General features: G+C 64.8%; 60 protein-coding genes (2 of these 60 running past the window's edge). 33 read left to right on the top strand and 27 right to left on the bottom strand.

All coding sequences use genetic code 11. The annotated features are described in order from the left end of the window. The 6 genes from ACNJYA_RS28395 to ACNJYA_RS28370 all read left to right on the top strand — a co-directional run. A protein-coding gene (locus tag ACNJYA_RS28395) for a form I ribulose bisphosphate carboxylase large subunit (RefSeq protein ID WP_439401069.1) crosses the window boundary here: on the top strand, positions 1-1,331 show its 3' portion. 130 nt of this gene lie to the left of the window's left edge; 1,331 of the gene's 1,461 nt are visible here — the last part of the coding sequence; the start codon falls outside the window, past its left edge; the stop codon is at positions 1,329-1,331. 12 nt (positions 1,332-1,343) lie between these two features. Further along, on the top strand, positions 1,344-1,751 hold the full coding sequence (locus ACNJYA_RS28390; RefSeq protein ID WP_439401068.1) for a ribulose bisphosphate carboxylase small subunit: 408 nt from the start codon (positions 1,344-1,346) through the stop codon (positions 1,749-1,751). Positions 1,752-1,848: 97 nt separating this feature from the next. Continuing rightward, complete coding sequence (gene cbbX, locus ACNJYA_RS28385; protein WP_172787302.1) at positions 1,849-2,784, top strand: CbbX protein; 936 nt, start codon at positions 1,849-1,851, stop codon at positions 2,782-2,784. Next, positions 2,781-3,518, top strand: a complete 738-nt coding sequence (gene rpe / locus ACNJYA_RS28380) for a ribulose-phosphate 3-epimerase (RefSeq protein WP_439401067.1) — start codon at positions 2,781-2,783, stop codon at positions 3,516-3,518. Before cbbX ends, rpe begins: the two co-directional genes overlap by 4 nt. 244 nt (positions 3,519-3,762) lie before the next feature. Further along, the gene (locus tag ACNJYA_RS28375; RefSeq protein WP_439401066.1) at positions 3,763-5,619 is read left to right on the top strand and encodes a putative bifunctional diguanylate cyclase/phosphodiesterase; all 1,857 of its coding nucleotides are present in this window, start codon (positions 3,763-3,765) and stop codon (positions 5,617-5,619) included. Positions 5,620-5,784: 165 nt separating this feature from the next. Continuing rightward, positions 5,785-5,997, top strand: a complete 213-nt coding sequence (locus ACNJYA_RS28370) for a hypothetical protein (protein WP_439401065.1) — start codon at positions 5,785-5,787, stop codon at positions 5,995-5,997. 21 nt (positions 5,998-6,018) lie between these two features. Here the strand turns inward: ACNJYA_RS28370 and ACNJYA_RS28365 are convergent, their stop codons facing one another. Then, positions 6,019-6,855: a universal stress protein gene (locus tag ACNJYA_RS28365; RefSeq protein ID WP_439401064.1), complete on the bottom strand. Its 837-nt coding sequence runs from the start codon at positions 6,853-6,855 to the stop codon at positions 6,019-6,021. Between the two features lie 205 nt (positions 6,856-7,060). On the opposite strand from ACNJYA_RS28365, the gene ACNJYA_RS28360 reads away from it, so the two are divergent. Continuing rightward, positions 7,061-8,596, top strand: a complete 1,536-nt coding sequence (locus ACNJYA_RS28360; protein WP_439401063.1) for a Do family serine endopeptidase — start codon at positions 7,061-7,063, stop codon at positions 8,594-8,596. 261 nt (positions 8,597-8,857) lie between these two features. After that, on the top strand, positions 8,858-9,220 hold the full coding sequence (locus ACNJYA_RS28355) for a hypothetical protein (protein WP_172787308.1): 363 nt from the start codon (positions 8,858-8,860) through the stop codon (positions 9,218-9,220). A 6-nt stretch (positions 9,221-9,226) separates the two neighbouring features. Here the strand turns inward: ACNJYA_RS28355 and ACNJYA_RS28350 are convergent, their stop codons facing one another. Beyond that, a complete protein-coding gene (locus ACNJYA_RS28350) occupies positions 9,227-9,511 on the bottom strand; it encodes a DUF6496 domain-containing protein (protein WP_439401062.1) in 285 nt (94 codons plus the stop codon). 168 nt (positions 9,512-9,679) lie between these two features. Continuing rightward, on the bottom strand, positions 9,680-9,874 hold the full coding sequence (locus ACNJYA_RS28345) for a DUF3072 domain-containing protein (RefSeq protein ID WP_172787310.1): 195 nt from the start codon (positions 9,872-9,874) through the stop codon (positions 9,680-9,682). Positions 9,875-9,989: 115 nt separating this feature from the next. Between ACNJYA_RS28345 and ACNJYA_RS28340 the strand changes: the two genes are divergently transcribed. Further along, the gene (locus ACNJYA_RS28340) at positions 9,990-10,211 is read left to right on the top strand and encodes a hypothetical protein (RefSeq protein ID WP_172787311.1); all 222 of its coding nucleotides are present in this window, start codon (positions 9,990-9,992) and stop codon (positions 10,209-10,211) included. Between the two features lie 96 nt (positions 10,212-10,307). Here the strand turns inward: ACNJYA_RS28340 and ACNJYA_RS28335 are convergent, their stop codons facing one another. Continuing rightward, on the bottom strand, positions 10,308-10,550 hold the full coding sequence (locus ACNJYA_RS28335) for a hypothetical protein (protein WP_439363960.1): 243 nt from the start codon (positions 10,548-10,550) through the stop codon (positions 10,308-10,310). A gap of 95 nt (positions 10,551-10,645) precedes the next feature. After that, a complete protein-coding gene (locus tag ACNJYA_RS28330) occupies positions 10,646-10,909 on the bottom strand; it encodes a hypothetical protein (RefSeq protein WP_212254659.1) in 264 nt (87 codons plus the stop codon). A 153-nt stretch (positions 10,910-11,062) separates the two neighbouring features. Between ACNJYA_RS28330 and ACNJYA_RS28325 the strand changes: the two genes are divergently transcribed. Beyond that, a complete protein-coding gene (locus ACNJYA_RS28325; RefSeq protein ID WP_172787314.1) occupies positions 11,063-11,284 on the top strand; it encodes a hypothetical protein in 222 nt (73 codons plus the stop codon). Here the strand turns inward: ACNJYA_RS28325 and ACNJYA_RS28320 are convergent. Together ACNJYA_RS28320 and ACNJYA_RS28315 are read right to left on the bottom strand one after the other, a co-directional pair. After that, on the bottom strand, positions 11,281-12,768 hold the full coding sequence (locus tag ACNJYA_RS28320; protein WP_439363956.1) for an HWE histidine kinase domain-containing protein: 1,488 nt from the start codon (positions 12,766-12,768) through the stop codon (positions 11,281-11,283). The two genes, ACNJYA_RS28325 and ACNJYA_RS28320, sit on opposite strands and share 4 nt — an antisense overlap. A gap of 13 nt (positions 12,769-12,781) precedes the next feature. Further along, positions 12,782-19,075: a HAMP domain-containing protein gene (locus tag ACNJYA_RS28315; RefSeq protein ID WP_260382654.1), complete on the bottom strand. Its 6,294-nt coding sequence runs from the start codon at positions 19,073-19,075 to the stop codon at positions 12,782-12,784. Between the two features lie 279 nt (positions 19,076-19,354). Here ACNJYA_RS28315 and ACNJYA_RS28310 point away from each other — a divergent pair, with 279 nt between their 5' ends. Then, positions 19,355-19,648: a hypothetical protein gene (locus tag ACNJYA_RS28310; protein ID WP_172787317.1), complete on the top strand. Its 294-nt coding sequence runs from the start codon at positions 19,355-19,357 to the stop codon at positions 19,646-19,648. A gap of 3 nt (positions 19,649-19,651) precedes the next feature. Here the strand turns inward: ACNJYA_RS28310 and ACNJYA_RS28305 are convergent, their stop codons facing one another. Beyond that, positions 19,652-20,170: a DUF4142 domain-containing protein gene (locus tag ACNJYA_RS28305; RefSeq protein ID WP_439363955.1), complete on the bottom strand. Its 519-nt coding sequence runs from the start codon at positions 20,168-20,170 to the stop codon at positions 19,652-19,654. A gap of 96 nt (positions 20,171-20,266) precedes the next feature. On the opposite strand from ACNJYA_RS28305, the gene ACNJYA_RS28300 reads away from it, so the two are divergent. The 3 genes from ACNJYA_RS28300 to ACNJYA_RS28290 all read left to right on the top strand — a co-directional run bounded on the left by ACNJYA_RS28300 (position 20,267) and on the right by ACNJYA_RS28290 (position 20,979). Beyond that, a complete protein-coding gene (locus tag ACNJYA_RS28300) occupies positions 20,267-20,461 on the top strand; it encodes a hypothetical protein (protein WP_172787378.1) in 195 nt (64 codons plus the stop codon). 114 nt (positions 20,462-20,575) lie between these two features. Continuing rightward, positions 20,576-20,704, top strand: a complete 129-nt coding sequence (locus ACNJYA_RS28295) for a hypothetical protein (protein ID WP_257187568.1) — start codon at positions 20,576-20,578, stop codon at positions 20,702-20,704. Positions 20,705-20,775: 71 nt separating this feature from the next. Beyond that, positions 20,776-20,979 carry a hypothetical protein gene (locus ACNJYA_RS28290; protein WP_439363954.1) on the top strand — a complete coding sequence of 68 codons (204 nt, stop codon included), beginning with the start codon at positions 20,776-20,778 and terminating at the stop codon, positions 20,977-20,979. Positions 20,980-21,122: 143 nt separating this feature from the next. Here the strand turns inward: ACNJYA_RS28290 and ACNJYA_RS28285 are convergent, their stop codons facing one another. Continuing rightward, positions 21,123-21,368, bottom strand: coding sequence for a hypothetical protein (locus ACNJYA_RS28285; protein WP_172787320.1), 246 nt, complete (start codon positions 21,366-21,368; stop codon positions 21,123-21,125). 166 nt (positions 21,369-21,534) lie between these two features. On the opposite strand from ACNJYA_RS28285, the gene ACNJYA_RS28280 reads away from it, so the two are divergent. Continuing rightward, the gene (locus ACNJYA_RS28280; RefSeq protein ID WP_172787321.1) at positions 21,535-21,702 is read left to right on the top strand and encodes a hypothetical protein; all 168 of its coding nucleotides are present in this window, start codon (positions 21,535-21,537) and stop codon (positions 21,700-21,702) included. Here ACNJYA_RS28280 and ACNJYA_RS28275 read toward each other — a convergent pair. The 6 genes from ACNJYA_RS28275 to ACNJYA_RS28250 form a co-directional block, all read right to left on the bottom strand. Further along, on the bottom strand, positions 21,699-22,187 hold the full coding sequence (locus ACNJYA_RS28275; protein ID WP_439401061.1) for a DUF3147 family protein: 489 nt from the start codon (positions 22,185-22,187) through the stop codon (positions 21,699-21,701). The genes ACNJYA_RS28280 and ACNJYA_RS28275 overlap by 4 nt on opposite strands. Beyond that, positions 22,187-22,534 carry a DUF3147 family protein gene (locus tag ACNJYA_RS28270; RefSeq protein ID WP_439363950.1) on the bottom strand — a complete coding sequence of 116 codons (348 nt, stop codon included), beginning with the start codon at positions 22,532-22,534 and terminating at the stop codon, positions 22,187-22,189. The genes ACNJYA_RS28275 and ACNJYA_RS28270 overlap by 1 nt, the downstream gene beginning before the upstream one ends. Then, positions 22,531-23,115 carry a phosphatase PAP2 family protein gene (locus ACNJYA_RS28265; RefSeq protein WP_439363949.1) on the bottom strand — a complete coding sequence of 195 codons (585 nt, stop codon included), beginning with the start codon at positions 23,113-23,115 and terminating at the stop codon, positions 22,531-22,533. Before ACNJYA_RS28265 ends, ACNJYA_RS28270 begins: the two co-directional genes overlap by 4 nt. Positions 23,116-23,277: 162 nt before the next feature. Continuing rightward, the gene (locus ACNJYA_RS28260) at positions 23,278-23,829 is read right to left on the bottom strand and encodes a DUF4142 domain-containing protein (RefSeq protein ID WP_260382659.1); all 552 of its coding nucleotides are present in this window, start codon (positions 23,827-23,829) and stop codon (positions 23,278-23,280) included. 85 nt (positions 23,830-23,914) lie between these two features. Continuing rightward, positions 23,915-24,142, bottom strand: coding sequence for a hypothetical protein (locus ACNJYA_RS28255; RefSeq protein WP_172787326.1), 228 nt, complete (start codon positions 24,140-24,142; stop codon positions 23,915-23,917). Positions 24,143-24,150: 8 nt separating this feature from the next. Next, positions 24,151-25,938, bottom strand: coding sequence for a thiamine pyrophosphate-requiring protein (locus ACNJYA_RS28250; protein ID WP_172787327.1), 1,788 nt, complete (start codon positions 25,936-25,938; stop codon positions 24,151-24,153). Between the two features lie 145 nt (positions 25,939-26,083). Between ACNJYA_RS28250 and ACNJYA_RS28245 the strand changes: the two genes are divergently transcribed. Further along, entirely contained in the window at positions 26,084-26,458 is a 375-nt protein-coding gene (locus tag ACNJYA_RS28245) for a PRC-barrel domain-containing protein (RefSeq protein ID WP_172787328.1), read from the top strand. 21 nt (positions 26,459-26,479) lie between these two features. On the opposite strand, the gene ACNJYA_RS28240 is transcribed toward ACNJYA_RS28245, so the two are convergent. Next, positions 26,480-26,938, bottom strand: a complete 459-nt coding sequence (locus tag ACNJYA_RS28240; RefSeq protein ID WP_439401060.1) for a winged helix-turn-helix transcriptional regulator — start codon at positions 26,936-26,938, stop codon at positions 26,480-26,482. 175 nt (positions 26,939-27,113) lie between these two features. On the opposite strand from ACNJYA_RS28240, the gene ACNJYA_RS28235 reads away from it, so the two are divergent. From ACNJYA_RS28235 to ACNJYA_RS28215, 5 genes are all read left to right on the top strand, one after another. After that, positions 27,114-27,851, top strand: a complete 738-nt coding sequence (locus ACNJYA_RS28235) for an SDR family oxidoreductase (protein ID WP_439363947.1) — start codon at positions 27,114-27,116, stop codon at positions 27,849-27,851. Positions 27,852-27,913: 62 nt separating this feature from the next. Continuing rightward, on the top strand, positions 27,914-28,915 hold the full coding sequence (locus tag ACNJYA_RS28230; RefSeq protein ID WP_172787331.1) for an NAD(P)H-dependent flavin oxidoreductase: 1,002 nt from the start codon (positions 27,914-27,916) through the stop codon (positions 28,913-28,915). Positions 28,916-29,025: 110 nt separating this feature from the next. Continuing rightward, positions 29,026-29,445, top strand: coding sequence for a hypothetical protein (locus ACNJYA_RS28225; RefSeq protein ID WP_260382663.1), 420 nt, complete (start codon positions 29,026-29,028; stop codon positions 29,443-29,445). A gap of 187 nt (positions 29,446-29,632) precedes the next feature. After that, positions 29,633-31,198 (top strand): alkaline phosphatase D family protein, encoded by a 1,566-nt coding sequence (locus tag ACNJYA_RS28220; RefSeq protein ID WP_439401059.1) that lies wholly within the window; start codon positions 29,633-29,635, stop codon positions 31,196-31,198. 144 nt (positions 31,199-31,342) lie between these two features. Beyond that, entirely contained in the window at positions 31,343-32,161 is an 819-nt protein-coding gene (locus tag ACNJYA_RS28215) for an aldo/keto reductase (protein ID WP_439363945.1), read from the top strand. A gap of 216 nt (positions 32,162-32,377) precedes the next feature. Here ACNJYA_RS28215 and ACNJYA_RS28210 read toward each other — a convergent pair whose 3' ends face one another. Both ACNJYA_RS28210 and ACNJYA_RS28205 read right to left on the bottom strand, forming a co-directional pair. Further along, a complete protein-coding gene (locus ACNJYA_RS28210; RefSeq protein WP_212254669.1) occupies positions 32,378-32,611 on the bottom strand; it encodes a hypothetical protein in 234 nt (77 codons plus the stop codon). A 102-nt stretch (positions 32,612-32,713) separates the two neighbouring features. After that, the gene (locus ACNJYA_RS28205; RefSeq protein WP_439363944.1) at positions 32,714-33,166 is read right to left on the bottom strand and encodes a hypothetical protein; all 453 of its coding nucleotides are present in this window, start codon (positions 33,164-33,166) and stop codon (positions 32,714-32,716) included. Between the two features lie 158 nt (positions 33,167-33,324). On the opposite strand from ACNJYA_RS28205, the gene ACNJYA_RS28200 reads away from it, so the two are divergent. Continuing rightward, entirely contained in the window at positions 33,325-33,597 is a 273-nt protein-coding gene (locus tag ACNJYA_RS28200) for a helix-turn-helix domain-containing protein (protein ID WP_172787337.1), read from the top strand. 19 nt (positions 33,598-33,616) lie between these two features. Here the strand turns inward: ACNJYA_RS28200 and ACNJYA_RS28195 are convergent, their stop codons facing one another. Both ACNJYA_RS28195 and ACNJYA_RS28190 read right to left on the bottom strand, forming a co-directional pair. Further along, the gene (locus ACNJYA_RS28195) at positions 33,617-34,849 is read right to left on the bottom strand and encodes a PLP-dependent aminotransferase family protein (protein ID WP_439363943.1); all 1,233 of its coding nucleotides are present in this window, start codon (positions 34,847-34,849) and stop codon (positions 33,617-33,619) included. 85 nt (positions 34,850-34,934) lie between these two features. Continuing rightward, complete coding sequence (locus ACNJYA_RS28190) at positions 34,935-35,462, bottom strand: DUF3124 domain-containing protein (RefSeq protein ID WP_439363942.1); 528 nt, start codon at positions 35,460-35,462, stop codon at positions 34,935-34,937. Positions 35,463-35,529: 67 nt separating this feature from the next. Here ACNJYA_RS28190 and ACNJYA_RS28185 point away from each other — a divergent pair, with 67 nt between their 5' ends. From ACNJYA_RS28185 to ACNJYA_RS28170, 4 genes are all read left to right on the top strand, one after another. Then, entirely contained in the window at positions 35,530-37,260 is a 1,731-nt protein-coding gene (locus tag ACNJYA_RS28185) for a cation:proton antiporter (RefSeq protein WP_212254672.1), read from the top strand. Positions 37,261-37,448: 188 nt separating this feature from the next. Beyond that, positions 37,449-38,525, top strand: coding sequence for a 3,4-dihydroxy-2-butanone-4-phosphate synthase (gene ribB, locus ACNJYA_RS28180; protein WP_439401058.1), 1,077 nt, complete (start codon positions 37,449-37,451; stop codon positions 38,523-38,525). Positions 38,526-38,656: 131 nt separating this feature from the next. Further along, the gene (locus ACNJYA_RS28175; protein WP_036004014.1) at positions 38,657-39,871 is read left to right on the top strand and encodes an acyl-CoA dehydrogenase; all 1,215 of its coding nucleotides are present in this window, start codon (positions 38,657-38,659) and stop codon (positions 39,869-39,871) included. A gap of 181 nt (positions 39,872-40,052) precedes the next feature. Beyond that, complete coding sequence (locus ACNJYA_RS28170) at positions 40,053-40,970, top strand: MBL fold metallo-hydrolase (protein WP_439363940.1); 918 nt, start codon at positions 40,053-40,055, stop codon at positions 40,968-40,970. A 71-nt stretch (positions 40,971-41,041) separates the two neighbouring features. Here the strand turns inward: ACNJYA_RS28170 and ACNJYA_RS28165 are convergent, their stop codons facing one another. Together ACNJYA_RS28165 and ACNJYA_RS28160 are read right to left on the bottom strand one after the other, a co-directional pair. Beyond that, positions 41,042-41,896: a DUF1499 domain-containing protein gene (locus ACNJYA_RS28165; protein WP_172787343.1), complete on the bottom strand. Its 855-nt coding sequence runs from the start codon at positions 41,894-41,896 to the stop codon at positions 41,042-41,044. Between the two features lie 266 nt (positions 41,897-42,162). Next, positions 42,163-43,791 carry a fatty-acid--CoA ligase gene (locus ACNJYA_RS28160; protein WP_172787344.1) on the bottom strand — a complete coding sequence of 543 codons (1,629 nt, stop codon included), beginning with the start codon at positions 43,789-43,791 and terminating at the stop codon, positions 42,163-42,165. A 65-nt stretch (positions 43,792-43,856) separates the two neighbouring features. Here ACNJYA_RS28160 and ACNJYA_RS28155 point away from each other — a divergent pair, with 65 nt between their 5' ends. After that, positions 43,857-44,939 (top strand): extensin family protein, encoded by a 1,083-nt coding sequence (locus ACNJYA_RS28155; RefSeq protein ID WP_172787345.1) that lies wholly within the window; start codon positions 43,857-43,859, stop codon positions 44,937-44,939. Positions 44,940-44,975: 36 nt separating this feature from the next. Here the strand turns inward: ACNJYA_RS28155 and ACNJYA_RS28150 are convergent, their stop codons facing one another. After that, positions 44,976-45,656, bottom strand: a complete 681-nt coding sequence (locus ACNJYA_RS28150; RefSeq protein WP_172787346.1) for a L,D-transpeptidase — start codon at positions 45,654-45,656, stop codon at positions 44,976-44,978. A 338-nt stretch (positions 45,657-45,994) separates the two neighbouring features. On the opposite strand from ACNJYA_RS28150, the gene ACNJYA_RS28145 reads away from it, so the two are divergent. Together ACNJYA_RS28145 and ACNJYA_RS28140 are read left to right on the top strand one after the other, a co-directional pair. Continuing rightward, on the top strand, positions 45,995-46,972 hold the full coding sequence (locus ACNJYA_RS28145; protein WP_172787347.1) for a magnesium transporter CorA family protein: 978 nt from the start codon (positions 45,995-45,997) through the stop codon (positions 46,970-46,972). 205 nt (positions 46,973-47,177) lie between these two features. Beyond that, positions 47,178-47,396: a hypothetical protein gene (locus ACNJYA_RS28140; protein ID WP_172787348.1), complete on the top strand. Its 219-nt coding sequence runs from the start codon at positions 47,178-47,180 to the stop codon at positions 47,394-47,396. Between the two features lie 215 nt (positions 47,397-47,611). On the opposite strand, the gene ACNJYA_RS28135 is transcribed toward ACNJYA_RS28140, so the two are convergent. After that, entirely contained in the window at positions 47,612-48,364 is a 753-nt protein-coding gene (locus ACNJYA_RS28135) for an SDR family NAD(P)-dependent oxidoreductase (RefSeq protein WP_172787349.1), read from the bottom strand. A 26-nt stretch (positions 48,365-48,390) separates the two neighbouring features. Further along, entirely contained in the window at positions 48,391-49,032 is a 642-nt protein-coding gene (gene pdxH / locus ACNJYA_RS28130) for a pyridoxamine 5'-phosphate oxidase (RefSeq protein WP_172787350.1), read from the bottom strand. A gap of 113 nt (positions 49,033-49,145) precedes the next feature. Between pdxH and ACNJYA_RS28125 the strand changes: the two genes are divergently transcribed. Then, entirely contained in the window at positions 49,146-49,553 is a 408-nt protein-coding gene (locus ACNJYA_RS28125; RefSeq protein ID WP_172787351.1) for an RT0821/Lpp0805 family surface protein, read from the top strand. Between the two features lie 167 nt (positions 49,554-49,720). Continuing rightward, a complete protein-coding gene (locus ACNJYA_RS28120; protein ID WP_439363939.1) occupies positions 49,721-50,683 on the top strand; it encodes a DnaJ C-terminal domain-containing protein in 963 nt (320 codons plus the stop codon). Positions 50,684-51,105: 422 nt separating this feature from the next. Here ACNJYA_RS28120 and ACNJYA_RS28115 read toward each other — a convergent pair whose 3' ends face one another. Together ACNJYA_RS28115 and ACNJYA_RS28110 are read right to left on the bottom strand one after the other, a co-directional pair. Further along, complete coding sequence (locus tag ACNJYA_RS28115; protein WP_172787353.1) at positions 51,106-51,876, bottom strand: anti-sigma factor family protein; 771 nt, start codon at positions 51,874-51,876, stop codon at positions 51,106-51,108. 52 nt (positions 51,877-51,928) lie between these two features. Then, positions 51,929-52,417, bottom strand: a complete 489-nt coding sequence (locus ACNJYA_RS28110; protein WP_212254679.1) for an RNA polymerase sigma factor — start codon at positions 52,415-52,417, stop codon at positions 51,929-51,931. A gap of 172 nt (positions 52,418-52,589) precedes the next feature. Between ACNJYA_RS28110 and fabI the strand changes: the two genes are divergently transcribed. After that, positions 52,590-53,405, top strand: coding sequence for an enoyl-ACP reductase FabI (gene fabI / locus ACNJYA_RS28105; protein WP_080135587.1), 816 nt, complete (start codon positions 52,590-52,592; stop codon positions 53,403-53,405). 12 nt (positions 53,406-53,417) lie between these two features. Next, positions 53,418-53,813, top strand: partial view of a histidine phosphatase family protein gene (locus ACNJYA_RS28100; protein WP_439363938.1) — the 5' portion only. 204 nt of this gene lie beyond the right edge of the window; only the first 396 of its 600 coding nucleotides appear in the window; its start codon is at positions 53,418-53,420; the stop codon falls past the right edge of the window.

Genomic DNA, 53,813 nt, shown 5'->3' with positions numbered 1-53,813 from the left:
TCACGCCGCAGGAGGGCGTCGATCCGATCGAGGCCTCGGCTGCGGTGGCCGGCGAATCCTCGACCGCGACCTGGACAGTGGTGTGGACCGATCGCCTGACCGCGGCCGAGAAATATCGCGCGAAATGCTACCGAGTCGATCCGGTGCCGGGCACGCCGGGCTCGTATTTCGCCTATATCGCCTACGATCTCGACCTGTTCGAGCCGGGCTCGATCGCGAACCTGTCGGCCTCCATCATCGGCAACGTGTTCGGCTTCAAGCCGCTGAAGGCGCTGCGCCTCGAGGACATGCGCTTTCCGGTCGCCTATGTGAAGACGTTCCAGGGACCGGCGACCGGCATCGTGGTCGAGCGCGAGCGGCTCGACAAGTTCGGCCGGCCGCTGCTGGGCGCAACGGTGAAACCGAAGCTCGGGCTCTCTGGCCGCAACTACGGCCGCGTGGTCTATGAGGCGCTGAAGGGCGGGCTCGACTTCACCAAGGACGACGAGAACATCAACTCACAACCCTTCATGCACTGGCGCGACCGCTTCCTTTACTGCATGGAGGCGGTGAACCGCGCGCAGGCAGCTTCCGGCGAGGTGAAGGGGACGTATCTCAACGTCACCGCGGGGACGATGGAGGACATGTACGAGCGCGCGGAATTCGCCAAGGAGCTCGGCTCGGTCATCGTCATGATCGACCTCGTGATCGGCTACACCGCGATCCAGTCGATGGCGAAGTGGGCGCGCCGCAACGACATGATCCTGCATCTGCATCGCGCCGGTCATTCGACCTATACGCGGCAGAAGAGCCATGGCGTGTCGTTCCGCGTCATCGCCAAATGGATGCGGCTCGCCGGTGTCGACCACATCCATGCCGGCACCGTGGTCGGCAAGCTCGAAGGCGATCCCAACACCACGCGCGGCTATTACGATGTCTGCCGCGAGGATTTCAATCCGACCAAGCTCGAGCACGGCCTGTTCTTCGACCAGCACTGGGCGAGCCTCAACAAGATGATGCCGGTCGCTTCCGGCGGCATCCATGCCGGCCAGATGCACCAGCTGCTCGACCTGCTCGGCGAGGACGTCGTGCTGCAATTCGGCGGCGGCACCATCGGCCATCCCATGGGCATTGCGGCCGGCGCGACCGCCAATCGCGTGGCGCTGGAAGCGATGATCCTCGCCCGCAATGAGGGCCGCGACTATGTCCACGAGGGCCCGGAGATCCTGGCCAGGGCGGCCCAGACCTGCACGCCGCTGAAGGCCGCGCTCGATGTCTGGAAGGACGTCACCTTCAACTATCAATCCACCGACACGCCGGACTTCGTGCCGACGGCGCTGGAAACCGTTTGAGGAGGATTCGACATGAAACTGACCCAGGGCTGCTTTTCGTACCTGCCGGATCTGACCGATGAGCAGATCACCAGCCAGGTGCAGTACTGTCTCGCCAATGGCTGGGCGGTGAACATCGAGTTCACCGACGATCCGCATCCCCGCAACACCTATTGGGAGATGTGGGGCCTGCCGATGTTCGATCTCCAGGACGCCGCCGGCGTGATGATGGAGCTCGCCGAGTGCCGCAGGGTCTATAGCGACCGCTACATCCGCATCAGCGGCTTCGATTCCGGCCACGGCTGGGAATCGGTGCGGATCTCCTTCCTCGTCAACCGGCCGAAGCAAGAGACGGAGTTCGAGCTGGTGCGGCAGGAGGTCGGCGGCCGCGCGATCCGCTACACCACGGTTCGAAAGCCGGCCGCGCCTGCACCAGCTTAGGTCATCCGCTTCCGCGCGAAGCTCTCCCTGCTTCGTATCCTGGCGGACCACTGCTTCGCCGCCTCCCGCGGCGAAGCTCTTTTCTTCGAGGGTAGCCATGCTCGATGTCCCCCACGCAACCACGACCGAACACAGCGAGACTCATTTTGATCTCCGCAAGGAGGCTGAAGCGGCCGGAATCACCGAGACGCTGCAGCAGCTCGATCAGGAGCTGATCGGGCTCAAGCCGGTCAAGAACCGCGTGCGCCAGATCGCCTCGCTGCTGCTGATCGAGCGCATCCGGCAGCGTGCGGGGCTGGCCTCGGCGCCGCCGACGCTGCACATGTCGTTCACGGGCAATCCCGGCACCGGCAAGACCACCGTGGCGCTGCGCATGGCCAAGATCCTGCACGGGCTCGGCTTCGTGCGGCGCGGGCAAGTGATCTCTGTGACGCGCGACGATCTCGTCGGCCAGTATATCGGCCACACCGCGCCGAAGACCAAGGAGATCCTGAAGAAGGCGATGGGCGGCGTGCTGTTTATCGACGAGGCCTATTACCTGCATCGTCCCGACAACGAGCGCGACTACGGCCAGGAATCGATCGAGATCCTGCTCCAGGTCATGGAGAACCAGCGCGAGGACCTCGTCGTGATCCTCGCCGGCTATGGCGAGCGGATGACCAGCTTCTTCGCCTCCAATCCCGGCTTCCGCTCGCGCATCGCCCACCACATCGAATTCCCTGACTATGCGGAGGCCGAGCTGCTCGTCATTGCCGAGCTGATGCTGAAGGAGCGCGGCTATCGCTTCTCGGCCGCGGCGCGCGAGGCGTTCGAGACATACATCGCGCTGCGCCGGACGCAGCCGTTCTTCTCCAATGCGCGCTCGATCCGCAACGCCGTCGACCGCATCCGCCTGCGGCAAGCCGATCGGCTGGTGTCCGATCTCGATCGCATGCTCGATGTCGCCGACCTCGAAACCATCGACCCGGCGGATGTCCTTGCAAGCCGCGTCTTCAGCGGCGGTCCGGTCGCGGAAAGGAGCGTGAAGGCATGACCAGCGAGATCCTTATTGCTCCCTCGATCCTGGCCGCAAACTTCGCGCGTCTCGGTGAGGAGATCGCGGCGATCGACGCGGCCGGCGCCGACTGGATCCATTGCGATGTCATGGACGGTCATTTCGTCCCCAACATCAGCTTTGGTGCTGACGTCATCAAGGCGATCCGGCCGCTGACGAAGAAGGTCTTCGACGTGCACCTCATGATCGCACCGGTCGATCCCTATCTCGAAGCGTTCGCAAAGGCGGGCGCTGACGTCATCACTGTTCACGCCGAAGCGGGTCCGCATCTCGACCGTTCGCTCCAGGCGATCCGGGCGCTCGGCAAGAAAGCCGGCGTCAGCCTGTGTCCTTCGACACCGGAGAGCACGATCGAATATGTGCTCGATCGTCTCGACCTCGTGCTGGTGATGACGGTCAATCCGGGCTTCGGCGGCCAGGCCTTCCTCGAATCCCAGCTCGACAAGATCCGGCGCATTCGCAGCATGATCGGCGACCGGCCGACCCGGCTCGAGGTCGATGGCGGCATCACGCGCGACAATGCTGCAGCGGTTGCCACCGCCGGTGTCGATACGCTGGTGGCGGGTTCCGCGGTGTTCCGCGGCAAGGGCAGCGCCGATTACGCCGCCAACATCGCCGCCATTCGGATCGCTGCGGAGGCGGGACGGGTTCCGAAACTGCAACATAGTTCCGTACAGCCGAAGCGCGTAAGCGATGGAGGCCGTATCCGGTAGACTACGGGAGGTTCACGCATCGGAAGATCCGGCGTGCCGGTTGTCCCAAGCCGTGGCACTTTCGACGAAGTTAGCGGGCAAGTCTTTCAGGCCGGGGTAACCAACGGGTTTGACGCGAAGCTTCGATTAACGCCCGGGCAATGCTGTGCGTCGCAGTCTGCGGTCCAGGAACGCGAGAGAGCGCGGGGATGCGGATCCAGCAAATTGGCAGGCATGAGGCCTGTACGCGGCGCGAGGCGATGCCATGAGCATGCATCGCCTGTTCGCCGAGCAGCTTCGCTGCGCCACCGACGCCAGCGGAGGAGTCGACGTGGTCAAGCTGGGCGAACTCGTCAGCGCGGCCTATGTGGCTAGCGAGCGCGACCGCCAGCGAATGATCGAGGCACGCGCGCACACGCACGATGAGGTCGAGCAGGATCTGCTGCGGACGCAGGAGTTCCTCGACACTATCGTCGAAAACATCCCGATCGCCGTGTTCGCGAAATGCGCGAAGGATTCGCGCTACATCCTGCTCAACCGCGCCGGCGAGAGCTATTATGGCATGCCCCGCGAGCAGATGCTGGGCCGGACACCCGACGAGATCTTTCCGGCTGACGTCGCCCGTATCGTCAACGAGCAGGATCGTCGAGTCGTTGCCAGCGGCATGCCGATGTTCCTCGAGGAGCACCTGCTCGAAATAGGGGTCAAGGGTCACGACCGCGTCGTCAATTCACGCAAAATGCTGATCACGGATGACGCCGGCGATCCGCAATATCTGGTCGGCGTGATCGAGGACGTCACCGAGCGCGTCACCACCCGGGAACGCATCAGCCACCTGGCATATCATGATGCGCTGACCGACCTGCCGAACCGCAGCGCCTTCGCCGCGGCGCTCGACGAACGGCTGGAGCGGGCGCAGGAGGCGTCGACCAGTTTCGCCGTGCTGAGCCTCGATCTTGACCGCTTCAAGGAGGTCAACGACGTGTTCGGTCACCCCGTCGGCGACATGCTGATGCGGGCGACGGCCGACCGGCTTGCCGCGGAAGCCGAAGGCGCCTTCGTCGCCCGCATCGGCGGCGACGAGTTCATGATCCTGATGCCCGACGATGCCAACCGTGAGGATGTTCTGGCGCTGGCCGAACGCCTGGTCGAGACGATCGGCAAGGAGCTCGAGGTCGACGATTATCTCTCCCATGTGGGCCTCAGCGTCGGCATCGCGTTCTATCCGGACGATGGCGTGAACGCGGCGACGCTGCTTGCCAACGCCGACTCGGCTCTCTACCGCGCCAAGCGCGAGGGCAGGGGCCGGGTCCGCTGCTTCGAATCCGAGATGGACCAGGAGCTGCGCGACCGCAGGCTGTTGCAGCACGATCTGCGGCAGGCGCTGGAGCAGAACCAGCTCCTCGTCTATTTCCAGCCGCAGGCGCGGGTGGATGGCGAGGTCATCGGCTTCGAGGCGCTGCTGCGCTGGAATCACCCGACGCGGGGCTTCGTGCCGCCGGACCAGTTCATTCCGCTCGCCGAGGAGAATGGGCTGATCGTCGAGATCGGCGAATGGGTTCTGCGCGAGGCGTGCCGCGAGGCGGCATCCTGGCCCAGGCCGTTGCAGGTCGCGGTCAATCTGTCGCCGGTCCAGTTCCAGGCGGGCGATCTCGAGCGCTCGATCCACCAGATCCTGTTGGAGACGGGGCTGACGCCGACGCGGCTCGAGGTCGAGATCACCGAGGGCGTGCTGATCGGCGATTTCACCCGCGCGCTCGATCTGCTGCGGCGGCTGAAGGCGCTCGGCATCCGCATCGCCATGGATGATTTCGGCACCGGCTATTCCTCGCTGTCCTATCTGCAGTCGTTCCCGTTCGACAAGATCAAGATCGACCGCAGTTTCATCTCCAACCTGGAGGCGACGCCGCAATCGGCCGAAATTGTCCGCGCCGTCCTGAGCCTGGCGCACGCGCTGAAGATCCCGGTCGTTGCCGAGGGGGTGGAGACGGAAGCCCAGCGTGCTTTTCTGGCGCGCGAGGCCTGCGAGGAGATGCAGGGCTATCTCGTCGGCCGTCCCAACCTGATCGAACGCTATCTCGACCTGGTCGGCGTCGCCGTGGAGCGCCGCCTCTACGCCTAGGGTCGGGCACACAGTTCCAAGCAGACATTTGGAACTAAAATCCTTACCGGCGTTTCTCGAAAATTAACTTGGCTTAGGCGCGAGCGCGCAGCAAATGTTTTGCATAAGCGCCATCGGCCTGACGCAAATCAGGAGAATAAGCCTGTGAACGCGAGGGAGGGTCTCATGGAGAACGTACGTCGCTACCGGGCGCTGGCGTCCCTCTGCCGTCAGCAGGCGGCATATCGGCCGCTCCAGACCTGGGAACTCCTCGGCCAGGCCGAACATTTCGAATATCTCGCTGAAATCGAGCTCCAGGCGCATTTCGACGCGTGCAATGTGCACCGCGACAAAGACGCCGCCGCGCCGGCGACATGGAAAGCTCCCGTCGCGGCGTGACGGCGCCAAGCCGGGCTCGCCTCAATGGGACATCAGCGTCGGGACCGTCATGGCTTCCAGCATGGCGCGGGTGACGCCCCCGAGAACGCGCTCCTGCAACCGCGAATGGCCGTAGCCGCCCATCACCAGGAGATCCAGGCTCTCGTCGGCCGCCAGCGACAGGATGATCGGCTGAATGTCGGCGCGGGTTGCCGTCCGGCCGACGATGCGGGTCGATAGTCCGCGCCGGCCGAGATGTCTGGCCAGGCCGCGTGCTGAAGCTTCACCGGCGACGGCGTCGGTCTCGTTGACGCTGATGATCACGATCTCTTCGGCGCGGGCCAGGAACGGGGCTGCGTCGCGCATGGCGCGGGCGGCAAGGCGACTGCCGTCCCAGCAGATGCCGATCCGGTTCGCCTTGAAGGCTCCTCGAAACGTGTAGGGCAGGAACAGCACCGGGCCGCCCGCCTGGAATAGGATCTCGCCGGGCACGTCGTTGTCGAACGCGCCTTGCGCCGGATCGGGCTGGAGCACGATGCTGAGGTCGTGCAAACGCGCCATCTCGCCGAGCGAGCCGGCTGCATCCACCGGGATCGCGCCGAGCGCGTGGCAGGTATAGGAGATGCCGGCGTTCGCCGCCTCGCTCTTGAATACCGCGAGCGCAGCCTCGGCCCGCTCCACGGCGCGCTCGCGCTCCAGCTCGAACACGGCCGCCACGGCCGCGCCACCTTCCATGACGTAGGCTGCACTGGTGGCGACATAGCCGACCGCGACCGCGTCGAGATGCGCGTTGAACTTCGCCGCGAGCGAGATCGAGCCCTCGATCGCAGGACGCATGGGACGTTCGGTGGGAATGTGGACGAGAATGTCTTTGTACATGGCGCGCCTCCGCTGAGCATCATCGGATGGTCGCAGTTTTTCACTGCGCGAAGGCGGCGCGTTGAGCTGCATCAAACCTCGGGATAGCCTGCTGCGCCCGCTCATCCATTCTTTGCCGAGATTTAATCGGACGGACGGGACGCCGTAAGGTGGCAGCGACCATGTTGAGGGCAAGGCGACACCTGCTCAACATGGATATTTCGACATGAACGATCGCGTCAATTCCGACATCACCACGTCTCGCAACATCTTGCGGCCGCGCCGGCTCGCGCTGCTCGGCACCGTGGCCGCGCTGGGCGTGGCCTCCCTGGCCATTGCGCCGGGCGCTTTGCCGTACGGCATCTCCTCCTTGATTGCGCCGGCTCAGGCGGCCGAAGCCGTCGCGACGCCGCCCGGCTTCGGCGATCTCGTCAGCAAGGTCAAACCCGCAGTGATCTCGGTGCGGGTCAAAATCGACCAGGACAACGACAAGAGCGCGATGCTGCAGCAGAACCGGATGGATTCGGACGAAGACACGCCGTTCGACCAGTTCTCGCGGCAGTTCGGCTTCCGCTTCCCGGGCGGTGCGAACGGCATGCCGCGCCAGCGCCACCAGATGATCACGGGCGAAGGCTCCGGCTTCTTCATTTCCGCGGACGGCTATGCCGTGACCAACAATCACGTCGTCGATCGCGCCCAGTCCGTGCAGGTGACGATGGACGACGGCACGACCTACACCGCGAGGGTCGTCGGCACCGATCCGAAGACCGATCTCGCGCTGATCAAGGTCGACGGCAAGAAGGACTTTCCGTTCGTCAATTTCTCCGACCAGAAGCCGCGCATCGGCGACTGGGTGGTCGCCGTCGGCAATCCCTTCGGTCTTGGCGGCACCGTGACCGCGGGCATCGTCTCGGCCAGCGGGAGGGATATCGGCAATGGTCCCTACGACGACTTCATCCAGATCGATGCGCCGATCAACAAGGGCAATTCCGGCGGCCCGGCCTTCGACATGAGCGGCAACGTGATCGGCGTGAACACTGCGATCTTCTCGCCCTCGGGCGGCTCGGTCGGCATCGGCTTCGATATCCCGGCTTCGACCGCCAAGCTCGTCGTCGCGCAGCTGAAGGACAAGGGCGCGGTGACCCGCGGCTGGCTCGGCGTACAGGTGCAGCCGGTGACCTCGGATATGGCCGACAGCCTCGGCCTGAAGGAGGCACGCGGCGCGATCGTCGACAATCCGCAAGATGGCAGCCCGGCGGCGAAGGCCGGCATCGAGGCGGGGGACGTCATCACCGCCGTCAATGGCACCGCGATCAAGGATTCTCGCGATCTCGCCCGCACCATCGCCGGCTTGGCGCCGGGCACGTCCGTGAAGCTCGATGTCTTCCGCAAGGGTGGCAGCAAGACCGTGACCCTGGCGCTCGGCGAGTTGCCGAACGAGCGGCAGGCCAAGGGCAACGAGGGCATGGGGCAGCCCGGTGCCGGCATGCCGCGCCTCGGCCTCAGCCTGGCGCCGGCAGGTGACGTTCAGGGCGCAGGCCAGAACGGCGTGGTCGTCACCGAGGTTGATCCGCAAGGCCAGGCCGCGCAACGCGGCATCCGGACCGGCGACGTCATCCTCAATGTCGGCGGCAAGGCTGTCAGCAGTGTCGGCGAGGTGCGCTCCGAGCTGGCGCAGGCCAAATCGTCGGGCAAGCGCAGCGTGCTGCTGCAGATCAGAAGCGCGGAGGCCACCCGCTTCGTCGCGGTGCCACTCGCCTAACGCGAACCTCGACCGCTACTAATCCAGAAAGGCGGCCTCGGGCCGCCTTTCGCACGAGCTCGCCAGGTCCGATAACATTCTCGTTAACGGCAGGTAGGGTGACCGGGTGCGTCCGAAAAAGCCGTGTTCGCTGATCACACTCGCCAGGTGCCTCGGTGCTCTGTGGCAACGTCGCCGCTGAGAGGGGTTGCAAGCGTGGAACTTCGAACCTCGCGGCGCTTTGTGGAACTCGCCGGCGGTTCGCATGAGATCGGTGCCGACATGGATCGATTGAAGGTCTCGCTGAGGAGTGCGCTGCTGGTGGCGCCATTGGTGCTCTCAGGCGGAAACGCCCTCGGGCGCGACGACGGCCGCTACGCGGATTCCCCTCTGAAGCCATGGTTCGACAGTTTGCGCAGCCATCTCGGTCCGTGCTGCTCGGATGCGGACGGTTTCGCCGTCGCCGATCCCGACTGGGAGTCGCACAACGGGCGTTACCGTGTGCGCCTCGACGGGCAGTGGATCGACGTGCCGGATGAAGCCGTCATCACCGAGCCGAACCGGGCCGGCCGCACCATGGTGTGGCCGGTCAAGACTGCGTTCGGGATTTCGATCCGCTGCTTCATGCCTGGGAGCATGATCTGAGACCGGTCAGCGCGACCGTTTGGATGATTTGCGCTTCGATGATTTCCTGGACGACGTCCTCGACGATTTCTTGGACATCTTCTTGGCGCTCTTGCGCGTCGAAGCCTTCTTCGGGACCTTCTTTCCCTTCTTGCGTGCCTTCGACAATCCGACCGCGATCGCCTGCTTGCGGCTCTTGACGCGGCCGCCGCGCCCGCTCTTCGCGGTGCCCTTCTTGTAGCGCCGCATCTCGCTGGCGACATCGCTGCCCGAGCTGCTTGAGTAGCGGCGTTTCTTTGCCTTGCGTGCCATGCATGTTCTCCCTCGGCGAGGAGAACCATTCGGCACAACCATGGTTCCGGGAGCGCGGGCGGCGCAGCTAAAGCGCGATGCGATTAGGATGAACCGTCATCGCGCTTTAGGCTATTGTTCGAGCATGATCTCTTCGGAAAATCGCCGCACACTTTTCCGGACCATGCTCTAGAAGGAATTTGCCAGCTCGATCTCCGCTTCCAGCGCCTGGATGCGTCGTGCGGCCTCGCTAAAGGACAGATCCCGCGCATATTGGCCGGGCTGATAGGCCTCATCGCTCAGCCGCTTCAGCTTCAGGCCCTGCGCCCGTGTCATCTGCTCGCCAAGTACAAATCTGGCGTCGTATTTACCTTGAACCTGCATCTGGCGTCTCCGTCCTGAAATCGTGACTTGACTATATGTTCTTATTTTGTTCTAAAAAGCCATGGACAACAGAATTAATGAAATTCGACGTAAAATCAGAGCCTTGAGGCTTGAGATGGCCGACGTCGAGGCGTCGGTGCGCGACCTCGTCGAGCGCGATCGCGACTGCACGGAAAGGGCCCTGGCGCAGATGGACCTGCGCCGGAAAATCAACCTCCTGATTGCCGAATGGAAGGCGGCCGGCGGCAGCGACGTTCTGCCTGACGTCCGCGACCGGGTGCGCCTTCGTCCCGTGAAGACAGGCGGCAATCCCGCGCGCGCAGCCGAGCGCCGCTGAGATCGTTGGCGCCGGATACCGCCAAGTGCCGACCCCAAGATGAGATGGAAGACAGAGGGCCCCGCAATGGCGGGGCCCTCCATGATTTGGGAGCGCCTATTTGGTGTTGGTCATGCTGCCCTTGTTCGTCATGGTGCCGCTCTGATCGGAGCCCGGGCCGGCGCCGCCTTGGCCCGTGGGGTCAGCGCCCTTGGAAGACTTGGTGTTGGCGCCGGTGGTCTGCGACGATGACGTCGAGGATCCATGCTTGGCCTTGTGCGACTTGGCCTGGGCGGCGAACGGCGTGGCGGCAAGGCCGGTTGCTAGCATGACGGCGAGAGCGAGCTTGGTCGTGTTCATGCGGGGGAACTCCCTGTGTTAAATTGACGCAGGCAGCAAACCGCGCCTCGCGGCAGGAGTTCCCGGCAAGGCATCTTCCGTGCGTCACGCACGCTTCAAGTTTGCTTGTCCTCGGCCAGGATGAACACGGCGCCGGTGAGCGTCGCGCCGATCGCGAAGGTCGTCACCAAGGTGAGGGCGAAGACCGTCGCGGCCTGGCCCCCGCCGTTGTTCAGCAGGTTGGCCACGGCTGGATTGGACAGGACGAGCGTGAGGCTGAAGGTGAGGCCGAGCGCTGCGCCCATCATTGCATGCGTCATCAGCCTGATAAGGCCGCTGGCAGAGATCAGCTCGGACGACTTCTTGTTGTTGGTGCGCATGCGACGGCATCCCGAACTGCCACGCCAACGCGCTCGTGATTCCCTGGTTCCGTTCCGCTGAAGGAATTGTCATCGCCCGCTTCATCCGGCGTTCATGCCGGGCTTGCCAAGATGAGCGCCGGCAAAACGGGAACATCGACGGGGAACATCGACATGGGTAAGGTCGTCTTTCTTTACCGCTCGCTGGCCTATCGCAACGCAGCCGCGGACATCCTGCGCAAGGCGCGCAAGCTCCCGCGTGGCGCGGAGCGGAGCGCGGCTCGCCGCTACGCGAGGGCGCTGCGCGATCTCGCGCGAACGGAAGCCTGGCTCGAAGGGCGTATCGCGCGCGAACCGCGCACGGCTCAGCGCATGACGAGCGCAGCGTCCGGCTAGCCGGATGCGCGCTGCAATTCGGCAGCGCCCGCGGTGTCGAACTTGCCGGTTGCGGTGGTCGCGCTCTTGCGTGTCAACGGCACCTCCAGACGGCACAGCAGGCCCTCGGCGCGCCAATCGAACTGCGCCTGTCCGCCAAGCTGGGACTCGATGCTCGCAAGCAGGCTTCGCGTGCCGAAGCCGCGGGATTTCGGGGTCTTGACCAGGGGACCGCCGGATTCCTCCCAGCTCAGCGTGAGCCGCTCGGCGTCGACTTGCCAGTCGATCGCGAGCCGCCCCGATCGGGTCGAGAGCGCGCCGTACTTGGCCGAGTTGGTGAAGAGCTCGTGCAATGCGAGCGCCAACGTCTGGGCCGTCGCCGGCACCAGCTGAACTTCGGGCCCTGCCAATTTGATCTGGCCGCCGAGCGAATAGGGCGCAAGCTCCTCGTCGATCAGCCTGGAGAGCTCGGCGCCCTGCCAGCTCGACAGCGACAGGATGGTGTGCACGCGCGCCAGTGCATTGATGCGCCCCTCGACGGCATTGACATAGGCCTTGACCTCGTCGGCCCGGGTGAGGCGCACGATCGACTGCGCCAGCGCCAGCGCGTTCTTGGCGCGGTGATCGACTTCCCGCGCCAGCAGGTTCTGCCGCTCCTCGGCCCGCTTGCGCTCGGTGATGTCGACGGTTACGCCGCTGACCCGCACCACGCGCCCGCTCTCGTCGGTCGTCGCAGCCGCCGTGCCGACGCACCAGCGCACCTCGCCGTCGGGCCGCACGATGCGAAACTCCGTCTCGTAGGCGCGCGTGCCCTTGTTGAATTCGGCGATCGCCTTGCGCAACTGATCGACGTCGTCGGGGTGCAACAGGGCCTGAACGCTGCCCGGAGTGACCTCGAAATCCTCGGGGCTGACGCCGAAGATGCGGTATTGCCCCTCGTCCCACATCCAATCGCCGCTGATCCAGTCCCAGTCCCAGGACCCCATCTTGCCGGCCGCGATCGCCATGCTGCGCCGTTGCTCGCTCTCGCGCAGCTTCGCGGTGGAAGCCTCCAGTTCCGCGGTGCGGGCGCGGACGCGGTCCTCTAGCTCGTGGTTCAGCCGTTCGAGCTCGCGCGTCTTGCGGTAGAGCTCGGCAAACACCTTGATCTTGGCGCGAAGCACCTCCGGCACGACCGGCACCGGCACGTAATCGACCGCGCCCATCTCGTAGCCGCGCAGCCGGTCGATGTCGCTGACCTGGATGGCTGAGATGAAGATCATCGCGGTCTTCTGAAAGCGCGGATGCTCGCGGATCATCGCGGCGAGCTCGAAGCCGTCGAGCTCGGGCATGCAGACGTCGACCAGGATCACCGCGATCTCGGTCTTGAGCAGCACCTCCAGCGCCTCGCGGCCCGAGGAGGCGATCACGAGGTTCTCGCCGAGATCCTTCAGGATCACCTCATAGGCGAGCAGCTTGGCCGGCTGATCGTCGACGAGCAGGATGTTGACCTTTTCCTGGTCCATACGCGGGTCCAACTCAGCGATGCAGCCACATGCGGATCGCAAGCAGCAATTGGTCGGTGTTGACCGGCTTGGCGAGGTAATCGGACGCGCCGGCTTCGAGGCACTTCTCGCGGTCGCCCTTCATCGCCTTGGCGGTCAACGCGATGATCGGCAGACGGGAGAAGGCCGGGTTCTCGCGGATCACGCCGATGGTCTGGTAGCCATCCATCTGCGGCATCATGATGTCCATCAGCACGATCGCGATCTCCGGATTGGATTCGACCAGTGTCACCGCCTCGCTGCCCGTCGTCGCCGTCAGCACTTTCATGCCGCGTCGTTCCAGCACGCTGGACAGGGCGAAGATGTTGCGGGCGTCGTCGTCGACGAGCAGGGCGGTCTTGCCGATCAGGTCCTCGTCGGAACTGTTCAGCTTCTCCAGCATGCGCTGCTTCTCGACCGGCAGCTCCGTGATCACGCGATGCAGGAACAACGCGGTCTCGTCGAGCAGGCGCTCGGGCGATTCCACGCCCTTGACCACGATGCTGCGTGCCATGGTGTGAAGCTCGGCATCCTCCTCGGCGGAAAGCTCGCGGCCGGTGAACACCACGACGGGGATGTTCGACAGCGCCTCGTCGTTGCGGATCTGATCGAGCACCTCGAAGCCGCTCATGTCGGGCAGCCTGAGGTCGAGCACGACGCAATCGCAGGGCTGCTCGCGCAGCGTCGAGAGCGCGCCGGCCCCGGTATCCGTGGCCAGGATCTCGATGTCGTCGTGGTGCAGCAGCTCGCGGATCGAGAGCTGCTCGGCCTCGTTGTCCTCGACGATCAAGAGCCGCTTGCGCCGCGGCCGCGCATATTCCTTGATCTGCGTCAGCGCGGCCGAGACGCCCTCGGTCGTCGTCGGCTTGTTGACGAAGGAGAACGCGCCGCGCGCCAGCGCATGCTGGCGGTCCTCGTCGAGCGTGATGATCTGGACCGGGATGTGGCGGGTGAGCGGATTGTGCTTGAGCTGGCTCAGCACGGTCCAGCCGAGCATGTCGGGCAGGAAGACGTCGAGGGAGACGGCCGTCGGCTGGTACTGCTTGGCGAGCTCGAGGGCCTCGGCGCCGCGCGCGGCGACCAGGACCTTGAACCCCTTGTCGCGGGCCAGATCGACGAGTACGCGGGCATAGTGGGGGTCGTCCTCGACGATCAGGAGGATGGTGTCGCCGGGCTCGAGGTTGAGGCGGTCGTCGGGCAGCTGCTCAATGACGCGCTGCTGGTCAGGCGCGGCCGGCTGCAGCGCCGGTGGCTGGCTGTATTGCTGCGGCGCTGGCGCCCGCGGCGCGAGGGTCGGGCCGGAATATTTCAAGGGCAGATAGAGCGTGAAGGTCGAGCCCTTGCCCGGCGCGCTGCGCAGGTGGATCTCGCCGCCGAGCAGGCTGGCCAGCTCGCGGCTGATCGCAAGGCCGAGGCCGGTGCCGCCATATTTGCGGCTGGTGCCGGCGTCGGCCTGCTGGAACGCCTCGAAGATCAGCTTCTGCTTCTCCAGGGGAATGCCGATGCCGGTGTCGGACACTTCGAAGGCGATCACGGCCGGCGCGGAGTTCAGCACCGGATGATCCGTCCCCCAGCCGCCGATGGCGCCGGTGACCTGCAGGCGCACTTCGCCGTCGGCGGTGAACTTGAAGGCGTTGGAGAGCAGGTTCTTCAGAACCTGTTGCAGCCGCTTGGAGTCGGTCACGATGCTGCGCGGCAGGTTCGGATCGACGTCGATCTTGAACGACAGGTTGCGGTTGTCCGCCTCGTGCCGGAACGGCCGGCCGACGGTCTCGAGCAGGTTCGCGGTCAGGATTTCCTCGGCGTCGACCGTCACGGTGCCGGACTCGATCTTGGAGAGATCGAGAATGTCGCTGATGAGGTTCAAGAGGTCGGTACCGGCGCCGTGGATGGTGCGGGCGAATTCGACCTGCTTGGCCGAGAGGTTGCCATCGGGGTTGTCGCTGAGCTGCTGCCCGAGGATCAGGATCGAGTTCAGCGGCGTGCGCAGCTCGTGGCTCATATTGGCGAGGAATTCGGACTTGTACTTCGACGTCAGCGCGAGCTCGGTCGCCTTCTCCTCGAGCGCGCGGCGGGCCTGCTCGATCTCCTGGTTCTTGCGCTCGACTTCGACGTTGCGCTCGGCGAGCTGCTGCGCCTTCTGCTCGAGCTGGTCGTTGGTCTGCTGCAATTCGCGCTGCTGGGTCTGCAGCTCGCCGGCGAGCTGCTGCGACTGCTTGAGCAGACCTTCCGTCTGCATCGTCGCCTCGATCGAGTTGAGCACGATGCCGATGGAGTCGGTGAGCTGCTCCAGGAACGTCATCTGCGAGGTCGTGAAGGAGACGAGCGAGGCGAGCTCGATCACGGCCTTGACCTGGCCTTCGAACAGGACCGGCAGCACGACGAGGTTCTTCGGTGCGACGCGGAACAGCGCCGAGTTGATCGGGACCACGTCGGACGGAATGTCGGAGACGACGCGCGGCCGCTTGTCGAAGGCGCACTGGCCGATCAGGCCTTCGCCGAACTGCAGCACCGGCTGATAGGGGTAGACGCCGTCGCTGGCGTAGGAGGCGAGCAGCAGGAGCTGGGGATCGTTCTCGTTCTCGACCTGGTAGATCACGCCGGTGTGGGCGTTCACCAGCGGCGACAATTCGGTGAGCAGCAGCCGGCCGACGGTGGTGAGGTCGCGCTGGCCCTGGAGCATGTTAGTGAACTTGGCGAGGTTGGTCTTCAGCCAGTCCTGTTCCGTGTTCACGTCCGTCGTGAGACGGAGGTTGGTGATCATCGTGTTGATGTTGTCTTTCAGCTCCGCCACTTCGCCGCGGGCGTCGACCTGAATCGACCGCGTCAGGTCGCCCTTGGTCACCGCGGTTGCGACTTCCGCGATCGCGCGCACCTGCGAGGTCAGATTGGCCGCGAGCAGGTTGACGTTGCCGGTGAGGTCCTTCCAGGTTCCGGCGGCGCCGGGCACGTTGGCCTGGCCGCCGAGCCGGCCTTCGACGCCGACCTCGCGCGCCACCGAAGTCACCTGGTCGGCGAAGGTCGCGAGCGTCTCGGTCATGTTGTTGATGGTGTCGGCGAGCGCCGCGACTTCGCCCTTCGATTTCACGGTGAGGTTCTGCTTCAGATCGCCATTGGCGACCGCGGTCACCACCTTGACGATGCCGCGGACCTGCTCGGTCAGGTTCGCCGCCATGAAGTTGACGGTGTCGGTGAGATCCTTCCACGTGCCGGCGACGCCGGGCACCTGGGCCTGGCCGCCGAGCTTGCCCTCGGTGCCGACCTCGCGCGCGACACGCGTCACTTCGCCGGCGAAGGCGTTGAGCTGGTCCACCATGGTGTTGATGGTGTTCTTCAGCTCGAGGATTTCGCCCTTCACGTCCACTGTGATCTTGCGCGAGAGGTCGCCGCGCGCGACCGCCGTGGTGACTTCGGCGATGTTGCGGACCTGGGTGGTGAGGTTCGCAGCCAAGAGGTTGACGTTATCGGTGAGGTCCTTCCAGGTGCCGCCGACGCCGGGCACGACGGCCTGACCGCCGAGCCGGCCTTCGGTGCCGACCTCGCGCGCCACGCGCGTGACTTCGGCGGCAAAGGAGCGGAGCTGCTCGACCATGGTGTTCAGGGTGTCCTTGAGCAGCAGGATCTCGCCGCGCACGTCCACCGTGATCTTCTTCGACAGGTCGCCGCCGGCAATGGCGGTCGCGACCTCGGCGATGTTGCGGACCTGCGCCGTCAGGTTGGAGGCCATGAAGTTGACGTTGTCGGTGAGGTCCTTCCAGGTGCCGGCGACGCCGGGCACTTCGGCCTGGCCGCCGAGCTTGCCCTCGGTGCCGACCTCGCGCGCGACGCGCGTCACTTCGCCGGCAAAGCCGTTGAGCTGGTCCACCATGGTGTTGATGGTGTTTTTCAGCTCGAGGATTTCGCCCTTCACGTCGACGGTGATCTTGCGCGACAAGTCGCCACGCGCGACCGCGGTCGTCACCTCGGCGATGTTGCGGACCTGGGCCGTGAGGTTGCCCGCCATCGAGTTGACGCTGTCGGTGAGATCTTTCCAGGTGCCGGCGACGCCGGGCACGTTGGCCTGACCGCCGAGCCGGCCTTCGGTGCCGACCTCGCGCGCCACGCGCGTCACCTCGCCCGCGAAGCGGTTGAGCTGGTCGACCATCGTATTCAGCGTGTCCTTGAGCTGAAGGATCTCGCCGCGCACGTCCACGGTGATCTTGCGCGACAGGTCGCCGCCGGCGATCGCGGTCGCGACCTCGGCGATGTTGCGGACCTGGGCGGTGAGGTTGCCCGCCATCGAGTTCACGGAGTCGGTCAGGTCTTTCCAGGTGCCGGCGACGCCGGGCACGTCGGCCTGGCCGCCGAGCTTGCCGTCGGTGCCGACCTCGCGGGCGACGCGCGTGACTTCGCCGGCGAAGGCGTTGAGCTGGTCGACCATGGTGTTGAGCGTTTCCTTCAGCTGAAGGATTTCGCCCGACACGTTCACCGTGATCTTCTTGGACAAGTCGCCCTTCGCCACCGCGGTTGCGACCTCGGCGATGTTGCGGACCTGGCCGGTGAGGTTCGAGGCCATCGAGTTGACGCTGTCGGTGAGGTCCTTCCACGTGCCGCCGACGCCGCGCACCACGGCCTGGCCGCCGAGCTTGCCTTCGGTGCCGACCTCGCGCGCCACGCGCGTGACCTCTCCGGCGAAGGCGTTGAGCTGGTCCACCATGGTGTTGATGGTGTCTTTCAGCTCCAGAATTTCGCCGCGCACGTCCACGGTGATCTTCTTCGAGAGGTCGCCGCCGGCGACTGCGGTGGTCACCTCCGCGATGTTGCGGACCTGCGCGGTCAGGTTCGAGGCCATCGAGTTGACGCTCTCGGTCAGGTCCTTCCAGGTGCCGGCGACGCCGAGCACGTTGGCCTGGCCGCCGAGCCGGCCCTCGGTGCCGACCTCGCGCGCGACGCGCGTCACTTCGCCGGCGAAGGCGTTGAGCTGGTCGACCATCGTGTTGAGCGTTTCCTTCAGCTGAAGGATTTCGCCCGAGACGTTCACCGTGATCTTCTTCGAGAGATCCCCGCTCGCGATGGCGGTCGCGACGTCGGCGATGTTTCGGACCTGCGCGGTCAGGTTCGAGGCCATGAAGTTGACGTTGTCGGTGAGGTCTTTCCAGGTGCCGGCCACGCCGGGCACCTGGGCCTGACCGCCGAGCTTTCCTTCCGTGCCCACCTCGCGCGCGACGCGCGTGACTTCCGAGGCGAACGAGTTGAGCTGGTCCACCATGGTGTTGATGGTGTCCTTCAGCTCCAGGATTTCGCCGCGCACGTCGACCGTGATCTTGCGCGAGAGGTCGCCGCGCGCCACGGCGGTGGTGACGTTGGCGATGTTGCGCACCTGTGCGGTGAGGTTACCGCACATCGCGTTGACCGAGTCCGTCAAGTCCTTCCAGGTGCCGGCGACGCCCGGCACGATGGCCTGGCCGCCGAGCTTGCCGTCGGTGCCGACCTCGCGCGCAACGCGCGTCACTTCGGAGGCGAACGAGCGCAGCTGGTCAACCATCGTGTTGATGGCTTCCTTGAGCTGGAGGATCTCGCCGCGGACGTCGACCGTGATCTTCTTGGAGAGGTCGCCGTTGGCCACCGCGATCGTCACCTCGGCGATGTTGCGAACCTGGTTGGTCAGGTTGTTCGCCATCGAGTTGACGCTCTCGGTGAGGTCCTTCCAGACGCCGGTCACCTCGGGCACCTGGGCCTGGCCGCCGAGCTTGCCCTCGGTGCCGACCTCGCGCGCGACGCGCGTCACCTCGGAGGTGAACACGCCGAGCTGCTTGATCATGGTGTTGACGATGGTCGCCGACTGCAAGAACTCGCCGCCGAGCGGACGGCCGTCGACGTCGAGCTTGACGGTCTGCAGCAGGTCGCCTTGTGCCACGGCGGCGACGGCGCGCGTCACCTCGCGCGTCGGCCACAACAGGTCGTCGATCAGCGTATTGACCGAACCTTCCATGTCGGCCCAGGAGCCCGAGGCGAGGCCGAACTTCACGCGCTGGCGGGTCTTGCCTTCGCGCCCCACCACCTGGCCGACCAGCTCGAGCTGCTGTGCCATGCGCTGGTTGGCTGCGATGATTTCGTTAAGAGTGTCGGCAATTTTACCGTCAATGCCGAGATAGTCGCCGCTCATGCGGACCGAAAAGTCACCGCTGCGCATCGCCTGCAAGGCGAGTAGCAGTTCGCCCCGCGAATCCGACTCGGACGTACCGTTGATTTTTGGCTTTGGGACGCGACGACCGGAGCGTGATGCAGTTCCGGGATCGAGGTCGCTCATACTGATTCCCCCGCAGGCGTCGGCCGAATCCGAGGCAAGACGCGTTGGTCGAATAGAGCGTCAGCCAAATTCGAAATCAAGCGCCAACGTATGGCGCCGGGAAATGGAACCCGCTTTGCTCAGCCCGACCGAGCTAACGACGATGCCCCGATTTGGTTCCACACCGCTCGGAAAGAAAATGCCTCCCGGGTCCGGTCGCCCCCTGCGTCCGTCGGCGTCCATCCTTCGGAACGGAGCGCCGAGCCCGACGGTTAGCCAGCGCAGACAGGGAGAACGGATATGAAAGCAGGACTTGCCGCCATCGCCATTATCGTGCTTGCCGCGGGATCGGCCCTGGCGCAGGGCGGTGCGCCGAGCGGGCGCGGGTCCGTGACGGGCGACCCCGCCGCAAGCTCCGCCAACCCGCGGGCGGACACGCCGACCACCGGAGCGGCCACCCGCTCGAATCCAAGCGGAAGCGGCACGTCGTCGTCCGGCGGCAAGGACGACAACGGCGATGCAGGCCGCGACAAGATGCCGGAGAGTGACCGCACCGTGCGGCCGCAAAGCCAGCAACGTCCGAGCGACAAGTAGAGGCTATTTGTCCGCCATGGTGCGCTCGGCGTCCCTGACCTGCGCGCGCAGCAGCGGCAGCTGTTCGCGCGCGAACGCTGCGAGCGCCGCGTTGTCGGGCGCCACCAGGTAGCGCTCGAGCAGGCCGATGATGGAGTCATATTCGGGAATCTGCGCCGCATAGAAGCTTCTGACGTAGGCCGGGCCGTCCGACATTTCGGGCTCGACGAGGCTCGCGCTTGGAGAGGCGAGTGCTGCCTTTCCGATTTGCAGTTCCGCGCCGATGGCCTCCTGGACCTCTTTCAGCTTCTTGTCGCGCTTGACCGCTTCCTCGGCGCGCAAGGCGGCGAGATTCTTGACCTCCGCGTTGCCCTTGAGGTCGGTGTTCTCGAGAAGCCCCTGTTGAAACCGGCTGAAATTGTAGACGGCGCTGATCACCTCGATCGCGGAGGGTGGCCGTTCGCCGGGCTTTCGTTCGGCAACGCTGTCGGCAAGCGCCGAGGTGCTGATGAATGCCAGGATGATTGCGGCGACAACTCGCATCGATCTTCAATGACCAACCCCGTGCGAAAGTTCCCTGAACCATTACGATCCGGTAAGCGGGTTGCGACGCAGGAGTTCCGTCCCCACGTCTTTTATATGAAACAGTCTGACATCTTCAGAGACAATGCCGACAATTGTCTTCAGCTTGCCGAGCGTGCCGACGGACAGCCCGCCCATAAGCGCTATTCGCGCATGGCCGACGCCTGGACGGCGCTGGCCAACGAGCAGGATTGGCTCGATGGCGAAATTTCGCCCGTCCCGGCTCATGCAGCCCCAAAGCGGAACGGGTGAGCTCGGCCTCACGAACCTGCATGTGAGACCGCTCACGGAAGGCACGCAACTGATTTGGGATCATCCGGGGAACGTCGATCGCGGCGATTTCCAGTTGCAGAAGGAGGTTTGGCGATGGCTCCACGTCTGGCTCTTCTTTCCCTCATTCTCGCCTTTGGCGTCTCTGTCGCCTTCGCGACGGTGACGACGGTGCGACAGGTGCATCTCGAGAACGCATCTGCCGTTCACGCCGCGCGCAGCTGATTGCAGCAGCGGAACATTCGCGGCCGTAATGCGTAAGCGCTCCGACATATCAGGAGAAGCGAGAACGCATCATGGCCCATTCCGACCAAGGCATCGTCAAGGACAAGCGTGGGGAGGTGCAGCCACGCGACAAGGAACGTGCGCAATCCGTGCACAAGACGGATCCGCAAGGCTCGCCCTCGCGTGAAGCGACGCGCGATCCCAAGCTGAACGACAACAGCAAGACGCCAGGTTCCGGCGCCATGCCGGACGGCTCGAGCGACGCCACAGGCTAGCTCTCACCAGGAACGAATTCGCGCGGGAAGAGTCGACGGATGGCTTCCGGCAGTCTGCCCCCGGTGCGCCGGAAGCATCTCCAAGGACGGCCCTGGCACCCACCGTGCCGGGGTCGTTTGCTTGTGGAAGAGGGTAATGTGCGTCAGCCGCCGCCGCTCTCCGGATCCCCCTGAGTATGTCCGTCAGGCCCGCGGCCGAACACGCCGAAGCTGCTTGACTTCACGCCGGCAGCGGCATCGACGCCCACAGCGGCCAGTCCGAACTTGAGGAGTTCGCGGACGGCTGCCGCCCGCGTCGGCATGCGGTGTTTGAACCGGAAATCGTCGACGGCGGCCAACTCTTCCGGCGAGAGCATGACCTGAAGGCGCTCGGCGCGAAGGTCGTTCATGGCGATCACGCAAATTGAGTAGGTTGAGTAGTTTACTCAACGAACCAACTTGATGAGAGTTCCGCGAAAGCCGATAAAGCCTCCAAATGAGTAGGAAAACAAAATAAAATCAATGATTTAGAAACGCGCCACGCCGTGAGGCATTGTTCCCGGAAGGAGAGAGACCATGGCGGACGAAGTCAGGTTGCCTCGCAAGCTGTCCGAAGAGCCCGCGGCGCCCGGGCCGGTGCGGCCAAGCCAGCAGAAGATCATCGATGAGGTCGAGCGCTGGGCCAACAGCCCGGGCCTCCAGCCGCCGCAATCGCAGCCCTCGACGGGGGCGAAAGCGAACTAGGGCTTCGCGTAGCGAGAGCCCGTTGCCGACGGCGAATGGCCTGATCGGCGCGATTTGTGGGAGACAATGCGAAGCTTGCGCCTGAGCCCCCACGCCGACACGGAAACGATGGCCCAGACCGCCAGCGCGGCGATGAAAGCGAATGCGGCGCTTGCCTCGATGATGGCATAGAAGATGGCGGCGAACGCGGCGAGGCCGATGCTGCCGAGTGCGGCGCCTGCGGCGTCGAGCGCCGCGGCCTTCTGCCCGCGACGGCGCCCGCTCAGGCCGGCCTTCTCCTTGGCGTGACGCTCGTGGCTTTCGATCAGTGTCGCGCTGGCGCAGAAGACCGCCGGAAGAGCAAGAAAGAGCCCGCCGACGGCCGTGCCGAACTTCGAGCCGATAACGCCCGCGAGCACCGTGGCACCGCCGCCAAGCAGGAAGCGAATGGCGTACTCGTACCACCGCGTCTGTTTCAGCGCCGATGTCGATAGCTTCACCAGCATCAGGCCGCACCTCCCAGGCCGGCGAGCAGGCCGAAGGCGACCACGAGCCATGCGGCAAAGGCGAGGATCGTTGCTGGAAGCGCCCCGAGACGGAGCCTCATCAGGAGGTGGCAGACGACGACGCTGTAGCAGGCGAGCGCGATGGCGCCATAGATCATCGTCCAGCTCTCGGCCGCAGCATATTGCGGGCCGTGCTGGACCACTGCGATGCTGAGCGTAGCCAGCGCCACCGACGGCGCTGCACCAAGCAGCCCGGCAAAGCTCTTCGGCCGCAGCATGTCACCGAAGATCGCGAAGACGGATACGATCAGACCGCCGGCGACGAAGCGCACGAGATACTCGGTCATGGTTGTCCCTCCGAGCCCTCGCGCCGCTGCCGTGACGCCGCCAGCGTGAACGGCCTGAGCAATCGCTCGACGATGATGCCGAGCGTGAAGCCTGCCACGACGTCGCTGGCCCAGTGCGCGAGCAGCGCGAGGCGCGTCAGGGACAGCGCTACGGCAAAGGAGCGCGCCAGGCTGCGGCGAGCCGGCGGCAACAGGCCGGCGGCCGAGGCAAGGGCGCCCATATGCACGGCGTGACCTGAGGGAAATGCGTCGCGGGCCCGCCCCGAAAAGGGAACACCGCGCCAGTGGCCGCTCACCGTCAGCCGGTCGGGCCTCGTTTGATCGAACACGGATTTCAAGACATGCGGCAACACGGCCGTCACCAGCGACACGATCAGGACGTGATCGGCCAAGGGGCGCTGCTGCGGATGCCGGAGGCGGGTGTAGAGCCATCCCGCCGCCGCGAGTGCGACCAGGATATGCTCGTCGGCACCCCAGGTCATGGCCTGGGCGGCATGCTCGAGCCCCGAGTTGGTATTGTGCGCGATCTCGTTGGCGATCGCCGTATCGATCCGGGTGGGTTTGACTGTTACTAAGGCCATCGGTCCGTCGGCGAGATATCCTCCATGACGGTTTTGTAAAGCCCGGACATAAGGAAGGTTCCTAGGCGCAACCGACAGGCATCGCGCAGCGGCAGCGCGATGACGTTTCTCATCGCGCTGCCGGGAAGCACGCCGGGACGGCCGGCGTCCTGCAGCAATGCGTTACTTGGTTTGGCCGACGCTCGGCGCCCTGCCGAGGGTCTTGGCCATGTCGAGGTGGTGCTTCAACGCCGGGAGTGTCTTGCCGGCCCAATCTTTGAGCTCGGCATTGTCGCCACCCTTGGCGTAACGTTCGAACAGCGACACGGCATCTTCATGCGCGCTGACCTGATAGGAATTGTAGTCCGAGCTGAAATCCTTGCCGCTCGCATTCTTGAGCTTGTCGATCTTGCTCTGATGCGAGCTGTCGAGCGCCGTCGGCAGCGTGGCCTGCACCTTGCCATTGCCGACCAGTCCCTTGAGCTCGCTGCTCGTCTTGGTGTGATCGGTGATCATCTGCTGCGCGAAGGTCTTCTCCTCCGCGTTGCCCTTCTGCTGAGCAAGCTTGCTTGATTCGATCTCGAACATGTCGCTGATCGCGACCTGGGTCACGAAGTCGGCGGTCGCAGGCGCAACGCCGAGCACCGAATTCACGCCGGTCTTTTCGCCGAGCGACTGGGCGAGGGCCGGGCCTGCGAGAACCATGCAGGCAAGCGCGATGATTGTGCGTTTCATGGTCAAATCCTTCCGATAGGTCGCGATGCCGCTTGCCGGCGATGTGCGCCGACCAACACGCCGCCGGGGCCGAGGTTCCTAACGGCTAATCCGCGGGATTGCGTCCGGTGCGCGGATTGATCGGATCTGTCGGCTTGCGTCGAAGCCGCTCGGGCAGGAACGGTTCGGCCGGCGCAGCGGTTGCGTCGGCCCGGACGTCAGCATGGCGCTGCGCCCGCTCGTGCGGCGTCCGATTGTCGTTGATGTGGTACTTCACGTCGACGCCATCGACGGGGTCGTTGACGCCGTGCCTGATATCGCGGAAGTCACTCATGGCTCACCTCATTGCTTTCCGGGCAGAATCGATTCCAGCACCTGCCGCGCTGCTCCCTTGATCATCCCGCTTTCGTTCGGGTCGCCCTTCATCAGGGCGAGCGAAAAGTTCTTCGCCTGCTGCAAGGTGATGTGCGGCGGCAGCGGCGGCACCTCGGGATCGGTTTTCACCTCCAGCACGACGGGCATCTCGCTCGCAAGCGCCTGCTCCCAGGCCGAGCCGAGCAGCTGTGGGCTGTCGACGAAGATGCCGCGCAGGCCGATCAGCTCGGCGAAGCGCGAATAGGAGACATCGGGAATGCGCTGCGAAGCCTCGAACTTGGGATCACCGTTGATGATGCGCTGCTCCCAGGTGACCTGATTGAGATCCTCGTTGTTGAAGACGCACACGATGAAACGCGGGTCCTTCCAGTCGCGCCAATACTTCGCCGCGGTGATCAGCTCGGCCATGTTGTTCATCTGCATGGCACCGTCGCCGACGAGTGCAATCACGGGGCGGTCGGGATGGGCGTATTTGGCCGCGAGCGCGTAAGGCACCGCAGCGCCCATCGAGGCGAGGCCGCCGGACAGCGAGGCCGTCATGCCGCGTCGCATCTTGAGGTCCCGCGCGAACCAATTGGCGCATGAGCCGGAATCGCTGGTGATGATGGCGCGGTCGGGCAGGCGCGGAGACAATTCCCAGGCGACGAGCTGCGGATTGACTGGCGCGGCGGGCTGATGCGCGCGGTCATCCAAGGTCTTCCACCATTTCGCGACGTCCTCCTGGATGCTCTGGCGCCAGGCGCCGTCGCTCCTGGTTTTCAGCCGTGGCAACAAGGCGCGCAGCGTCTCGGCGGCATCGCCGACGAGGCCGACCTCCATGGGAAAACGGATCGACATCATGCTGGCGTCGATGTCGATCTGCACGCCGCGCGCGCTGCCTTCCTTCGGCAGGAATTCGGCGTAGGGAAAGGCTGAGCCCACCATCAGCAGCGTGTCGCATTCCATCATCATGTTGTAGCTGGGCTCGGTGCCGAGCAGGCCGATCGAGCCGGTGACCCATGGCAGGTCGTCGGGCAGCGCGGCCTTGCCGAGCAATGCCTTGGCGCAGCCGGCCGACAGCCGGTCGGCGACCGCAATGACGTCGTCGGTGGCGCCAAGTGCGCCGGCGCCGACGAGCATCGCGACCTTCTTGCCGGCATTGAGGATCTCCGCGGCGCGGTCGAGATCGGCATCACGAGGGATGACTTTAGGCGCGCTGTAACCGACGCCGGAGTGCAGCGTGCCGTGCGCGCGCGGCGGGTCCTCGTAAGGCTCCTCCTGCAAGTCGTTGGGCAAGATGATGACGGTCGGAGTCCGCCGCGCCAGTGCGATCCGCACCGATCGATCAATCAGATGTCGCACTTGTGCAGGCGAGGAGGCCTGCACGACATAGGCGCCTGCGACGTCCTTGAACATCGAGAGAAGATCGAGCTCCTGCTGATAATGACCGCCAAGCGCATTGCGAGCCTGCTGGCCGACGATCGCCAGCACCGGCTGGTGATCGAGCAGCGCGTCGTACAGCCCGGTGACGAGATGCGAGGCGCCGGGGCCGGAGGTCGCAATGCAGACGCCGAGCTCGCCCGAGAATTTCGCGTAGGCGGTCGCCATGAATGCCGCCATCTCCTCGTGCCGCGCCTGCACGAAGCCGATCTTGCCGTCGGCCCGGTTCATCGCACCGAACACGCCGTTGATGCCGTCGCCGGGATAGCCAAAGATGTGGCGCACGCCCCATTGGTGCAGGCGCTGAATGATGAAGTCGGAGACGGTCTGGGACATTGCGGGCGGCTCTCTTTCTTGCGGCCTCGGTCGTCTCAGAGAACCGGTTCTTTGTGGCGATGTTCCCAAGCATTTGCGGAACACGCGCCGGAACGATCGCTCACCCCTTTCGGTTGATTCCCAAATGGCTGAGTGGAGAATGACGATGCTGAATCAGGGTGAACTGGACCGCAACGAGATGGGCCGGCTGATCGGAAGCGACAAGGTCGAGGGAACCGCCGTCTACGGCGCCGATCGTAACAAGATCGGATCGATCGAACGGGTCATGATCGACAAGATCAGCGGCAAGGTCTCTTATGCAGTGCTTGGTTTCGGCGGCTTTCTCGGCCTCGGCAATGATCACTATCCGTTGCCCTGGCAGTCGCTGAAGTACGACACCGAGCTCGGCGGTTACGTAACCGCGATTACCGCCAAGGATCTGGAAGGCGCGCCGAAATATAGTGAGAAGACCGACTGGAACTGGGGCGATGACGCCGCCGTGCGCGGCATCAACTCCTATTACGGCGTTCCCTTCGCTTGAGCTTTGTGAGGTGCGCCTCACTCATCCCAGCGCTTCCCTCCGCCCCGGGCCCGCATGCACATCCCTGGCATGCAGCACTTCGCCGCATTCCGAACACACCATGACGGGGTCGAACAGCTTGCCGCAGCTCTTGTGCTCATGCAGCAGCGGGCGGCCGCGCTCGTCACCCATATGGGTGTCGCCCCAGTGCACCATCGCCATGATGATCGGGTAGAGGTCGAGCCCCTTTTGGGTGAGGATGTATTCGTAGCGCTTCGGCGCCTCGGAATAGGGGACGCGGCGCAGGATGCCGAAGCGGACCAGCTTCTTCAGCCGTTCCGAGAGCAGATGGCGCGTGATCTGGAGCGAGGATTGAAAGCCCTCGAAACGCCGTACGCGCAAGAAGCACTCGCGCAGGATCAGCAACGTCCAGCGGTCGCCGATCACGGCGACGGTGCGGGCGAGCGAGCAGGGCTCTTCCTCAAGCGTGTCCCATTTCATGATGCGGTTTCCTGCAGGTCGTCAGTCTGAAAAAGGAACTAAGTTGATCAGTCAGAGAGATTTATGCCGAAAGCTAGCATTCGACTGCTCAGTTTGACAGTTCTATTTTTGAACTATAGCCTCCGGCACATCAAACGCCGCACGCCCACAGTGCGGCTCACCGGAGGAGGCGATCTTGTCCAAGCGAAACGCCACTGCGGCCGTCATCGGAGCCGGCGATTTCATCGGCGCCGAGATCGCCAAGAAGTTTGCCGCCGAAGGGTTCTCGATTTTCGCCGGCCGCCGCAATGGAGATAAGCTCGCGCCGTTGGTGCAAGAGATCGAAGCCGCCGGTGGCGAGATCCACGCCCGCTCGCTCGACGCGCGGAAGGAGGATGAGGTCATCGCCTTCCTGAACGACGCCGACCAGCATGCACCGCTCGAAGTCTGCATCTTCAACGTCGGTGCTAACGTCAATTTCCCGATCCTCGACACCACCGAGCGCGTGTTTCGCAAGGTGTGGGAGATGGCCTGCTATTCCGGCTTCCTCGCGGGGCGCGAGGCGGCGCGGCTGATGCTGCCGCGCGGCGGCGGCAACATCTTCTTCACGGGTGCGACCGCAAGCTTGCGCGGCGGCAGCGGCTTTGCCGCCTTTGCCAGCGCCAAGTTCGGCCTGCGCGCGGTGGCGCAGGCGATGGCGCGCGAGCTCGGGCCGAAGAACATCCACGTCGCCCATCTCATCATCGATTCCGGCGTCGACACCGAATGGGTGCGCCAGCGCCGGCTCGAGGCGCTCGGCCCGAATGCGCTTGACGATCCCGACCTTCTGATGCCGCCGTCGTCGGTCGCGAACGCCTATTGGCAGCTTTATCAGCAGCCGAAGAGCGCCTGGACCTTCGAGATGGAGATCCGCCCCTTCGGAGAGAAATGGTGACCGCGGCGGGAAAGTCCGGCTAGACTGACTTCAACATCGAGCAAATTCCGGGAGGACCTTCAGTGAAGACCGCGATCACCGAACTGTTCGGCATCGAGCACCCGATCATCCAGGGCGGCATGCATTTCGTCGGCTTCGCCGAGCTGGCGGCGGCCGTCTCCAATGCCGGCGGGCTCGGCATCATCACCGGTCTCACGCAGAAGACGCCGGAGCTGCTCGCCAAGGAGATCGCGCGCTGCCGCGACATGACGGACAAGCCGTTCGGCGTCAATCTCACTTTCCTGCCAGCCTTCTCGGCGCCGCCTTATCCGGAATACATCGCGGCGATCGTCGAGGGCGGCATCAAGGCGGTGGAGACCGCAGGCCGCAGCCCGGAAGCCTACATGCCGGCGCTGAAGGCCGCCGGCATCAAGGTCATCCACAAATGCACCTCGGTGCGCCACTCGCTGAAGGCCGAGCGCATCGGCTGCGATGCCGTCAGTGTCGACGGCTTCGAGTGTGGCGGCCATCCCGGCGAGGACGACATCCCCAACATGATTCTGCTGCCGCGTGCGGCGGAGGAGTTGAAGATCCCGTTCGTCGCCTCCGGCGGCATGGCCGACGGTCGCAGCCTGGTCGCGGCGCTCTCGCTGGGCGCGGCGGGCATGAACATGGGCACGCGCTTCATCGCCACCAAGGAAGCGCCGGTGCACCAGAACGTCAAGGACGCGCTGGTCGCGGCCACCGAGCTCGACACCCGCCTGATCATGCGGGCGTTGCGCAATACCGAGCGCGTCCTGAAGAACGCCAATGTCGACCGCCTGCTCGAGATCGAGCGCGAGAAGGGCGCCAAGCTCACCATCGACGACATTCACGACCAGGTCGCGGGCGTCTATCCCAAGATCATGCTGGACGGCCAGATGGACGCCGGCGCCTGGAGCTGCGGCATGGTCGCAGGCCTGATCCACGACATCCCGTCTTGCAAGGAGCTGATCGATCGCATCATGGACGAAGCGGAAACCATCATCCGCAGCCGCCTGCTGGGGTTCCTGGACGGGACGGGGGCGACGCGAAAGGTCGCCTGACACCCGTCAAACTTCTTAACCACGGCGGCATTTGACCGCTGGAATTGCGCGCGGCGCCTCCTAGATAAGGGTAAATTGCCCCTTTCATAAATCGATTTCAGGAGGCATCCGTGGTCCTGAAAAGTGTTCACTTCGCAATTGCCTTTGCCCTCGTGGTCGCAGGGGCCGGTGTCGCGCGCGCCGACGACTACAAGCCCGACGAATATCTCGGCCTCGATCTCTCAAAGGCCCTGCTGTCGCCGAAACGTCTCGGGCCGGAGACGCACTTCGCCCCGGTCGCGCTCGAAGCGCGTGGCGGCAACGAGGCACAGGCGCGCGCTGAGCCCGTCGAGGTGCCGAAGAAGGTTGCCGCCGAACGCGTTCGTGTGGCCGAGCCGAAGGCCGCGCATGCGGCGAGCACACCGCCGCGCGGCGCGGCCCGTGCCAAGCTTGCGCACCGCCGGGGCAATCCGCTCGATGCGCAGGCGATGGACACCCGCATCCAGACCTGGCCATGCCGCTCCGGCGGCATCTGCAACTGGAAGCGGTAGGCGCGAGAGCCGTCGCTGTGTCTTTACCTCTCCCCGTAAGAACGGGGCGAGGGAGCAGACCGCGCTCCGCGGTTGCAACAGGCGTCATCCCCGCGTCGCAAAACCGTAGGCGCGGAGTCAAGAAACCGTAAGCTGGGAGTCAAGGAGCGCAGGCACCTTCCGTCGCGATTCGACGAAGGTCTCCTGAATGGCAACGCTCCGCGCCTCGCGCGCATGGACCCGGCGGCAGTTCCTGGTCCGCTCCGCCTCCAGTCTCGCCATCGCCTCGCTCGCGACGCCTCATTTGAGCCGCGCCGCCGACCGGCCGCAGATCGCAGGTGGCATCCAGTCCGGCGATGTCTCGGATGGCTCTGCCGTAGTCTGGGCCCGCGCCGACCGTCCCGCGCGGATGCAGGTGGAGTGCTCGACCGTTGAGAGCTTCAAGACCATCATCGCCTCGGCTTCCGGCGATGCGCTGCCCGATGCCGATCTCACGTCGAAGCTTCTGCTGGCGGATCTGCCGCCCGGACAGGACATCTTCTACCGCGTCCGCTTCGCCGACATCGCCAGCGGTCTCCTCAGTGAAGGCCGCATCGGCCATTTCCGCACCGCGCCGGCAGTGCGCCAGTCGATCTCGTTCCTGTGGTCCGGCGACACCGCAGGGCAGGGCTGGGGCATCGACGTCTCCCGCGGCGGCTATCGCAGCTATCGCACCATGCTCGACAACAATCCGGATTTCTTCATCCACTGCGGCGACCACATCTACGCGGACTGCACGATTCCTTCCGAACAGAAGCTGCCGAACGGAGAGACCTGGCGCAACCTCGTCACCGAAGAGAAATCCGAAGTTGCGCACACCCTGGCGCAGTTCCGCGGCAACTACAAATACAACCACCTCGACGAACATTTCCGCGCCTTTCATGCAGAGGTGCCGATGTTCGCGCAATGGGACGATCACGAGGTGACCAACGACTGGTCGCCGATCGGGACCCATGACGAGACCGGTTACGAGGACGACGGCACCCCGCGCCTGGTCGCGCGGGCCCGCCGGGCCTTCTTCGACTTCATGCCGATCCGCAACATCAGCGCGCAGCACGGCCGCGTCTATCGCAAGATCGCCTATGGCCCGCTGCTGGACGTCTTCATGATCGACATGCGCAGCTACCGCGACGAGAGCTGGAACAAGAGTGATGATCGCCGCGGCTGGATCCTGGGCGCCGAGCAGCTCGCCTGGCTGAAGCGCGAGCTTGCCGCCTCACGCGCGACTTGGAAGGTGATCGCGGCCGATTTGCCGATCGGCCTGGTCAGCCTGGATGCGGTCGCGCTCGGCGATGGGCCGCCCGACCGGCGCGAGCACGAGATCGCCGATCTGCTCGCCTCCATCAAGCGCGCCGGCATCCGCAACATCGTCTGGCTCACGGCCGACATGCACTACACCGCCGCGCACTATTACGATCCGAACAAGGCGCAGTTCCAGGATTTCGAGCCGTTCTGGGAGTTCGTCTCCGGCCCGCTGCATGCCGGCAGCTGGAGCCCGGGCGAGCTCGACGACACCTTCGGGCCGGTCGCGATGTACCAGCATGGCTGCAGCGCCGCGCAGGGCGACAATCTGGCGCCCTGTTTCGGCTTGCAGTTCTTCGGGCGGGTCGACATCGACGGCCGCAGCGGTGTGATGACCGTGACCCTGAAGGACGTCGACAATCGCGACCTCTGGTCGGTCGACATCGTCCCGCGGCCGCAGATGCATCCGTCGCTGGTGGCGCAGCATTCGTAGGCTGCTAACCCGATCTTGATTGGCCGCCATGCTCCTCCCGCGCTAGGGTAAGGGCTCCCACCACTTCTTTTCCGTCACCAAAGGTCTGCTCACGCGGCATCGCCGCGCGCATCCGGTGGGCTGAATATCTCGGGAGCCTGTTTCATGGACCATCTGAAAACACAGGGCATCAGCATGCCCAAGCTCGGCCTCGGCACCTTCCGCATGCAGGGCGATGCCTGCCGTGCCGCGGTCGAGAGCGCGCTGTCCATCGGCTATCGCCACATCGACACCGCCGAGATGTACGCCAACGAGGAGGCGATCGGCACGGCCATCGCCGCGTCCGGCGTGCCGCGCGGTGAGCTGCACGTCACCACGAAAGTCTGGCACGAGAACCTCAGCCCCGATGCGATCCGCCGCGCTTTCGACGCCAGCCTCAGGAAGCTCGGGCTCGACCATGTCGATCTCTATCTCGTGCACTGGCCGTCGAAGGCCGCGAACTGGGGCGCGGTGTTCGAGACCCTGATGAAGTTCAAGGAGGAGGGGCGCACGCGCGCCATCGGCGTTGCCAATTTCACCACCGCGCTGCTCAAGGTCGCGGTCGAGGAGATCAAGGCGCCGATCGCCTGCAACCAGGTCGAGTATCACGCCATGCTCGATCAATCGAAGGTGCTCGCCTATCTCCAGGCGAGGTCGATCCCGCTGGCTGCCTATTGCCCGCTCGCGCAGGGACGTTTCGCGACCGACCCGGTGCTGGCCGACATCGGCGCCAGGCACAATGCCACCGCCGCGCAGGTCGCGTTGAAATGGCTGCTCGACCAGGACGGCGTCGCCGCGATCCCGAAGGCCTCGCGTCGCGAGAGCCAGCAGGCCAATCTCGACGCGCTGAAGATCACGCTCGACGATGCCGACCGCAAGAAGATCGCCGCGCTGGCGAAGGACAGACGCTGCGTCAATCCAGGCTTCGCGCCGGCGTGGGATTAATCGATCTTCACCCTCTCCCCTTGTGGGAGAGGGTGGCTCGCCGCGAAGCGGCGAGACGGGTGAGGGGTCTCTCTCCGCGCATGAGTCTTTCACTTTCGGACTCGCTGACGCAACCCCTCATCCGGCGCTTCGCGCCACCTTCTCCCACAAGGGGAGAAGGAAAAAAGAACGCAAGAAAATGGCCCCGTCAGGGGCCATTCCTTGTCGCGTTGCGCATTAGTCCCAGTGATGGTGGCGATGGCTGCGCTTGATCACGACGACCTTGTCGCCGCGATGGCGCCAGCCATGATGCCAGCCACGGTCATGGTGCATGCGGTATTCGGCGCGAGCGCCGTACGGGCCGTGATGATGATGACCGCGCTTGATCACCACCGTCTCTGCGCTGGCCAGCGTCGGCGCCGCAATCACGATCGCGCCGAGAGCCGCAACCACATAACCAAGCTTCTTCATGCTGTCCTCCTCCAAACGAATGCACATCTAAACCGCAGATTTGCGCGAACGTTCCGGAGAAACGGCGAGAGAATTCTGAACGGATGTTCAGACGAAGGCGTGCTAGTCGCAGCGCTGCTGCGCGGGCGTCGGTGCACCTGTTGCGACGTACTTGCCGTCCCTGATCGTGTACTCGCCGCGCTCGCTGCGATTATAGATCGCGCGCAGGCGGCCGTCCTTCTGCAACAGCAGCCCGAACTCGCGCGCCTGACGCAGCAAGGGGAAGTAGACCATCACATTGAGCAGGCCCTCGGCATTGACCGTGGCGGACACGATCTCGTTCTCGTCCATGGCCTCGCCGAAATTGCGCCGGTACATCACCCGGCCGTCTTTCCGGATTTCGTAAGTCAAGAGCGCACCCTTGTCGCGGTCTGGCCGGGCAGAGCAATCGACCGCCCAGGAGCCGAGCAGGCCCCATTGCTCCACGGTCACGGCCAGCGTCTCGGCACCGGCCGTGGAGGTGAACGCGACCCACAGCACCGCAGCCGCGATCCAGCGACCCGAACACCGCATCATGTCCTGAGAAACCCCGCCTCGACGAATTCCAAAGTCTAGCATTCCGCGCGCGGTCGTCCACGGCAGTCGTCGATCGCGCGCGAATTTGATCCGCGTCAATGAGGCAGGGCGTTTCGAAGGTAAGATGGCATTTCCCGAAGGCGAACGTGGATAGAGCAATGCTGAATCAAGTCATGGATTTTGCGGGCGAAGTGCTGCCGGGGAGCTGCGCCGTGCCGCCCTATTCGGAGACCGCGTTTCTGGCCGAGCTGGGTGACCGCCTGAGGTCCTCGCGCACCCGGTGCGACCTGTCGCGCCGGGAGCTTGCCCGCCGCTCCGGGATTTCCGAGCGCTATATCGCCCAGATCGAGGCCGGCAAGGGCAACGTCTCCATCGTCCTGTTGCTGCGGCTCGCTTCCGCGATCCACGGCAGTCAGCCACAGGCGGCATGAGGAGACGCTCGACTAGGCCTCAGGCCCGCTTCTCCACATTGGCGCTACGCGCCGGCACGCCGAACTCCTTGCGGCACACTTCGGCCAGCACGGCGACGCCGTCGCGGATCTGCTGGTGCGAGGGGCTGGCAAAGCACAGCCGCAGCCGCGATGCGGAATGGCCCTTGTTGGTCGACCATTCCGGCCCCGGATTGATCGAGACGCCGGCGGCGAGCGCGGCCTGATACAGCTTCAGCGTATCGACCTGGTCGGGGAGCTTGACCCACAGGAAGATGCCGCCCTTGGGCGCCTCGAATTCGGCGGCGGTCCCGAACTGCTCGTTCAGGGCTTCCATCAGCGTGTCGAGCTTGCTGCGCAGTGCCTTGGTCAGGGCCGGCACGTGGGTGGAAAAATGCGGCTTGCAATAGCTGGCGAGCACCATCTGCTCCAGCGCACCGGAGCCCGCATCGGTCTTCAGCGCCAGCATCCGCGACATCACCTCCCAGGGAGCCACGACGAAGCCGACGCGCAGCGCCGGCGCGATCGATTTCGAGAACGAGCCGATATGAATCACGCCGCCGTTCGGGCTCATCGCGTAGATGCCCGGCGGCCGCTGCCCCGACCAGACGAGGTCGGCATAGCAATCGTCCTCGAAGATGGGCACGCCATATTCGGTCGCGAGCCGCACCAGCTCGGTGCGGCGGCTCTCGGGCATGATGCTGCCGGTCGGGTTCTGCACCGTCGGAATGGTGTAGATGTATTTCGGCCGGATGCCGCGACGCTTCAGGTCGGCCAGCGCGGAGGCCAGCAGGTCCATGCGCATGCCGTCCTTATCGAGGGGAATGCCGACGACGTTGACGCCGAGCCGCGCCAGTCGTGTCAGGGAGCCCTGATAGCTCTCCTGCTCGAAAATCACGGTGTCGCCGCGCGTCAGCAGGGTGGCGTTGACGAGGTCGAGGGCCTGGAGCGAGCCGGAGACGATCAGGAGATCGTCGACCGTGCAGCTGATTCCAGCATCGCGCCTGAGTTTCGCCACCAGGAATTCGCGCAAGGGGAGGTAGCCCTGCGGCCCATGCGCCAGCCCGTAGGTGGCGAGCGAGCGGCCCTCGTGCCGCAGCACCGTGGTGGCCGCTTCGATCAGCTCGTCGAGCGGCACCTGTTCGGAATCGTTGTTACCGCCGACGAAGCTGTATTTGGCAAGGCCCGTCCAGCGCGCAGAAGGGGCCGGCAGCCCTGCTGGAAACAGGGGCGCGAAATCGAAGCTGGACGTCATGGGAGCGTTCCTCGTTTTGTTCTTGTTGAGCGTCGGCTTTGCGCCGGCCGCCTTACTTCTTGCCGGCCGTCCTGGTCGGACGGCCTCACTTCTTTGTGGCCGTCCTGGTCGGACGGCCTTGGCTGATGAAAGCGTAATGCGCGTTGGCGATGCCGCCAACCATCAAGGCTTCGACCACCGGCTCGGCGATCTCGCCCGTGGCGGCCCAGTCAACCAGGAAATTGGCACCGGTCCCGCCACGCACGTCGTCGGTCGGAATGAAGATCGAGACGGTGGCGAGCGGCCTCAACGCCACCGGCGTCTTCAGATAGCTCTCGACCTGCTTGCCTGCGGTGTCGAAATAGGCGATGCGTTTGATGACCAGCGGCTGGGTCTCGGAGGCGTTGTGAACGCTCAGCGTCACCGAGAAGTCGACACGCAGCTTGCCCTGGCTCATCGCGACGCTGGAATAGGCGGGCACGTAGAAACCGCCGGAAACGGCGAGGTCTTCCTTCGGCAGTGGGGTGAGCGATTCGGCAAAGTTTTGTTCGATATTGACCTTGGATTGCGCGGCGGCGGGCACGGCAAAGGCGAGGGGACTGAGCAGCATGGCTGCGATGAGCCCATTCCGCATGTGACGAATTGCTCGCTTGCCGCACCGCAACCCGTCTCTAGGGTGCGGCAAAACGGACCAATTTGGCATGCACGAGCTCATTCGCGACATCACTCTCTCTATCCTGTTTGCCTGGATGCTGGGCCTGCTCGCCCATTTCGCCCGGCAACCGCTGATCCTGGCCTACCTTATCGCCGGCTTCTGCATAGGTCCATTCGGCGCCGGCTGGGTCCATTCGCAGGAATCGATCAGCGTCATCTCCGAGCTTGGCCTGATCTTCATGCTGTTCATGATCGGGCTCGAGATCGACCTGAAGAAGATCGTGCGGGCAGGGCGGGTGATTCTGTTCGCGGCGGGCAGCCAGCTGCTCGGCGGCTGCCTGCTCGGGGTTCTATTCTTCGTCGGCATCGGCCTGTCGCTGGGCGGCGGGCATTTCGATGCGGTCTATCTCTGCGTCGCCTGCGCGCTCTCCAGCACCGTCATCATCGTCAAGGTGCTCTACGAGAAGCGCGAGCTCGACACGCTGCCGGGCCGCATCACCCTCGGCGTGCTGGTGCTCCAGGACATCTTCGCCATCCTGTTCCTGGCGGTGCAGCCGAGTCTCGCCAATCTGCAGGTCAGCGTCATCCTGCTCTCGATCGGCCGCGTCGCGGTGCTGGTCGCCGCCGCGCTGCTGGTCAGCCGTTACGTGCTGCCGCGCCTGTTCCACCAGATCGCCAGGCGGCCCGAGCTGATCCTGCTCGGCGCGCTGGCCTGGTGCTTTCTCGTCGCCGAGACCGCCGAGCGACTGTCGCTGTCGCGCGAGATGGGCGCGCTGATCGCCGGCGTCTCGCTCTCGACCTTCCCTTACGCGCTCGACGTCACCGCCAAGGTCACCACGCTGCGGGACTTCTTCATCACACTGTTCTTCGTCGCGCTCGGCATGACCATTCCCGTGCCGGGCCTCTCGGTGATCGGTCTTGCCTTGATGATCGCGGCGTTCACGGTGGCAAGCCGCCTCGTCACGACGTTCACGCCGCTCTACCTGATGAAGCAGGGCCTGCGCGCCAGCCTGCTGCCGGCGCTCAACCTCGCGCAGATCTCCGAATTCTCGCTGGTGGTGATCCAGACCGGCGTCACCGACCGCCACATCGCGGCCGAGACGGCGAATGCCGCCTCCTTCGCCTTCGTGGTGCTGGCGGTGCTCTCGACCTTCGTCATGACCCGCAGCGACCAGATCACCCGCTGGGCGATCGGCCCGTTGAAGCGGATCGGCCTGCGCGATCTCGACCATGGCAACGGCCATGCCGAGGAGGGCCACGAGGGCGGCCATGGCGAAGCCCGCCGCATCGTGATCCTCGGCTTTTTCCGTGCGGCGAGCGCGCTTCTCGCCGAGATCGAGCGGCAGGCACCGGTGCTGCTCGACCAGATCACCGTCATCGACTTCAACCCCAATGTGTACAAGACCCTGCTTTCGCGCGGCCTGCATGTGATCTACGGCGACATCAGTAGCGCTGACACGTTGCTCCATGCCGGCGTCGGCAAGTCCGAGATGATCATCCTCAGCGTGCCGGATTCGCTATTGAAGGGCGCCACCAACGAGAAGCTGGTCCGCCACGTCCGCGCGCTCAATCCGACCGCCCTGATCGTCGCGACGGCCGACCTGTTGGCCGACGTCGACGCGCTCTACGAGGCCGGCGCCAGCTACGTCACCGTGACCCGGCTCAGCGATGCCCATGAGCTGTTTACCGTGATCGAAGCCGCCCAGGCCGGCCTGCTCGCGGACAAGCGCGCCGAGCTCGATCTGCGCCTCGGCGAGCGCCGCGAGGTGCTGCCCTGACGGCGTCGGGTCGTCTTCCTTGCCGCCTTCCTTGCGGGCAATCCGCGCCTATATCGCTGATATGCCCGGTGCAAGCCTGAAACCGATCGGCAGGCCCGCCCTCAGGCATATGTGGTTGCGCTGGGGAGACTAGCGCCCCGACCCAAGTCCGGCTAAGCCTCCCGGCCATAACCGATAGAGATTGGGAAATGCCCGATAGCGTTCAGGAAGTCTTGCAGGCCTTTGCCCGGGGTGAGCTCGTGGTCGTTACCGACGACGAGGACCGCGAGGGCGAGGGCGATCTGATCGTCGCCGCCTCGCTCTGCTCCGCCGAGAAGATGGCCTTCATCATCCGCCATACCTCCGGCATCGTCTGCGCGCCGGTGACGACCGAGGACGCGCGCCGGCTGCGGCTCGACCCGATGGTCGCCCACAACGATTCCGCGCACACCACCGCGTTCACGGTCTCGATCGACTACAAGGCCGACGGCGGCACCGGCATCTCCGCCGATGAGCGCGCCTCGTGCTGCCGTGCGCTCGCCAATCCTAATGTCGGCGCCAGCGATTTCGCCCGGCCCGGCCACATCTTCCCGCTGATCGCCAAGGACGGCGGCGTGCTGCTTCGATCCGGCCATACCGAGGCCGCCGTCGACCTCTGCAAGCTTTCCGGCCTGCCGCCGGTCGGCGTCATCAGCGAGCTCATGAACGACGACGGCAGCGTGATGAAGGGGGAGCAGGTCGCGCAGTTCGCGGTCAGGCACAAGCTCAAGCACGTCACCATCGCGGACATGATCGCCTACCGCCAGGCGCGCGAGAAGCTGATCGAGCGGGTCTCGACCTTCGTCACCGACAGCCCGATCGGCCCCTTGCAGGGCTACGCCTACCGCTCGCCGTTCGATTCCATCGCCCACGTCGCCTTCGTCTACAACGGCGTCGGCGACGGCAAGAACGTGCTGACGCGCTTCCACAAGCCGAACATCGTCAAGGACACCTTCACCGGCCACAAGCGCATGGCCGCCGTGCTCGAGCATTTCAAGAAGACCGGCCGTGGCGTGCTGGTCTACTTGCGCGACGGCGCGGCCGGCGTGCCCGTTTCGCCGCTGCCGGACGAGACGTCGACGGAGGCCGACCGCAACCGCCAGTGGCGCGAGGTCGGCGTCGGCGCGCAGATATTGCGCGACCTCGGCGTCACCTCGATCCGGCATCTCACCTCGTCGGTGCACGACTACAAGGGTCTGTCGGGCTTCGGCATCGAGATCGTCGCCAACGAGCAGCTCGAAATCTGACCGCATCGTTTCCGGTTTGCGCCGTTGCGCGACCCGGAATGACCGAAACCAGGATGCAATTGCACTTGTTGCCGCGGCGCTTTAATTTGTCGGGCAATATTTAGACGGAACCAGACGCGAAAGGACGTTTCATGAGCGTGCGCCCTCAGGCCAAGGACAAGCCGGCTGCGGCTTCTTTCCAGTGGGACGATCCGTTCCTGCTCGACGAGCAGCTCACCGAAGACGAGCGCATGGTGCGCGACACCGCCCGTGCCTATGCCCAGGACAAGCTGTTGCCGCGCGTCTCCAAGGCCTATCTCGAGGAGAAGACCGACCGCGAGATCTTCAACGAGATGGGCGAGCTCGGCCTGATCGGCATCACGCTGCCTGAGGAATATGGCTGCGCCAATGCGAGCTACGTCGCCTATGGCCTCGTCGCTCGCGAGATCGAGCGGGTCGATTCCGGCTATCGCTCGATGAACTCGGTGCAGTCCTCGCTGGTGATGTACCCGATCTACGCCTATGGCGACGAGAACCAGCGCAAGAAGTACCTGCCCAAGCTCGCCAGCGGCGAGTGGGTCGGCTGCTTCGGCCTGACCGAGCCCGATGCCGGCTCCGATCCGGCCGGCATGAAGACCCGCGCCGAGAAGGTGTCGGACGGCTATCGCCTCACCGGCAGCAAGATGTGGATCTCGAACGCGCCGATCGCCGACGTCTTCGTGGTCTGGGCCAAGTCGGCCGCGCACGACAACCAGATCCGCGGCTTCGTGCTGGAGAAGGGCATGAAGGGCCTGTCCGCGCCGAAGATCGGCGGCAAGCTCTCGCTTCGCGCCTCCATCACCGGCGAGGTGGTGATGGACGGCGTCGTGGTTCCCGAAGACGCGCTGCTGCCCAACGTCTCCGGACTCAAGGGCCCGTTCGGCTGCCTCAACCGCGCCCGCTACGGCATCTCCTGGGGTGCGCTGGGCGCCGCCGAGGACTGCATGCATCGCGCCCGTCAATACACGCTCGACCGCAAGCAGTTCGGCAAGCCGCTCGCCGCGACCCAGCTGGTGCAGAAGAAGCTCGCGGACATGGAGACCGAGATCGCGCTCGGCCTTCAGGGCTCGCTTCGCGTCGGCCGCCTGATGGACGAGGGCAAGTTCGCGCCCGAGATGATCTCGATCATGAAGCGCAATAATTGCGGCAAGGCCCTCGACATCGCCCGCACCGCCCGCGACATGCACGGCGGCAACGGCATCTCGATCGAATATCACGTGATGCGCCACGTCCATAACCTCGAGACGGTCAACACCTACGAGGGCACCCACGACGTCCACGCCCTGATCCTGGGCCGCGCGATCACGGGCATTCAGGCGTTTTTCTAGTCATTGTGTTTTCCGCCGCGGCTAGTTGCTCCACTGTCATCGCCCGCCTTGTGCGCAGTTGCGCACTGGGGCGGGCGATCCAGTATCCCAGAGACTTCGCTTTTGTCACTGGCGCCGCGGCGTACTGGATACCCCGCCTTCGCGGGGTATGACGGCAGAGAGTGTGGCGACAGGAAGTCCCATGTCCGACAATGACGACGTCCCGTTCAACCGCAACTTTCCGCTGAAGCCCGGCATCGTCGAGGAGGTCCGCCCCGGCGTGCGGCGCGTGCTCTGCAACAATCCGAGCCCGTTCACCTTCACGGGGACGGTCAGCTACATCGTCGGCAAGGGCAATGTCGCGATCATCGATCCCGGTCCTCACGATGCGGCGCATGCGGCGGCGCTGCTCGATGCGGTGCGCGGCGAGACGGTGACGCACATCTTCGTCACCCACACCCATCGCGATCATTCGCCGAACACCGCGCGCATCAAGCAGGCGACAGCTGCGCCGGTCTATGCCGAAGGCCCGCATCGCGCCTCGCGGCCGCGTTTCGAGAGCGAGAAGCACAATCCGGAATCCGGTGCCGACCGCGATTTTGTCCCGGACGTCAGCCTCGCGCACGGCGACATCGTGGAAGGTGACGGCTGGCGGCTCGAGGCCGTCGCGACGCCAGGCCACACGGCCAATCATCTGGCATTCGCCTGGCCCGAGCGAAAATTCAATTTCGTGGGCGACCACGTCATGGGCTGGTCGACCTCGATCGTGGCGCCGCCGGACGGCTCGATGATCGACTACATGGACTCGCTCGACCGGCTCGCGGCCCGCGAGGAGGATCTCTATTTCTCGGGCCACGGCCCCGAGATTCCCGACGGCCAGCGCTTCGTGCGCTTCCTGATCCGTCACCGCAAGGCGCGCGAGGCCTCGATCCTGCACCGCCTCGCCAAGGGCGAGACCGACATCCCGACCATGGTCCGCGCGATCTATATCGGTATCGATCCGCGCCTGACGACGGCGGCGGGCTATTCCGTTCTGGCGCACCTCGAAGACCTGGTCGCGCGCGGCGTGGTGGCAACGGATGGCGATCCCGTGATCGGCGGGACCTATCGGATGGCCTGAGGGCGAATAGCGAATGGGGAGTAGCGGTTGGGCGGCTCCATTCGCTATTCGCTACTCCCCATTCGCCAATTTCACTTCTTCACCGTCTTCGCCGGCGCCTTGGGCGGTGCGACCGGGGTTTTCTTCACCGGCTTGAGCGCGTCGGCATCGGCGGCGGTGTTGAGGTCGTCGATGAATTTCTTGACGCGCGCGGCGTTGCTGCCGAGGTCGCTGTCGAAATTGCGCGACGCAGAGCGGATGTCGACGCGGGAATCATCGCCATCCGGCACGACCCTGATCGAAACGTCCTCGCGGAAACCCATGATCGGCGTGCGCGCGACCGCCTCGATGCGGCCGATGCGGCGTGGCGGCTGCGGTGCGCGCTCGTCGATCACGATCCATTTGCGCTTGTGAACGAGCTGGAGCGCGATCGCATAGGCGCGGTCGACCGGGATCTCGAGCTCGACGGGCTCGATGTCGGGATAGAAATGGCGCTGCTGCTCCGCCGAATAGAGACCGGCATAGACCGCGGTGTTGGTGCCCTCGCCGGTGCGCAGGCGCGCCAGCGCGTCGAAGCGCGGCGGATCGATCGGGTCGGTGGTGATGTCGTAGATCGACGGCAGCTTGCGATATTGAAAGGCCAAATAGGCGGGGTAGGCCAGGATCGCCCCGTCGATCAGGAAGGCGAGCAGGATGCGGGCCATGCCGCGGGAGCCGTTCTGCCAGATCGCGGCAAAGCCGGCGAGCCCGAACAGGATCGAGAGGCCGGCGATCGCGATGCCGCCGATGAACGTCGCAAGCGCCGGCTTCGGCTCCAGGAAATCGAAGCGGACGACGATGATCGACACCACCACCGCCACCACCGCGAACACGGCCAGATTGCGCGCCCAGCTCGCGAGGCTGGACACGGGCTCCGACTGGTAGGGAGCGGAAAACCTGCGGGCCATCGGGTGAAGCTCTGCCGGATGTTGGGCGCGATGCCGGCCGATCTGGCGCGACGATAGGACCGTTGAGACCACGGCGCGGGGGCAAATTCAAGGGTCGATCACCCTCCCCTGGAGGGGGAGGGTCGATCGCGCGCAGCGCGAGCGGGGTGGGGTGATCTCTCCGCACGGGCACCGCTATTGGGGAGAGACTGTCACCCCACCCCGGCTCACATCGCTGACGCGCTGCGAGCCGACCCTCCCCCTCCAGGGGAGGGTGGCACCAACGATTACGCCGCCGCGTTCGGGAAGCGATAATCCTTGAACTGGTCTCGCAGCGCCGTCTTGAGGATCTTGCCGGTGGCGGTGTGCGGAATGCCGTCGACGAAAGCGACGTCGTCGGGCATCCACCACTTGGCGATCTTGCCGTCCATGAACTTGAGGATGTCCTCGCGCGTGGCCTGCTGGCCCTGCTTGAGCTGCACGATCAGGAGCGGCCGCTCGTCCCACTTCGGGTGGAACACGCCGATCACGGCGGCTTCCGCCACGGCAGGGTGGCCGACCGCGAGGTTTTCGAGGTCGATCGAGGAGATCCACTCGCCGCCGGACTTGATCACGTCCTTGGAGCGGTCGGTGATCCGCATATAGCCGTCCTCGTCGATGGTCGAGACGTCGCCGGTGTCGAAGAAGCCGTCCTCATCGAGGATGTTGCTGTCGACGCGGTAATAGGCCTTGGCGACGGCAGGCCCGGAGACCTTGAGGCGGCCGAACGTCTTGCCGTCCCAGGGCAGCTCCTTGCCGGCATCGTCGGTGATCTTCATCTGCACGGCGAAGGGCGCATAGCCCTGCATCTGCAGCACGTCGAGCCTGGCATCGCCGGTGGCATTCTGGAACGGCGGCTTCAGCGCCGCGACGCTGCCGATCGGGCTCATCTCGGTCATGCCCCAGGCGTGACGGACGTTCGAGCCCATGTCGAGGAAGGCCTTGATCATCGAACGCGGCATCGCCGAGCCGCCGCAGATCACCATCTTCAGATCCGGCAGCTTGAGATTGTTGGCGGTCATGTGCTGGAGCAGCATCAGCCACACCGTCGGCACGCCGGCGGTGTGCGTCACCTTCTCGGTCGAGAGCAGTTCATAGACCGAGGCGCCGTCGAGCTTGGCGCCCGGCATCACCAGCTTGGTGCCCTGCGAGGGGGCGGAGAAGGCGATGCCCCAGCTGTTGGCATGGAACAGCGGAACGACCGGCAGCATTGTCTCGGACGCACTGGTGCCGAGCGCGTCGACGTTGTTGGCCATCAGCGCGTGCAACACGTTGGAGCGATGCGAATACAGCACACCCTTGGGATCGCCGGTCGTGCCGGAGGTGTAGCACATCGCCGCCGCCGTGTTCTCGTCAAAGTCCTTCCATTTGAATTTGCCGTCGGCCTGCGCAATCCAGTCCTCGTAGGCCACCGCGTTCTTCAGCGTGGTCTCCGGCATGTGCGCCTTGTCGGTGAGCACGATGTAGCGCTCCACGCTTGGCAGCTTGTCCGCGATCTTCTCCAGGATCGGAACGAAGGTGAGATCGGTCATCACGATGCGATCCTGCGCATGATTGATGATCCAGGCGATCTGTTCGGGGAAAAGGCGGGGATTGACGGTATGGCAGATGGCGCCGATCCCCATGATGCCGTACCAGACCTCGAGATGGCGCCAGGTGTTCCAGGCGATCGTTGCGACACGGTCGCCGAGCTTGATGTCGTCGCGCTCCAGCATCTGCGAGACCTTGAGCGCGCGCTGGTGGATCTCGGCGTAGGTGGTGCGATGGATCGGACCCTCGACCGAGCGTGTGACCACCTCCTGCTTGCCATGAATCCTGGCGGCGTGTTCGATGATTCGGTGGCAGAGCAGGGGCCAATCTTGCATCAAACCAAGCATTCCGACGTTCCTCCGAGAAGTCGCTGGGCGCATTGTCGCTCTCAGCGTTGGGCCAAAGAATTGACATGAGTTTTAGCCTGCCGGACTTTCGCCGCAAATGGTCTTGTCGCGGCTATATGTCCGCTGGCGCGGCAATGGTTACCGCTGCGGCGGGGCTATTGCTGCTCGCCGAAAGGGCAGAGGCGCGGAAATATCCTGCGCCGCTCGATATCTTCAACCTTGGAGCACCAAAGCCCCGCGCAACCGTTCGCCCCGCCAGGATTCCGCTGCCGAAGCCGCGTCCCGAGGATGCCCCCAAAGCGTCGGATGAGGGGGCGCCGCAGGCAGACGGCAAGCCGTCCCCCGACAAGCCAGGCGCGGACAAGCCCGCCGAGGCCGCGCCGCCGCCCGAGAAGCAGGCCTCGGCCTGCCGGCTGGCGCTGACCGAGGAGATCGCGATCGCGCCGTCCATTCCGGATATCCGCGGCCCCGGCGCCTGCGGCGGCGAGGATCTGGTGCGGCTGGAGGCTATCGTGCTGCCGGACAAGCGCAAGGTGACGGTCAAGCCGGCGGCGATCCTCCGCTGCACCATGGCGTCCGCACTCGCGGATTGGCTGCGGAAGGACATCGTGCCCCTGGCCGCCAGCCTCGGCTCGCCCATCAGCGACCTCGATAATTTCGATTCCTTCGAGTGCCGCGGCCGCAACCGCGTCGCTGGGGCGATGCTGTCCGAGCACGGCAAAGCCAATGCCATCGACATCCGCGCCATCAAGCTCGCCAATGGGCAGTCGATCGGCCTCACCGACCGCGCCACGGCGCGCGAAGTGCGCGAGCGCGTGCTGCATTCGGTCTGCGCGCGCTTTTCCACCGTGCTCGGTCCGGGCTCGGACTGGTACCACGAGGACCACATCCATCTCGATCTCGCCCAGCGGCGCAACGACTACCGGATCTGCCAGTGGAACGTCTGGGATCCGCTGCCTCAGGTCGCTCCGCTGCTGCCGGCGGAACGTCCGGAGGAAGCACCGCCGCGCGAGGTCGCGGCCAAACCCGAGGCAAAGGAGGGCGCCCACGACGGAGGGGCGGAGACACCTCCTGCGCCGGCAGACAAGCCGGCGGCGGGTGGCAACAAAGGCCGGTCGCACCAATCGGCAACAAAAAAGCGCCGGTGAAACCGGCGCTTTTGAAAAGCCTCAGGCAAGGCCTGCTTAGTAGGATGAACTGGAGCCGCCGCCCTGGAGCGCGAGGCGCGAATTGTAGGGCGAATCGCCGTGCTTCGGCTCGAGCACCACGACGAGGGTGCCGACCTTGACGCGATCATAGAGATCGATCGCGTCCTCGTTGGTCAGGCGGATACAGCCGGACGAGATCGAGGCGCCGATATATTCCGGCTGGTTTGTGCCGTGGATGCGGAACAGCGTGTCCTTGCCTCCGGAATACAGGTACAGCGCACGGGAGCCCATCGGATTGTCCGGACCCGGCGCGACATAGGTCGGCACACCCAGGCGCGAAATTTCGCTGGGGGTGGGGTGCCAGGCCGGCCACTCGGTCTTGCTTCCCACCTTGGCGATGCCCGACCAGGCCATCGCCTCTTCACCGACGGTGATGCCGTAGCGGATCGCCTTGCCGCCATCCAGCACGTAATAGAGGTAATGGTTGTCGGAATCGACCACGATCGAGCCGGGCGTTTCCTTGCGGTGGTACTGGACGATGGCGCGGCGGAACGGCTCGGCGACCGGGGTGTTTTCGTACCGGACCTTGGCGAGGAGTTCCTTGTCCTTCGGCTTGAAGGCTTTGGTGTCGGCCGCCTCATAATGAGTGGCCTGCATGCAGCCCGACAGCATCAGGCCAGCGGCCAAAATCCCAAACATAACTTTCAGCGACGACATGGTTTGGTTCCAATCAAAACAATACCGTGCGGAAGGGGCCTGAGCTTAGCGCCCAAGTTCCTCGACTCCGTTAATCCCATTATCGTTGAAATCTGCCACAATTCCAGCGCTGAAGCCGTTTTCCCGCGCTGCAAGACCCCAGCTGTGGCTTTTCTGCCGCAAATTTGGGGTTACTGCGAAGGTTTTTTGGCCAGACGCGCCAAACTGTTCCTTCCGCGCCACAGTTGAGCCCCGGCGGTGCCGCAAATGCAAACGCTCCGTTAATGTTGTTGTCATCGTGAACCTGCCAGAATCGCGCTAAGGGCTGTCGTTCTGTCGCAGGATCTCTGGAGCTTTTGATGTTTTGGGCGTTCGTTCCCTCCGAGGCCTCCCTCAAGAAGGCGGTTATCGAAGATCTCACGGCGTTGCCGGACAACGCGGTCTGGATCGACCTCGTCAACCCCACGGCCGCCGAGGACAAGGCCGTGGAGCGGCTGGCGGGCATCGCCATCCCGACCCGGGAAGACATGCAGGAGATCGAGATCTCCAGCCGGCTCTATATGGAGAACGGCGCGCGCTACATGACCGCGACGCTGATGTGCCACTCCGATACCGACATGCCCCGGACCACGGCGGTGACCTTCATCCTCGGCGACCATCGCCTGGTGACGGTGCGCTACGACCTGCCCAAGCCCTTTGCGCTGGTCGAAGCCAAGCTCGCCCGCTCCTGTACCCCGTCGATCACCGGCGAGATGGTGCTGATGGAGCTCCTGGACGCCGTGATCGACCGCTGCGCCGATATTCTGGAGCGCTGCGGTGCCGAGATCGACCAGGTCTCCCACGACATCTTCGAGCCGGAGAGCGAGCGCCACGGCCATGCCAAGCAATATTCCCAGATCCTGATCTCGATCGGCCGCAAGGGCGATTTGACCTCGAAGGTTCGCGAGAGCCTGGTGTCGATCGGCCGCGTCGTGACGTTCCTGTCGGCGGTGGTCGAGGGCGTGAAATGGTCGAAGGACATGCGCGAGCAGCTCAAGACCATGCAGCGCGACGTGGCCTCGCTGACCGACCACGCCTCCTATCTCTCCAGCAAGATCACTTTCGTGCTCGACGCCATGCTCGGCGTCGTCAATCTCGAGCAGAACAACATCATCAAGCTGTTTTCGGTCATGGCTGTTGTCCTGATGCCGCCGACGCTGATCGCATCGGTCTACGGCATGAACTTCAAGGTGATGCCGGAACTCGAATGGGTGCACGGCTACCCGATGGCGCTGGTGATGATGCTGATCGCTGCCATCGTTCCGTACTGGATCTTCAAGTTCAAGAAGTGGCTGTAGGAATCACGCTCCAGCAAAGATACCTACCGAGACCTTACGCTGCTCGCATAGACACGGTGGATCGTGTCGCAGAATAGATCGGCATTGCGGCGACGCGGTGATGTGTGTGTCATGCCGCAATTCCTCCGGTAAAATTTGAGCGGTGGGCTGAACGTTTGCGCGAAACTTGTCTGCGATAAGCATGGCGTAGCCGCGAGGAACAGCCATGGTTGAAAAACACATAACGACGCCCCGCAACGTCATCGAGCTGGCGCACTATCGTCAGGCGGTGACGAGCGGCAAGGCGCCGTCGATGTCGGCACGCCTGTGCCGGCACTGTGGTGCTCCGCTGCTCGATGGTGAGAACGACGACGACTGCTCGACTGCATTCAGCACGGCCGCTCCGCGTCCGCGCGAGAGGTCTCGTCGGATTCGACTCGATTGAGGAACGGAAGGTAAGGGCGATCCAGGTCTTGCGGCGGCGTTGTCTGGATCGCCTTGCTTCCCTAAGCGCTGAATTTCGTCATTGCGAGGAGCCACCCGGTCCCGCCTCCGGCGGGCCGGATGACAGGCTCCGCGACGAAGCAATCCAGACTGTCTCCGCGGAGGCAGTCTGGATTGCTTCGCTGCGCTCGCAATGACAGTAGGATGGCGGATTGCCTACACGTGCTGGCCGCCGTTGATATGGATCTCGGCGCCGTTGACGTAAGAAGAGGTGTCCGTGCACAGCACGTAGATGATCTTGGCCACTTCGTCGGGCGTGCCGAGGCGGTGCATCGGGATCTGCTGCTCGACGATCTTCTCGGTGCCGGGCGACAGGATCGAGGTGTCGATCTCGCCCGGGGCGATCGCGTTGACGCGCACGCCGATGCGGCCGAAGTCGGAAGCCATCTCGCGCGTCAGCGCGGCGAGCGCCGCTTTCGAGGTGGCATAGGCGGCGCCGGCGAAGGGGTGCACGCGCGAGCCCGCGATCGAGGTGACGTTCACGACCGAGCCCTTGGCCGCCTTCAATTCCTCGATCAGCCCGCGCGCCATCATGATCGGCGCGAAGAAGTTGACATGGAAGACGTGCGTCCAGGTGTCGAGGTCGGTGTCGACCGAGCCCAGGCGGGAGCCGCCGGGGCCCTTCGGCGAGATCGCGGCGTTGTTGACCAGCGCATGCAGCGTGCCGCCTTCGAGCCGGCTGCGGATCTCGGAGATCGCGCGCGCGGTGTCCTCGGGGTTGCCGAGGTCGACCTGGATGTGGTCCTCAGGGCCGGCATCCCAGGGGCAGTCCTCCGGGAAAGGATGCCGCGAGCAGGTGATGACGCGCCAGCCCGCCGAAGAAAAACGGATCACGGTGGCGTGGCCGATGCCGCGGCTGGCTCCGGTCAGGAGCAGCGTACGGCGCGGCGCATTGGACGAATGCGGCATGGACATCTTTCAGGTCGGCCCGAAGCTTACGGGTACATCCGCGTCTTGGACCATGGTTGGCCGGCGGCGTCACGGCGAAATTCGATGCGGTCGTGCAGGCGGAACGGGCGGTCGTGCCAGAACTCGATCCGGAGCGGCGTGATGCGCCAGCCGCTCCAGCCCGGCGGCCGCGGCACTTCGCCGATGACGTATTTGGCCGCGACCTTGGCGATGGCCTGCTCGAACGCGAAGCGGCTCTCCAGCTCTTGCGATTGCTTGCTCGCCCAGGCGCCGATCTGGGCCTGCTTCGGTCGCGTCGCGAAATAGGCGTCGGCCTCCGCGTCGGTCACCGGCGTCACGTTGCCGCGGATGCGGACCTGACGGCGCAGCGACTTCCAGTGAAAAAGTAAGGCTGCCTTAGGATTTGCGGCGAGTTCGCGGCCCTTTTGGCTCGCGATGTGGCTGTAGAAGACGAAACCCTCGGTATCGAAGCCCTTCATCAGCACCATGCGCACGTCAGGCAAGCCGTCGGAATCGACGGTTGCGAGCGCCATGGCGTTGGGATCGTTCGGCTCGCTCTTGATTGCCTCGTTCAGCCAGGCCTCGAACAACGCAAATGGCTCGTCGGCGGCGGTGAAATCACCGGATGTTAAGGGTGTCTGGTGTTTCATCGAGGTCGTGTCGGTCATGTCCGGAGTCCGAGTTGCGTCCCGCGGCCCAAAACGCGTTGTTGTCCGCTACCGCCCTATATAGGGCATGGGGACGCGTTGGCCTATCGGCGATCCGGCCGTCCGGCTTCGTCATGACGATGATTCTGATCGGGCTCGGCGCCGGCGGCTGCAGCTTTTCCCGCAACGACAGCACCGCCTATGCCAAGGGCGACGACAGCGACCTCACCGGCTCGATCGCGCGGCCGGCAAAGGACGCTCCCCCGACCGAGACCGATCTCGCCTTCACCCGCAACGCCGCCTCCGACGTGCTCAGCAAGGGCGACAAGGATTCCAGCCAGCATTGGGAGAATCCGGAGACCGGGGCGCGCGGCTCGGTGACGCCCATCGCCCAGTCCTACGCCGCCGAGGACGGGCGCAAATGCCGCGACTTCCTGGCGAGCTACGTCAACGGCAACACCGAAAGCTGGCTCCAGGGCGCCGGCTGCCAAAGCAGCCGTGGCCGTTGGGAGATTCATACGCTAAAGCCGTGGCGGAGCTGAGCACGATCCGGAAAAAGCGGGAACCGGTTTTCCGATAAGGCCATGCTCCAAACATAGAGCTTCAGCTCGCGTTCCTAGTTGCAAAAATGCCACTCTCTTCCCACATGACCGGCAGGTGGGGCGGGGAGCCCTTTGAACAATTCGATTTCTTGAAGGAGACGTGACGAATGCGCGACCCCTATGAGGTCTTGGGGGTGCCGCGGAGCGCCAGCGCTGCCGCGATCAAGAGCGCCTATCGCAAGCTGGCCAAGAAGCACCATCCGGACAGCAACAAGGGTGATCCGAAGGCGGCCGAACGCTTCGCCGAGCTCAACTCGGCCAACGAGATCCTCGGCGACGAGGACAAGCGCAAGCAGTTTGACCGCGGCGAGATCGACGCCGATGGCAAGCCGCGCTTCCAGGGTTTTCCGGGCGGTGGCGGCCCTCGTGGCCGCGCCGGCCCTGGCGGGTTCGAAAGCTATACGTTCCGAAGCGGCGGTGCGGGCGGCCCGGGCGGCGGCGCGTTCGAGGACATCCTCAACAGCATGTTCGGCGGCGGAATGCGCGGCGCGCGGCCCGGAGCCGGCGGCGGTGCCCAGTTCGAGTTCGACACCGGCGGTGTCGGGCTCGATCTCGACGTCAACGTCGCCATGAGCGTCTCGCTGGAAGAGGCGGTCAAGGGCGGCGAGAAGCGGGTCCGGCTGCCGACGGGCAAGGAGCTCAACGTCAAGATTCCGGCCGGAGTCACCGAGGGCCAACAGATCCGGCTCCGGGGGCAGGGCGAAAGCGCGCAGGGCCATCCGCCCGGCGATCTCCTGATCACCATCAACATCGCGCCGCACCCGTTCTTCAAGGTCGAGGGCGCCGACCTCAGGATCGACCTGCCTGTCACGCTTTACGAGGCGGTGCTCGGCGGCAAGGTCCGCGTGCCCACCCTCGGCAATGCCGTGGAGCTCTCGGTCCCCAAAAACACCTCCAGCGGCCGGACTTTCCGCCTCAAGGGCAAGGGCCTGCCGAAATCTGGCGGGACCGGGGATCTCTTCGTCACCATCAGGATTATGCTACCGGACGGGAACGACGCCGAGCTTGAAGCATTGATGGAGAAGTGGCGGGACCAACACCCCTACAATCCACGTAGCGGGATTGGCTAAGCATGATCCAGACCCGGAGGGCCGCGTTAGCGCAAAGTGCGTCGCGGTTTTCCGCAAAGATCATGCGCAAACAAAGAGCAAAAGCGCGAGTCATCGCGCTTTAGGGCGCGATCGAACTGAAGGGGGTTCTCCTAAAGGACCACGGCGTCATCCGGAGATGATGCTCATCATATGCCTGAGGCGTGGGTCACGCTTCATGGTTTCGACGTGTCGGCTGTCCGGCGGGGCAGCCGATGAAAAGGTGCGGCCTCGAGAGGGGGACCAGCGCGGTACCAAAAACCCCAATCGAGGCCGCCCGCGTCGATCGGCGGATCGAACGCCACTCATAATCGCGTGAACACCCGGTGCGATAATGAGACGCGTCGATGTCCTGATTCCAAATTTTCGATGACGGAATCTGGGCACCGCGCCTGTGCAGTTGTCTAGGTGCCGTTTTTCTCTGCTTGGTCGTAGACGGCCTGCGCCACCCTGGTCAGCCGCTCGCGATCACTGCTGCCGCTGACGACGTAGCCGACGCCGCGCTCGGACCAGAACAACGCGCCGTCCTTGTCCGTCTTGGCGTAGCGCATTTGCGTTGCACCATTCTCGGTCTTGGCAGAGTAGATCGTGTACCGCTCGCCCGAGGCGCCCTCGTACATCAGGAACGACGCCGGGCCGTTCGGTCCCGGCAGAAGTCGGCCGCCCACCAGCTTCAGCCCGCTCGCCTCCAGGTTCGGCGCGAACACGGTCCAGCCGCAGCGCCGGGTCAGCCAGGCCTGCAAGTGATCGCGCTCGTTGCCGCCGACCTCCACGGGATGGCGGACCTCCACGACATAGAGGCGGTGCGCACCGAGCGCGTCCGCCGTAAAGCTCTGGAAGGTCGAGGGTGCGTTGGCGGCGCCATGCGCCACCCAGCCGACGGTGCCGCCGGCGACGAAGGCAACCAGCACGGCCGCGGCGGCGCCATAGAGCCATTGCCGCGGGCGGCGCTCCAGCCGCTCGAGCTCGAGCCGCGCGGGCACCGGCTCATGGACGACCGAATCGTAACGGGCGTGCAGCATCTCGGCCATGGTCCGCCAGGACTGCACCCGCTCGGCGTCGTCGGGGTGGGCGGCAAGAAAGGCCTCGACGTCGGCGCGTCGCTCAGCCGGCAGCTCGCCGTCGACATAGGCGTGCAGTTCGTCCTCGGTCACTGGGATGTTGCGGTCGTTCATATCGGTCTCTGCGGCCCAAAATATCTTCTGCAAGTCAGTTTCGCGCAGCTCATCATTTCACCCGCCTGAGCGCCGTCCGCTCACCCTCGAGCGAGGCTTTGACGTGGGCCCTGGCGCGTGCCAGGCGCGACATCACGGTGCCGATCGGCACGCCCTGGATGTCGGCAACCTCGCGGTAGCTCATGCCTTCCAGCATCACCAGGAGCAGCACCGAACGCTGCTCCTCGACGAGAGTAGTCAGCGCCTTCTCGATGTCGCGTCCCTCGGCCTCGGTCCCGCTGGCATCCGGGTTGTTATCCGTCAGCGGCATGAATTGCGGCCGCCTTGCCAGGGAACGCCGCCGATTTTTGTTGAGGTTGGTCAGGATCGTATAGAGCCAGCTCCTGACGTCGCCTCCGAGAAACAGCCGCTCCGAACGCAGCGCGCGGACCAACGTATCCTGGACCAGATCGTCGGCCGCATCCGCATCGCGCGTGAGCGCGCGGGCATAGCGGCGCAACGCCGGGATCATGGCTTCCACACTCTGGCGAAACGCATTCATTGCAGTCTTGACGTCCCTGGCGTTAGGCGCGCGCCTATAGCGATCATAACACCCGAGCGGAACGGCTATTCCGGTCCTCGAAACAGCGTTAACGCCGCGGATTTGGGCTGTACCGCGGGGGAGGGCTGGTGTACCTCCAGACCTCAACGAGAGTTCGACGGGACGTGCAAAAATGGCGCAGAATTCGGGTCTGATGCAAGGAAAGCGCGGGGTCATCCTCGGCGTCGCCAACAACCGCTCGATCGCCTGGGGCATCGCCAAGGCATGCCACGCCGCGGGTGCCGAGCTCGCCTTCACCTATCAGGGCGATGCGCTGAAGAAGCGCGTCGAGCCGCTCGCCGCCGAGATCGGCGGCCTCGTGCTCGGCCATTGCGACGTCACGGATGCCGCGACCATCGATGCCGCGTTCGCGGTGCTGAAGGAGAAGTGGGGCAAGATCGACTTCCTGGTGCATGCGATCGCCTATGGCGAGCAGCTCGACGGCCGCTACGTCGACACCACGCAGGAGAATTTTTCGAAATCGATGCTGATCTCCTGCTATTCGTTCACGGCGGTGGCGCAGCGCGCCGAGAAGCTGATGACGGATGGCGGTTCGCTGATCACGCTCTCCTATTACGGCGCCGAGAAGTGGATGCCGCATTACAACGTGATGGGCGTGGCCAAGGCGGCGCTGGAAGCCAGCGTGCGCTATCTCGCCGCCGATCTCGGCGAGAAGAACATCCGCGTCAACGCGATCTCGGCAGGCCCCATCAAGACGCTGGCGGCGTCCGGCATCGGCGACTTCCGCTATATCCTGAAGTGGAACGAGACCAATGCGCCGATGCGGCGCAACGTCTCCACCGAAGACGTCGGCGGCAGCGCGCTGTATTTCCTCTCCGACCTCTCGCGCGGCGTTACCGGCGAGGTGCACCACGTCGATTCCGGCTATCACGTGCTCGGCATGAAGCGGCCGGATGCGCCTGATATCTCGCTTGGCGGGAAGGACTAGCCACTAGCTCAAATGCCCGGGCCTACGATCTACTATCTTCGCCACGGCGAGACCGAGTGGAATGCGCTCGGCAGGCTTCAGGGCACCAGGGACGTTCCGCTGAACGCACGCGGCCGCAGCCAGGCCGTGCACGCCGGCGCCGTTCTGGCCGAACTGTTCAAACGCGACGGACGCGACAAGGCCGCGCTGCCCTACGTGTCGAGCCCGCTTGGCCGTGCGCGCCAGACCATGGAGCTCGCGCGCGGCAAGCTCGAATTGCCGCCTGCCGATTACGCGCTCGACGATCGTCTGCGCGAGATCGGCTACGGCACCTGGGAGGGGCTGACGCTGGCTGAGAGCGAGGCGAAGGATCCGGACATTTACGCAAGGCGCCTCGCCGACAAATGGACCGTGGGACCTGCGGGCGGG

Source organism: Bradyrhizobium sp. BLXBL-01 (assembly GCF_051853025.1).
In the GTDB taxonomy this organism is placed as follows: Bacteria; Pseudomonadota; Alphaproteobacteria; order Rhizobiales; family Xanthobacteraceae; genus Bradyrhizobium.
The sequence above is the reverse complement of the archived record's forward strand: the minus strand, read 5'-3'. Positions and strand labels throughout refer to the sequence as shown.

Coding starts and splice junctions, on each gene's coding strand:
- pdxH (WP_172787350.1), bottom strand. CDS start 49,032: ATGACCGACACGACCTCGATGAAACACCAGACACCCTTAACATCCGGT.
- ACNJYA_RS28190 (WP_439363942.1), bottom strand. CDS start 35,462: ATGCGGAATGGGCTCATCGCAGCCATGCTGCTCAGTCCCCTCGCCTTT.
- ACNJYA_RS28270 (WP_439363950.1), bottom strand. CDS start 22,534: ATGACCGAGTATCTCGTGCGCTTCGTCGCCGGCGGTCTGATCGTATCC.
- ACNJYA_RS28165 (WP_172787343.1), bottom strand. CDS start 41,896: ATGGCCCGCAGGTTTTCCGCTCCCTACCAGTCGGAGCCCGTGTCCAGC.
- ACNJYA_RS28265 (WP_439363949.1), bottom strand. CDS start 23,115: ATGGCCTTAGTAACAGTCAAACCCACCCGGATCGATACGGCGATCGCC.
- ACNJYA_RS28145 (WP_172787347.1), top strand. CDS start 45,995: ATGTTTTGGGCGTTCGTTCCCTCCGAGGCCTCCCTCAAGAAGGCGGTT.
- cbbX (WP_172787302.1), top strand. CDS start 1,849: ATGCTCGATGTCCCCCACGCAACCACGACCGAACACAGCGAGACTCAT.
- ACNJYA_RS28370 (WP_439401065.1), top strand. CDS start 5,785: ATGGAGAACGTACGTCGCTACCGGGCGCTGGCGTCCCTCTGCCGTCAG.
- ACNJYA_RS28300 (WP_172787378.1), top strand. CDS start 20,267: ATGAAACAGTCTGACATCTTCAGAGACAATGCCGACAATTGTCTTCAG.
- ACNJYA_RS28175 (WP_036004014.1), top strand. CDS start 38,657: ATGAGCGTGCGCCCTCAGGCCAAGGACAAGCCGGCTGCGGCTTCTTTC.
- ACNJYA_RS28365 (WP_439401064.1), bottom strand. CDS start 6,855: ATGTACAAAGACATTCTCGTCCACATTCCCACCGAACGTCCCATGCGT.
- ACNJYA_RS28290 (WP_439363954.1), top strand. CDS start 20,776: ATGGCCCATTCCGACCAAGGCATCGTCAAGGACAAGCGTGGGGAGGTG.
- ACNJYA_RS28310 (WP_172787317.1), top strand. CDS start 19,355: ATGAAAGCAGGACTTGCCGCCATCGCCATTATCGTGCTTGCCGCGGGA.
- ribB (WP_439401058.1), top strand. CDS start 37,449: ATGCCCGATAGCGTTCAGGAAGTCTTGCAGGCCTTTGCCCGGGGTGAG.
- ACNJYA_RS28250 (WP_172787327.1), bottom strand. CDS start 25,938: ATGTCCCAGACCGTCTCCGACTTCATCATTCAGCGCCTGCACCAATGG.
- ACNJYA_RS28345 (WP_172787310.1), bottom strand. CDS start 9,874: ATGCAGGTTCAAGGTAAATACGACGCCAGATTTGTACTTGGCGAGCAG.
- ACNJYA_RS28305 (WP_439363955.1), bottom strand. CDS start 20,170: ATGCGAGTTGTCGCCGCAATCATCCTGGCATTCATCAGCACCTCGGCG.
- ACNJYA_RS28150 (WP_172787346.1), bottom strand. CDS start 45,656: ATGTCGTCGCTGAAAGTTATGTTTGGGATTTTGGCCGCTGGCCTGATG.
- ACNJYA_RS28140 (WP_172787348.1), top strand. CDS start 47,178: ATGGTTGAAAAACACATAACGACGCCCCGCAACGTCATCGAGCTGGCG.
- ACNJYA_RS28340 (WP_172787311.1), top strand. CDS start 9,990: ATGGCCGACGTCGAGGCGTCGGTGCGCGACCTCGTCGAGCGCGATCGC.
- ACNJYA_RS28390 (WP_439401068.1), top strand. CDS start 1,344: ATGAAACTGACCCAGGGCTGCTTTTCGTACCTGCCGGATCTGACCGAT.
- ACNJYA_RS28200 (WP_172787337.1), top strand. CDS start 33,325: ATGCTGAATCAAGTCATGGATTTTGCGGGCGAAGTGCTGCCGGGGAGC.
- ACNJYA_RS28120 (WP_439363939.1), top strand. CDS start 49,721: ATGCGCGACCCCTATGAGGTCTTGGGGGTGCCGCGGAGCGCCAGCGCT.
- ACNJYA_RS28360 (WP_439401063.1), top strand. CDS start 7,061: ATGAACGATCGCGTCAATTCCGACATCACCACGTCTCGCAACATCTTG.
- ACNJYA_RS28195 (WP_439363943.1), bottom strand. CDS start 34,849: ATGACGTCCAGCTTCGATTTCGCGCCCCTGTTTCCAGCAGGGCTGCCG.
- ACNJYA_RS28110 (WP_212254679.1), bottom strand. CDS start 52,417: ATGAATGCGTTTCGCCAGAGTGTGGAAGCCATGATCCCGGCGTTGCGC.
- ACNJYA_RS28320 (WP_439363956.1), bottom strand. CDS start 12,768: ATGGACCAGGAAAAGGTCAACATCCTGCTCGTCGACGATCAGCCGGCC.
- ACNJYA_RS28220 (WP_439401059.1), top strand. CDS start 29,633: ATGGCAACGCTCCGCGCCTCGCGCGCATGGACCCGGCGGCAGTTCCTG.
- ACNJYA_RS28245 (WP_172787328.1), top strand. CDS start 26,084: ATGCTGAATCAGGGTGAACTGGACCGCAACGAGATGGGCCGGCTGATC.
- ACNJYA_RS28285 (WP_172787320.1), bottom strand. CDS start 21,368: ATGAACGACCTTCGCGCCGAGCGCCTTCAGGTCATGCTCTCGCCGGAA.
- ACNJYA_RS28210 (WP_212254669.1), bottom strand. CDS start 32,611: ATGAAGAAGCTTGGTTATGTGGTTGCGGCTCTCGGCGCGATCGTGATT.
- ACNJYA_RS28335 (WP_439363960.1), bottom strand. CDS start 10,550: ATGAACACGACCAAGCTCGCTCTCGCCGTCATGCTAGCAACCGGCCTT.
- ACNJYA_RS28330 (WP_212254659.1), bottom strand. CDS start 10,909: ATGCGCACCAACAACAAGAAGTCGTCCGAGCTGATCTCTGCCAGCGGC.
- ACNJYA_RS28135 (WP_172787349.1), bottom strand. CDS start 48,364: ATGCCGCATTCGTCCAATGCGCCGCGCCGTACGCTGCTCCTGACCGGA.
- ACNJYA_RS28255 (WP_172787326.1), bottom strand. CDS start 24,142: ATGAGTGACTTCCGCGATATCAGGCACGGCGTCAACGACCCCGTCGAT.
- ACNJYA_RS28295 (WP_257187568.1), top strand. CDS start 20,576: ATGGCTCCACGTCTGGCTCTTCTTTCCCTCATTCTCGCCTTTGGCGTC.
- ACNJYA_RS28375 (WP_439401066.1), top strand. CDS start 3,763: ATGAGCATGCATCGCCTGTTCGCCGAGCAGCTTCGCTGCGCCACCGAC.
- ACNJYA_RS28315 (WP_260382654.1), bottom strand. CDS start 19,075: ATGAGCGACCTCGATCCCGGAACTGCATCACGCTCCGGTCGTCGCGTC.
- ACNJYA_RS28275 (WP_439401061.1), bottom strand. CDS start 22,187: ATGCTGGTGAAGCTATCGACATCGGCGCTGAAACAGACGCGGTGGTAC.
- ACNJYA_RS28280 (WP_172787321.1), top strand. CDS start 21,535: ATGGCGGACGAAGTCAGGTTGCCTCGCAAGCTGTCCGAAGAGCCCGCG.
- ACNJYA_RS28185 (WP_212254672.1), top strand. CDS start 35,530: ATGCACGAGCTCATTCGCGACATCACTCTCTCTATCCTGTTTGCCTGG.
- rpe (WP_439401067.1), top strand. CDS start 2,781: ATGACCAGCGAGATCCTTATTGCTCCCTCGATCCTGGCCGCAAACTTC.
- ACNJYA_RS28355 (WP_172787308.1), top strand. CDS start 8,858: ATGGATCGATTGAAGGTCTCGCTGAGGAGTGCGCTGCTGGTGGCGCCA.
- ACNJYA_RS28260 (WP_260382659.1), bottom strand. CDS start 23,829: ATGAAACGCACAATCATCGCGCTTGCCTGCATGGTTCTCGCAGGCCCG.
- ACNJYA_RS28170 (WP_439363940.1), top strand. CDS start 40,053: ATGTCCGACAATGACGACGTCCCGTTCAACCGCAACTTTCCGCTGAAG.
- ACNJYA_RS28115 (WP_172787353.1), bottom strand. CDS start 51,876: ATGAACGACCGCAACATCCCAGTGACCGAGGACGAACTGCACGCCTAT.
- ACNJYA_RS28350 (WP_439401062.1), bottom strand. CDS start 9,511: ATGGCACGCAAGGCAAAGAAACGCCGCTACTCAAGCAGCTCGGGCAGC.
- ACNJYA_RS28155 (WP_172787345.1), top strand. CDS start 43,857: ATGAGTTTTAGCCTGCCGGACTTTCGCCGCAAATGGTCTTGTCGCGGC.
- ACNJYA_RS28325 (WP_172787314.1), top strand. CDS start 11,063: ATGGGTAAGGTCGTCTTTCTTTACCGCTCGCTGGCCTATCGCAACGCA.
- ACNJYA_RS28215 (WP_439363945.1), top strand. CDS start 31,343: ATGGACCATCTGAAAACACAGGGCATCAGCATGCCCAAGCTCGGCCTC.
- ACNJYA_RS28160 (WP_172787344.1), bottom strand. CDS start 43,791: ATGCTTGGTTTGATGCAAGATTGGCCCCTGCTCTGCCACCGAATCATC.
- ACNJYA_RS28125 (WP_172787351.1), top strand. CDS start 49,146: ATGACGATGATTCTGATCGGGCTCGGCGCCGGCGGCTGCAGCTTTTCC.
- ACNJYA_RS28240 (WP_439401060.1), bottom strand. CDS start 26,938: ATGAAATGGGACACGCTTGAGGAAGAGCCCTGCTCGCTCGCCCGCACC.
- ACNJYA_RS28205 (WP_439363944.1), bottom strand. CDS start 33,166: ATGATGCGGTGTTCGGGTCGCTGGATCGCGGCTGCGGTGCTGTGGGTC.
- fabI (WP_080135587.1), top strand. CDS start 52,590: ATGGCGCAGAATTCGGGTCTGATGCAAGGAAAGCGCGGGGTCATCCTC.